General features: G+C 58.0%; 51 protein-coding genes, 2 tRNA genes and 1 rRNA gene (1 of these 54 only partly in view). 30 read left to right on the top strand and 24 right to left on the bottom strand.

Annotated elements, in window-relative coordinates; translation table 11 throughout:
• On the top strand, positions 1–1,380 hold the 3' portion of the coding sequence (locus NH395_RS15560; RefSeq protein ID WP_253026151.1) for a class II fumarate hydratase. 9 nt of this gene lie to the left of the window's left edge; the window shows 1,380 of its 1,389 coding nt (coding positions 10–1,389); the start codon falls outside the window, past its left edge; the stop codon is at positions 1,378–1,380.
• On the opposite strand, the gene NH395_RS15555 is transcribed toward NH395_RS15560, so the two are convergent.
• Positions 1,377–2,447, bottom strand: a complete 1,071-nt coding sequence (locus NH395_RS15555; RefSeq protein WP_253026149.1) for an endonuclease/exonuclease/phosphatase family protein — start codon at positions 2,445–2,447, stop codon at positions 1,377–1,379. The two genes, NH395_RS15560 and NH395_RS15555, sit on opposite strands and share 4 nt — an antisense overlap.
• 187 nt (positions 2,448–2,634) lie before the next feature.
• Here NH395_RS15555 and NH395_RS15550 point away from each other — a divergent pair.
• Together NH395_RS15550 and NH395_RS15545 are read left to right on the top strand one after the other, a co-directional pair.
• Positions 2,635–2,711 (top strand) — tRNA-Val (locus NH395_RS15550).
• Between the two features lie 42 nt (positions 2,712–2,753).
• Positions 2,754–2,830: transfer RNA gene (locus NH395_RS15545), tRNA-Val, on the top strand.
• A gap of 104 nt (positions 2,831–2,934) precedes the next feature.
• On the opposite strand, the gene NH395_RS15540 is transcribed toward NH395_RS15545, so the two are convergent.
• From NH395_RS15540 to NH395_RS15525, 4 genes are all read right to left on the bottom strand, one after another.
• Positions 2,935–3,414, bottom strand: a complete 480-nt coding sequence (locus tag NH395_RS15540) for a GAF domain-containing protein (RefSeq protein ID WP_253026147.1) — start codon at positions 3,412–3,414, stop codon at positions 2,935–2,937.
• A 91-nt stretch (positions 3,415–3,505) separates the two neighbouring features.
• Positions 3,506–4,291 carry a MetQ/NlpA family ABC transporter substrate-binding protein gene (locus tag NH395_RS15535; protein WP_253026145.1) on the bottom strand — a complete coding sequence of 262 codons (786 nt, stop codon included), beginning with the start codon at positions 4,289–4,291 and terminating at the stop codon, positions 3,506–3,508.
• Between the two features lie 93 nt (positions 4,292–4,384).
• Positions 4,385–5,038 carry a methionine ABC transporter permease gene (locus NH395_RS15530; protein ID WP_253026143.1) on the bottom strand — a complete coding sequence of 218 codons (654 nt, stop codon included), beginning with the start codon at positions 5,036–5,038 and terminating at the stop codon, positions 4,385–4,387.
• Entirely contained in the window at positions 5,019–6,062 is a 1,044-nt protein-coding gene (locus NH395_RS15525; protein ID WP_253026141.1) for a methionine ABC transporter ATP-binding protein, read from the bottom strand. The genes NH395_RS15530 and NH395_RS15525 overlap by 20 nt, the downstream gene beginning before the upstream one ends.
• A 434-nt stretch (positions 6,063–6,496) precedes the next feature.
• Here NH395_RS15525 and NH395_RS15520 point away from each other — a divergent pair, with 434 nt between their 5' ends.
• The 10 genes from NH395_RS15520 to moaE all read left to right on the top strand — a co-directional run bounded on the left by NH395_RS15520 (position 6,497) and on the right by moaE (position 14,308).
• Complete coding sequence (locus NH395_RS15520) at positions 6,497–7,126, top strand: riboflavin synthase subunit alpha (protein WP_092828857.1); 630 nt, start codon at positions 6,497–6,499, stop codon at positions 7,124–7,126.
• 219 nt (positions 7,127–7,345) lie between these two features.
• Positions 7,346–8,644, top strand: coding sequence for an NCS2 family permease (locus tag NH395_RS15515; RefSeq protein WP_253026139.1), 1,299 nt, complete (start codon positions 7,346–7,348; stop codon positions 8,642–8,644).
• Positions 8,645–8,674: 30 nt separating this feature from the next.
• Positions 8,675–9,220 (top strand): adenine phosphoribosyltransferase, encoded by a 546-nt coding sequence (locus NH395_RS15510; protein ID WP_089706872.1) that lies wholly within the window; start codon positions 8,675–8,677, stop codon positions 9,218–9,220.
• Positions 9,221–9,227: 7 nt separating this feature from the next.
• Positions 9,228–9,707 (top strand): xanthine phosphoribosyltransferase, encoded by a 480-nt coding sequence (gpt, locus tag NH395_RS15505; RefSeq protein WP_085919342.1) that lies wholly within the window; start codon positions 9,228–9,230, stop codon positions 9,705–9,707.
• A 2-nt stretch (positions 9,708–9,709) separates the two neighbouring features.
• Positions 9,710–10,393: a uracil-DNA glycosylase gene (gene ung, locus NH395_RS15500; protein ID WP_253026137.1), complete on the top strand. Its 684-nt coding sequence runs from the start codon at positions 9,710–9,712 to the stop codon at positions 10,391–10,393.
• Between the two features lie 91 nt (positions 10,394–10,484).
• Positions 10,485–11,114, top strand: coding sequence for a uracil phosphoribosyltransferase (gene upp / locus NH395_RS15495; RefSeq protein WP_092828865.1), 630 nt, complete (start codon positions 10,485–10,487; stop codon positions 11,112–11,114).
• Between the two features lie 89 nt (positions 11,115–11,203).
• Positions 11,204–12,451, top strand: a complete 1,248-nt coding sequence (locus tag NH395_RS15490) for a uracil-xanthine permease family protein (protein WP_253026135.1) — start codon at positions 11,204–11,206, stop codon at positions 12,449–12,451.
• 27 nt (positions 12,452–12,478) lie between these two features.
• Complete coding sequence (mobB, locus tag NH395_RS15485) at positions 12,479–13,042, top strand: molybdopterin-guanine dinucleotide biosynthesis protein B (protein ID WP_092828869.1); 564 nt, start codon at positions 12,479–12,481, stop codon at positions 13,040–13,042.
• A gap of 4 nt (positions 13,043–13,046) precedes the next feature.
• Positions 13,047–13,853, top strand: a complete 807-nt coding sequence (moaC, locus tag NH395_RS15480) for a cyclic pyranopterin monophosphate synthase MoaC (RefSeq protein ID WP_253026134.1) — start codon at positions 13,047–13,049, stop codon at positions 13,851–13,853.
• Positions 13,854–13,855: 2 nt separating this feature from the next.
• A complete protein-coding gene (gene moaE, locus NH395_RS15475) occupies positions 13,856–14,308 on the top strand; it encodes a molybdopterin synthase catalytic subunit MoaE (RefSeq protein ID WP_066315401.1) in 453 nt (150 codons plus the stop codon).
• A gap of 28 nt (positions 14,309–14,336) precedes the next feature.
• Here moaE and NH395_RS15470 read toward each other — a convergent pair whose 3' ends face one another.
• The gene (locus NH395_RS15470) at positions 14,337–15,932 is read right to left on the bottom strand and encodes a ribonuclease J (protein WP_253026133.1); all 1,596 of its coding nucleotides are present in this window, start codon (positions 15,930–15,932) and stop codon (positions 14,337–14,339) included.
• 273 nt (positions 15,933–16,205) lie between these two features.
• Here NH395_RS15470 and purU point away from each other — a divergent pair, with 273 nt between their 5' ends.
• Positions 16,206–17,060, top strand: a complete 855-nt coding sequence (purU, locus tag NH395_RS15465) for a formyltetrahydrofolate deformylase (protein WP_253026132.1) — start codon at positions 16,206–16,208, stop codon at positions 17,058–17,060.
• Here purU and lexA read toward each other — a convergent pair.
• Complete coding sequence (lexA, locus tag NH395_RS15460; protein WP_066315408.1) at positions 17,057–17,716, bottom strand: transcriptional repressor LexA; 660 nt, start codon at positions 17,714–17,716, stop codon at positions 17,057–17,059. The genes purU and lexA overlap by 4 nt on opposite strands.
• A gap of 300 nt (positions 17,717–18,016) precedes the next feature.
• Here lexA and NH395_RS15455 point away from each other — a divergent pair, with 300 nt between their 5' ends.
• Genes NH395_RS15455 through NH395_RS15440 form a run of 4 tightly spaced genes read left to right on the top strand, consistent with a single transcriptional unit; the run spans position 18,017 to position 20,890 of the window.
• Entirely contained in the window at positions 18,017–18,694 is a 678-nt protein-coding gene (locus NH395_RS15455; RefSeq protein ID WP_253026131.1) for a TetR/AcrR family transcriptional regulator, read from the top strand.
• Complete coding sequence (locus NH395_RS15450) at positions 18,672–19,196, top strand: L,D-transpeptidase (protein ID WP_253026130.1); 525 nt, start codon at positions 18,672–18,674, stop codon at positions 19,194–19,196. Before NH395_RS15455 ends, NH395_RS15450 begins: the two co-directional genes overlap by 23 nt.
• A gap of 58 nt (positions 19,197–19,254) precedes the next feature.
• On the top strand, positions 19,255–20,280 hold the full coding sequence (gene nagZ, locus NH395_RS15445; RefSeq protein WP_253026129.1) for a beta-N-acetylhexosaminidase: 1,026 nt from the start codon (positions 19,255–19,257) through the stop codon (positions 20,278–20,280).
• A 31-nt stretch (positions 20,281–20,311) separates the two neighbouring features.
• Positions 20,312–20,890, top strand: a complete 579-nt coding sequence (locus tag NH395_RS15440) for a hypoxanthine-guanine phosphoribosyltransferase (protein WP_066315419.1) — start codon at positions 20,312–20,314, stop codon at positions 20,888–20,890.
• A gap of 12 nt (positions 20,891–20,902) precedes the next feature.
• Here NH395_RS15440 and NH395_RS15435 read toward each other — a convergent pair whose 3' ends face one another.
• A complete protein-coding gene (locus NH395_RS15435; RefSeq protein ID WP_066315422.1) occupies positions 20,903–21,736 on the bottom strand; it encodes a pyruvate, water dikinase regulatory protein in 834 nt (277 codons plus the stop codon).
• A gap of 227 nt (positions 21,737–21,963) precedes the next feature.
• On the opposite strand from NH395_RS15435, the gene ppsA reads away from it, so the two are divergent.
• The gene (gene ppsA, locus NH395_RS15430) at positions 21,964–24,339 is read left to right on the top strand and encodes a phosphoenolpyruvate synthase (protein WP_253026128.1); all 2,376 of its coding nucleotides are present in this window, start codon (positions 21,964–21,966) and stop codon (positions 24,337–24,339) included.
• 105 nt (positions 24,340–24,444) lie between these two features.
• Positions 24,445–26,235 carry a gamma-glutamyltransferase gene (gene ggt / locus NH395_RS15425; RefSeq protein ID WP_253026127.1) on the top strand — a complete coding sequence of 597 codons (1,791 nt, stop codon included), beginning with the start codon at positions 24,445–24,447 and terminating at the stop codon, positions 26,233–26,235.
• A gap of 6 nt (positions 26,236–26,241) precedes the next feature.
• On the opposite strand, the gene NH395_RS15420 is transcribed toward ggt, so the two are convergent.
• The 3 genes from NH395_RS15420 to acnB all read right to left on the bottom strand — a co-directional run bounded on the left by NH395_RS15420 (position 26,242) and on the right by acnB (position 31,434).
• The gene (locus NH395_RS15420) at positions 26,242–28,125 is read right to left on the bottom strand and encodes a glycerophosphodiester phosphodiesterase family protein (protein WP_253026126.1); all 1,884 of its coding nucleotides are present in this window, start codon (positions 28,123–28,125) and stop codon (positions 26,242–26,244) included.
• Positions 28,126–28,185: 60 nt separating this feature from the next.
• Entirely contained in the window at positions 28,186–28,677 is a 492-nt protein-coding gene (rraA, locus tag NH395_RS15415; RefSeq protein WP_253026125.1) for a ribonuclease E activity regulator RraA, read from the bottom strand.
• A gap of 153 nt (positions 28,678–28,830) precedes the next feature.
• Complete coding sequence (gene acnB / locus NH395_RS15410) at positions 28,831–31,434, bottom strand: bifunctional aconitate hydratase 2/2-methylisocitrate dehydratase (protein ID WP_253026123.1); 2,604 nt, start codon at positions 31,432–31,434, stop codon at positions 28,831–28,833.
• Between the two features lie 419 nt (positions 31,435–31,853).
• Between acnB and NH395_RS15405 the strand changes: the two genes are divergently transcribed.
• Entirely contained in the window at positions 31,854–32,507 is a 654-nt protein-coding gene (locus NH395_RS15405) for a tRNA-(ms[2]io[6]A)-hydroxylase (protein ID WP_253026121.1), read from the top strand.
• Between the two features lie 31 nt (positions 32,508–32,538).
• Complete coding sequence (locus NH395_RS15400) at positions 32,539–36,438, top strand: AAA family ATPase (RefSeq protein ID WP_253026119.1); 3,900 nt, start codon at positions 32,539–32,541, stop codon at positions 36,436–36,438.
• A gap of 160 nt (positions 36,439–36,598) precedes the next feature.
• Here the strand turns inward: NH395_RS15400 and NH395_RS15395 are convergent, their stop codons facing one another.
• Genes NH395_RS15395 through queC form a run of 4 tightly spaced genes read right to left on the bottom strand, consistent with a single transcriptional unit; the run spans position 36,599 to position 39,043 of the window.
• Positions 36,599–36,853, bottom strand: coding sequence for a YkgJ family cysteine cluster protein (locus tag NH395_RS15395; RefSeq protein ID WP_092828898.1), 255 nt, complete (start codon positions 36,851–36,853; stop codon positions 36,599–36,601).
• Positions 36,850–37,683, bottom strand: coding sequence for a 6-carboxytetrahydropterin synthase (locus NH395_RS15390; protein ID WP_253026117.1), 834 nt, complete (start codon positions 37,681–37,683; stop codon positions 36,850–36,852). The genes NH395_RS15395 and NH395_RS15390 overlap by 4 nt, the downstream gene beginning before the upstream one ends.
• On the bottom strand, positions 37,683–38,330 hold the full coding sequence (gene queE / locus NH395_RS15385) for a 7-carboxy-7-deazaguanine synthase (protein WP_253026115.1): 648 nt from the start codon (positions 38,328–38,330) through the stop codon (positions 37,683–37,685). Before queE ends, NH395_RS15390 begins: the two co-directional genes overlap by 1 nt.
• Positions 38,330–39,043: a 7-cyano-7-deazaguanine synthase QueC gene (queC, locus tag NH395_RS15380; protein WP_253026113.1), complete on the bottom strand. Its 714-nt coding sequence runs from the start codon at positions 39,041–39,043 to the stop codon at positions 38,330–38,332. Before queC ends, queE begins: the two co-directional genes overlap by 1 nt.
• Positions 39,044–39,224: 181 nt before the next feature.
• Between queC and NH395_RS15375 the strand changes: the two genes are divergently transcribed.
• Positions 39,225–39,641: an SRPBCC family protein gene (locus NH395_RS15375; RefSeq protein WP_253026111.1), complete on the top strand. Its 417-nt coding sequence runs from the start codon at positions 39,225–39,227 to the stop codon at positions 39,639–39,641.
• A gap of 86 nt (positions 39,642–39,727) precedes the next feature.
• Here NH395_RS15375 and NH395_RS15370 read toward each other — a convergent pair whose 3' ends face one another.
• From NH395_RS15370 to NH395_RS15330, 9 genes are all read right to left on the bottom strand, one after another.
• A complete protein-coding gene (locus NH395_RS15370) occupies positions 39,728–39,967 on the bottom strand; it encodes a DUF2789 domain-containing protein (RefSeq protein WP_066315459.1) in 240 nt (79 codons plus the stop codon).
• A gap of 79 nt (positions 39,968–40,046) precedes the next feature.
• Positions 40,047–41,084, bottom strand: a complete 1,038-nt coding sequence (locus NH395_RS15365; RefSeq protein ID WP_253026109.1) for an asparaginase — start codon at positions 41,082–41,084, stop codon at positions 40,047–40,049.
• Positions 41,084–42,316, bottom strand: a complete 1,233-nt coding sequence (locus tag NH395_RS15360) for an MFS transporter (protein WP_253026107.1) — start codon at positions 42,314–42,316, stop codon at positions 41,084–41,086. Before NH395_RS15360 ends, NH395_RS15365 begins: the two co-directional genes overlap by 1 nt.
• A gap of 44 nt (positions 42,317–42,360) precedes the next feature.
• Entirely contained in the window at positions 42,361–42,864 is a 504-nt protein-coding gene (locus tag NH395_RS15355) for a hypothetical protein (RefSeq protein WP_092828912.1), read from the bottom strand.
• Positions 42,865–42,939: 75 nt separating this feature from the next.
• On the bottom strand, positions 42,940–44,193 hold the full coding sequence (locus NH395_RS15350; RefSeq protein WP_253026105.1) for a DEAD/DEAH box helicase: 1,254 nt from the start codon (positions 44,191–44,193) through the stop codon (positions 42,940–42,942).
• Positions 44,194–44,423: 230 nt separating this feature from the next.
• Positions 44,424–44,906: a hypothetical protein gene (locus tag NH395_RS15345; protein WP_253026103.1), complete on the bottom strand. Its 483-nt coding sequence runs from the start codon at positions 44,904–44,906 to the stop codon at positions 44,424–44,426.
• 27 nt (positions 44,907–44,933) lie between these two features.
• Positions 44,934–45,518, bottom strand: coding sequence for an ABC-type transport auxiliary lipoprotein family protein (locus tag NH395_RS15340; protein WP_253026101.1), 585 nt, complete (start codon positions 45,516–45,518; stop codon positions 44,934–44,936).
• A gap of 9 nt (positions 45,519–45,527) precedes the next feature.
• Positions 45,528–47,213, bottom strand: coding sequence for an intermembrane transport protein PqiB (gene pqiB, locus NH395_RS15335; protein WP_253026099.1), 1,686 nt, complete (start codon positions 47,211–47,213; stop codon positions 45,528–45,530).
• Entirely contained in the window at positions 47,206–48,570 is a 1,365-nt protein-coding gene (locus NH395_RS15330; RefSeq protein WP_253026097.1) for a paraquat-inducible protein A, read from the bottom strand. The genes pqiB and NH395_RS15330 overlap by 8 nt, the downstream gene beginning before the upstream one ends.
• 219 nt (positions 48,571–48,789) lie before the next feature.
• Between NH395_RS15330 and NH395_RS15325 the strand changes: the two genes are divergently transcribed.
• From NH395_RS15325 to NH395_RS15295, 7 genes are all read left to right on the top strand, one after another.
• Entirely contained in the window at positions 48,790–49,764 is a 975-nt protein-coding gene (locus NH395_RS15325; RefSeq protein ID WP_253026095.1) for a calcium/sodium antiporter, read from the top strand.
• A 234-nt stretch (positions 49,765–49,998) separates the two neighbouring features.
• The gene (locus NH395_RS15320) at positions 49,999–51,408 is read left to right on the top strand and encodes a cytochrome ubiquinol oxidase subunit I (RefSeq protein WP_253026093.1); all 1,410 of its coding nucleotides are present in this window, start codon (positions 49,999–50,001) and stop codon (positions 51,406–51,408) included.
• The gene (cydB, locus tag NH395_RS15315) at positions 51,405–52,406 is read left to right on the top strand and encodes a cytochrome d ubiquinol oxidase subunit II (RefSeq protein WP_066315482.1); all 1,002 of its coding nucleotides are present in this window, start codon (positions 51,405–51,407) and stop codon (positions 52,404–52,406) included. Before NH395_RS15320 ends, cydB begins: the two co-directional genes overlap by 4 nt.
• Positions 52,407–52,410: 4 nt before the next feature.
• A complete protein-coding gene (gene cydD, locus NH395_RS15310; RefSeq protein ID WP_253026091.1) occupies positions 52,411–54,087 on the top strand; it encodes a thiol reductant ABC exporter subunit CydD in 1,677 nt (558 codons plus the stop codon).
• A complete protein-coding gene (gene cydC / locus NH395_RS15305) occupies positions 54,084–55,787 on the top strand; it encodes a thiol reductant ABC exporter subunit CydC (RefSeq protein ID WP_253026089.1) in 1,704 nt (567 codons plus the stop codon). The genes cydD and cydC overlap by 4 nt, the downstream gene beginning before the upstream one ends.
• A 13-nt stretch (positions 55,788–55,800) precedes the next feature.
• A complete protein-coding gene (locus NH395_RS15300) occupies positions 55,801–56,790 on the top strand; it encodes an adenosine deaminase (RefSeq protein WP_253026087.1) in 990 nt (329 codons plus the stop codon).
• 278 nt (positions 56,791–57,068) lie between these two features.
• Positions 57,069–57,171, top strand: a 16S ribosomal RNA gene (locus tag NH395_RS15295); the annotation flags it as partial.

Genomic DNA, 57,171 nt, shown 5'->3' with positions numbered 1-57,171 from the left:
CGCATTGAACGCGACAGCATGGGAGAGCTGGATGTTCCTGCCGAGGCGTTGTATGGCGCCCAGACGCAGCGCGCAGTGAATAATTTTCCGGTCTCGCACAGCCCGATGCCGGTCGCCTTTATTCACGCGATTGCACGCATCAAGCTTGCCGCAGCCCAGACCAATCTCGCGCTGGGTGAGCTGGATCCGGATCGCGCCGAGGCGATCAGGCAGGCCGCCCAGGAAGTGATCAATGGCGATCACGACGAGCACTTTCCCGTGGATGTGTTTCAGACCGGCTCGGGCACTTCAAGCAACATGAACGTCAATGAGGTCATCGCCACCCTGGCCAGCCGTCGTGGTGTTGAGGTCCTGCCCAATGACCACGTCAATATGGGGCAGTCGAGCAACGATGTGATTCCGACAGCGATCCATGTATCGGCTGCATTGGCGGTGCATGAGTCGCTTCGCCCGGCGCTGGTGCATCTTCGCCGTACCATCGATTCACGGGCTGACGAGCTTTCGGATGTGGTCAAGACCGGCCGCACCCACCTTATGGATGCCATGCCGCTACGCATGGATCAGGAGCTGGGCGCCTGGTCGAGCCAACTGGGGCAGGCCATCGAGCGGCTGGATAGTTGCCTGACGCGGCTATGTCGTCTGGCGCAAGGCGGGACAGCTGTCGGCACAGGCATTAACGCACCGCAAGGGTTTGCCGACCAGGTGGCCGCTCAGCTAACCGAGCAAACGGGGCTGACGTTTACGCCCAACGACAGTTTTTTTGCCAGCATTGCCTCTCAGGACGCGGCCGTGGAGCTGTCCGGGCATCTCAAGGGCTTGGCGTGCATTGTCATGAAGATCGCCAATGACCTGCGCTGGATGAACTCCGGGCCGCTTGCCGGGCTGGGTGAAATCGAGCTCGAGGCGCTTCAACCGGGCAGTTCGATCATGCCCGGTAAGGTTAACCCGGTGATTCCGGAGTCCGCCGCGCAGGCCGCCGCCCAGGTGATTGGGCTGGATACGGCGATAACGGTGGCCGGGCAGAGCGGGAATTTTCAGTTGAATGTCATGCTGCCCCTGGTGGCCTATAACTTGCTGACGGGCATCACGCTGATGACCAATACCACGCGGCTGTTAGCCGACCGTGCCATTGCGACGTTCAAGGTGCGGCGGGACAACATTGAGGCACCGCTCGCTCGCAATCCCATTCTGGTCACGGCACTTAACAGCGTGATTGGTTACAATGCGGCAGCGGCCATCGCCAAGGAGGCCTATCAAACCGGGCGGCCGATCATTGATGTCGCCGAGGAGCACACCGACCTTGGGCGCGACAGCCTTGAACGCCTGCTTGACCCAGAGGCGCTCACGCGAGGTGGCGTGCCGGATAACGACAACGGTTAGGTCTGCTGCTCTTCGCGCTGACCCTGGCGAATGGTCTGACTTGCCTCACTTTCCTCCTCAGTGCTTGCTTCGGGTGTCTCGTGCTCGTCCTTGCGGGCGGGCCGGTAGCTAAGCGTGGCAAGCATCGGGAAGTGATCCGAGCCAAAGCCCTTCAGGCGATGCATGCGGCCGAGCGTGAAGTGCTCGCTGACAAAAATATGGTCGAGGGGCCAGCGCAGAATCGGGTATTGAGCGTGAAAGGTGCTGTACATCCCCCGCCCTCGACGAGGATCCAGCATGCCGGCAACGCGGCAGAAGCGCCGAGTGGTGCGTGACCAGGCGACATCGTTAAGGTCGCCGGCGACCAGTGTTGGCTGCGGTGTCTGCTGGATTTGTTTGCCCACCCACAACAGCTCTGCATCCCGCCAGAGTGACTTTTCGCTTTCACCCGGCGCGGGAGGGCGGGGATGCACCGCGAACAGTCGAATCGCCTCGCCACTCGGTAGCCTGACATGGGTATGGATAGAGGGGATGTCGTCCTGGATAAGCCACTTGATGGATGTGGCCTCAAGCGGCAGGCGTGAGTAAAGATGCATGCCGTAGAGGTTATCCAGGGGGATCTTAACGCTATACGGCCACTGTACGTCCAGTTCAGGGTCGAGCTGGTCCTGCCACCATTGATCAGATTCCAGCGTGAGAATGATGTCGGGCTTGTGCGCGTGGATTTGATCGATAAGGCCAGAAGACTGGCGGTTAGGGGTGAGGACATTGGCGACGAGTAGCGTCATATCGCGGGCGTCATTGCTGACCTTGGTCGAGCGGACCTGTTTGGGCCAGAGGCGCGTCCAGGGCAGGATATAGCAGGCCTGGATGACGATGACGGCCAGGCAAATGGCGAGCGTGATCATTTGCCATCTAGGTGAGGTCGGGATGAATAGCGCTGCCATAAAGCAGGCTGTGGCAAGGGTTGCAATCTGTAGGCGTGGAAATTCACAGCTACGAATCCACCACCAGCGCAGTCGGATGCGGGCAATCAGTGTTGCCAGTAATAGGACGGTCGCGATGCTTCCCAGCAATAGGCCTGGCATGGCCGGTCTCCCATGTTGTCGTGCGTTCGTCGAGTGGCGCTGTCCCAGTGTAGCATTCGGTCTATTCGGGGAGTGTGATAAGTTCCCGCGGGCGACGTGGCCGTCATCGACTGGCGATACCTTGCTAAGTCGATAAATAGCTTGCAATTCAGTGGTGGAAACGTAAAATACGCATCCGTTGCTCGGCAGGACCATAGCTCAGTTGGTTAGAGCGCCACGTTGACATCGTGGAGGTCGGCGGTTCAAATCCGCCTGGTCCTACCATCTCGATTGGCATCAAACGGCCAAGTAGCAATGGCACATTTCAGGACCATAGCTCAGTTGGTTAGAGCGCCACGTTGACATCGTGGAGGTCGGCGGTTCAAATCCGCCTGGTCCTACCAGATTTCCGATTGCGCCCCGTCATTTTCCTCATGACGGGGCGTTTTTGTTTTTGTGTGATGGGCTTTGCGGGAGGGCGTATCGCGTTGTCAGTGACGTTAGTTCGTCAGTGATCCCAGACAGGCAGGTCGGTTTGGCGTTTAAAGGTAGTCAGCAACGCTTCAATACCGGTTTGGTCTTCATGACTGAAGCGTGCTTCCAGCGGGCTGTCGATATCCAGTACACCCCATAGCTGATCATCGTTGACAATCGGCACGACCAGTTCCGCCCGGGACTCGATATCGCAGGCGATATGGTCGGCAACGCTGTGAACATCGTCAACGCGCTGGGTGGCACGCGTTCGCGCTGCAGCACCGCAGACCCCCTTGCTGAACGGAATGGGATGGCAGGCGGGCTTACCCTGAAAAGGACCCAGCGCAAGCATTTCGGGTGAGCGTTGCAAATAAAAGCCGATCCAATTTAAGTGGGGTAGCGACTGCATGATGAAGGCGCAGGTCTGCGCGCTATTGGTTAGCCATTCGCGGGTATCCAGCAGGGCGGCGAGCTGGCGATTGAGGAGGTCATAGTTGACGGTATCACCTGACATGGTGGCTCCCTGGTTATGCATATTCATAACGACACCGGGCCGACAGTTGTCGGCCCGGTGTCGTCGGTCTCTTGTCTAGCTGGGACGAGGGTTATTTCCAGCCGGGTACGGCGGCGCCATCGAAGAGCTCTTCGGCTTTCTCGATCACTTCTTCGCTCTGATAGGCGTCAACCAGCTGCTGGATCTCCTCGCGGTCTTCATCACCACCGCGAACGGCAATCAGGTTGACGTAGGGCGATTCCGGACCTTCCTTGATCAGCGCGTCGTCAAGGCTCAAGCCAGCGGGCTGGGCGAAGGTGTTGTTGATGAAGGCCATGTCGACATCCGGCAAAACCCGCGGTAGCTGCGCGGCTTCGATTTCGCGGAAACGGAAGTCGTTGGGGTTCTCGGCGATATCGATGGGCGTCGCTTCGAGGTTTTCGGGGTCATTCAGCGTGATGAGGCCTTCATTATGCATCAGGATCAGCGCGCGACCTTCGTTGGACGGGTCATTGGGCAGCGCAATCTGGGCACCTTCGGGCAGTTCGTCAACGCTGTCGTACTTCTCTGAGTATGCGCCGATGGGGTAGACGAAGGTGTAGCCTGCAATGGCGAAATCATAGCCACGATCATTCACCATGGACTGCATATAGGGCTCGTGCTGATAAGCGTTGGCGTCCAGGCTGCCATCTGCCAGTGCCGCATTGGGCGTTACGTAGTCAGTGAATTCGATAATTTCGACGTCAAGGTTGTACTCTTCCTTGGCAATTCGGGCAGCGACTTCCATGACTTCTGTTTCAGGGCCGGCAACGGTGCCCATCTTGATGCTGGCGGCTTGAGCGCTGGCGCTAACGGCCAGTGCGAGTGCGGTAATGGTGCCGAGGGCGAATGTCTTCATGGCAACTCCTGTCGAGTGTCAGTTTTGATGAATGGTGATAATAAGGGTAATTTTAATGCTTTTTCGTTATATGTCCACTGAAAAGCTATGCGATCACTTGCGGTCGGTTTTGCGCACCAGGTAATCCCCCAGGCTCTGGAAGCCTTGTACCATGACGACGAGTACGACCACGGTAATCAGCATGATGGTCGGGTTGAAACGGTTATAGCCATAGCGGATACCCAGGTCACCGAGTCCGCCGCCGCCAACAGCGCCTGCCATGGCGGAGTAGCTGACCAGTGTGACCAGCGTGATGGTAAGGCCGGTAATAATGCCGCCCCGCGCTTCGGGGATAAGCACCTTGGTGATGATCTGCCAGGGGGTTGCGCCCATGGCCTGGGCAGCCTCGATCAAGCCCGGTGAGAGCTCATTGAGGGCGCCTTCGATCAGCCGGGCAACGAACGGAATCGCGGCAATGGTCAATGGCACTGACGCCGCATTGATGCCGATGGAGGTGCCTACCAGCATCCGCGTGAAGGGAATGATCGCCACCATCAGGATAATAAATGGGATGGAGCGGCCGATGTTGGTCACGATGCCCAGGGCATGGTTCAGTAAGGGCTTGGCCAGAATCTGAGTGGGGCGCGTTACATAGAGCATCACGCCCAGCGGTAGCCCGAGTAACGTCGAGATCACCCCGGATATGCCGACCATGTAGAGGGTATCGAGCGTTGCCTGAAGAATAAGCTCAATCATTGCGCTGGACATAGCCGAGTACCTCTACCTGTAATTGATGGTCTGCCAAGTAGTCCATGGCGGCTTGCGTCTGCTCAGACGTTCCCAGCAGTTCGGCAATCATCAAGCCAAGCGTTCTTTCCTGAATCGATTCCACCTTGGCCTGCAGGATGCTCACATCGACGCCGCAGTCCCGTGCCAGGCGGGAAATGAGCGGCGTGGATACCGCATCGCCTGAAAATGTAAGCCGCACGACCGGGTGTGCGTTGGCGTCGGGGTTGTCACTGAGGCGTTCAAGCAACTCCTTGGGGGGCGACAGCTGCAGAAAATCGTTGAGAAAGTCGCGCCCCAACTGCGTGCGGGGTGCGGTGAAGAAATCGCCGACTTCGGCGTCCTCGACCAGCTCGCCATTGGATATCAGGCCGACACGATGGCAGATCGATTTAACCACTTCCATTTCATGGGTAATCAATAAAATGGTGATGCCGAGCTGGTGGTTGATATCGCGCAGCAGCTCCAGAATCGAGCTGGTCGTCTGCGGGTCCAGTGCGGAAGTGGCCTCATCGCACAGCAGCACGCGAGGGTTGCTGGCCAGCGCCCGGGCAATCGCAACGCGCTGTTTCTGCCCGCCGGATAGCTGCGCTGGAAATTGATCCGCCTTGTCGGACAGGCCAACCATTTCAAGCAGTGGGCTTACGCGCTCACGGATATCTCGCCTGGGCTGACCCATCAGCTCCAGTGGCAGCGCTACGTTGTCGAAAACGTTGCGCGTGGTGAGCAGGTTGAAGTGCTGGAAGATCATGCCGATGCGGTGGCGTGCCTGGTTCAGCGCCGTGTTGCTCAACCGGGTGATCTCTTGCCCATCGACGGTCACCGTGCCCTGAGTGGGTCGCTCAAGCAGGTTGACGCAGCGAATGAGCGTCGACTTGCCCGCGCCGGACAGGCCGATAACACCGTGAATGGCGCCTTTGGGGATCGCCAGGTTAACGCCTTTGAGGGCGTGAACGGCGTCGTGGCCGGAGCCGTAGGTTTTGCTGACATTATTCAGTTCGATCATGGCGTCTGCCTTTTCTATAGGCCGAAGACGAAGGTGAGCGCGCAAGCGTAGGGGAGGGAATAAAAAAAGGCCACCCTTTCGGGTGGCCATCAACGCTGGACACACCCTTTTAGCTGCACTTCACCAAGCATTCACTCGGCGGACGCCCGCAATCTGGGTACAAATCGGCGTCTTTACATTTGCGGCGAAAGTCTAGAGAGCTAGCCGGACGATGTCAAACCAAAAGAATAACATCTTATATCGCTGTTCAATTTAATAATTTTTTTAACTGATTTTTGCTTCTTTAAAAGTGTTAATTTCTCTTTTCTGGAGGCCTGGGTTTTCTGCAGGCATGAATACTGGGTTACGTTGATTGGCCACGCATGCCTTTGGGGTGCACAAACAGGTTTGTGCAGTAGTAAGCTTGCGTGCGGATCAATTAAAGCGAGGGCGCTATGTTTACTGGCATCGTGCAAGGCAAGGTAGAGGTCGTAGAGGTGCATGAGCTTGATAAGTTTCGTACCCATGTGGTGAAAATGCCCGATACATTGCGCGAGGGGTTGGCAACCGGCGCGTCAGTCGCGCACAACGGTGTCTGTTTGACGGTCACGGACATTTCAGGTGACCGGGTGAGCTTCGACTTGATGCGCGAAACGCTGCGACTGACCAATCTTGGTGCAGTCGAGGTCGGGCAGTACGTCAATATCGAGCGAGCGGCTCGCTTTGGCGATGAAATTGGCGGCCATTCGATGTCAGGCCACGTGATTTGCATGGCGGAAGTGATTGCCATTGATGAAGCGCCCAACAACCGTCGGCTGTGGTTTGCGTTACCGGCTTCAGTGGGCCGGTTTGTGTTTGAGAAAGGCTATATCGGCGTCGATGGTATCAGTCTGACGATTGGCGATGTGCGACCTTCGGTCGAGGGCGAAGGCGTCGAGTTCAGCGTTAACCTGATCCCTGAGACGCTGCACCGCACGGTCCTGGGTGAGCGCCTGCCAGGCGACCAGGTCAATATTGAAATCGATCCCCAGACCCAGGTGATTGTTGAAACGGTTGAGCGTGTTCTGGCCAGCCAAATGCGCTGATGGTCGCTGCTACCCAGGGGGGCGCTGCGTTTCTGACCGATTGGTTAGAAGGTGGCCTGAAGTTTGCTTATGTTAAGCGAAGGGAAGTAACAGGCGGGCACCGGCCCGCATTCGACAACTGCACAAGGTATTCGCATCAGGCGTTACCTTTCGGTAATATGTGCGGCTTTTCGCGCTGCCAGGGTGCATTCAGCGTTCACGCGAAGGATAAAAAAACCTATGAATTTTCTGGATAAGCAGTTCGGGCTCACTGAGCACAAAACCAACGTTAAGACAGAAGTCATTGCCGGGATAACCACCTTCCTGACGATGGCCTACATCATTTTCGTCAATCCCAGCATCCTTTCTGAGGCCGGGATGGACTATGGTGCGGTGTTTGTTGCCACCTGCGTTGCCGCCGCTATCGGCTGTCTGGTCATGGGGCTGTGGGCGAACTATCCTATCGCTCAGGCACCGGGTATGGGGCTCAACGCGTTCTTCACTTACGGTGTCGTGCTGGGGATGGGCTATACCTGGGAGGCGGCACTTGGGGCCGTGTTCTTCTCTGGGTTGTGTTTCTTCCTGCTGAGTATTTTCAAGATCCGTGAATGGATTATCAACTCTATTCCGCTTTCGCTGCGCCTGGGCATTGCCGCGGGTATTGGCCTCTTCCTGGCCATGATTGCCCTGAAGAACGCCGGTATCGTCGTCGCCAACGACGCCACTTTTGTCGCTCTCGGGGACCTTTCCGAGCCTGCGGCACTTTATGCACTCTTGGGCTTTTTCGTGATTACGGCGCTGTCGTACCTGAAAGTCACCGGTGCCGTCATGATCGGTATACTGGGGATCACCATTGCGTCGATGGTACTTGGGCATAATGAATACGGTGGCCTCATGTCCATGCCTCCTTCTATTGCACCGACCTTCATGGCAATGGACCTGATGGGGGCGCTTGATGTCGCCATGCTCAGCGTTATTTTTGCTTTCCTGTTCGTCGACCTGTTCGATACGTCCGGTACGCTGGTGGGGGTTGCGCATCGTGGCAATCTACTGGACAAAAACGGCAAGCTGCCTCGTCTCGGTCGCGCCATGATGGCCGACAGCACGGCATCGATGGCCGGTGCTGCCCTGGGTACTTCGACCACGACCAGCTATATTGAGTCGACGGCAGGTATTGCATCGGGTGGACGAACGGGTTTGACAGCGGTCGTGGTGGCCGTGCTCTTTCTGGTCAGCCTGTTCTTTGCGCCGCTGGCGGGCTCCATTCCCGCTTTCGCCACCGCAGGAGCGCTGCTCTACGTGGCCGTGCTGATGGCGGGTAGCCTGGCACATGCCAACTGGGAAGACCCTACTGACGCCGCGCCGGTGTTGATTGCCGCCCTGGCAATGCCGCTGACCTTTTCGATTGCCGAGGGGATTGCTCTCGGGTTTATCAGCTATGCAGCGATCAAAACCCTGTCGGGCCGTTTCAAAGACCTCAATCCAGCAGTGATCATTCTTGCGCTGCTGTTTGCGGTGAAATTTCTGTTTCTAGACTAACGTGGTTTTATTAATCCAATGAGAGACGCGATGAGCATCTACGGCGATTACATCAAGTCCGTGATACGCACAGTGCCTGACTGGCCCGAGCAGGGGGTCAATTTTCGTGACATTACCCCGCTGCTGCAAAACAGCGCGGCATTTCGCAAGCTGATTGACAGCTTCGTACACCGCTACCAGGAAATGAACCTGGATGCCATCGCGTCGATTGATGCGCGGGGCTTTATTATCGGGGCCCCGCTGGCCTATGAATTGGGCTGCAGCTTTGTCCCGGTTCGTAAAAAAGGCAAGCTGCCGTTCAAGACCATCAGCGAAACCTACACGCTTGAATACGGTCATTCAGAGGTGGAGCTTCACTCGGATGCGTTCCAGAAAGACGACCGTATCTTGTTGATGGACGACCTGATTGCCACAGGCGGCACCATGCTGGCGGCGGCCAACCTCATTCAGCGCAGCGGTGGGCATGTGGTCGAAACAGCCACCATCATTGACCTGCCAGAGCTTGGGGGATCGCAAAAAATTCGCGATGCGGGCTACAGCGTCTTCGCGGTTTGTTCCTTCACAGAAGACGAGTAACGAATTTATGAGCAGCGAACGCTACCATCAGCACTTTACCGTCTCCTGGGATCAGCTTCATCGCGATGTCCGCCAGCTGTGCCATCAACTGGTCGAGCGAGACTTCAAGGGCATTGTGGCGATTACCCGCGGTGGTCTCATTCCTGCCGCCTTGATCGCGCGCGAGCTGAATGTCCGACTGATCGATACCGTGTGCATCAAGAGCTATGACCATATGGATCAGGGCGGACTGGATATCCTGAAAGGGGTTGATCACGACGGTGAGGGTTGGCTGCTGGTCGATGACCTGGTGGATACCGGCAAGACTGCGCGGGCGGTAAGTGAGATGTTGCCCAAGGCGCACTTTGTTACCATTTACGCCAAGCCGGAAGGTCGCCCCCTGGTTGATCAGTATCTCACCGAAGTGGCCCAGCACTGCTGGATCCAGTTCCCCTGGGATATGGGGGTTGCCTACGTTGAACCTCTGGTGGACCAAGTGAAGAAATAATCATGTCGACCCCGCTTCCCGAAGACTGGAATCAGTGGCTTGGCGATGAGTTTCAGGCCGACTACATGCAGTCACTGAAACGTTTTCTGGCCGAGGAAAAAGCGGCCAAGAAAGTCATCTATCCCCATTCATCGCAGTGGTTTCGAGCCTTCGAACTGACGCCGCTCAGTGACGTCAAGGTGGTGATTCAGGGGCAGGATCCTTATCACGGCCCCAATCAGGCGCACGGGCTATGCTTTTCCGTCCAGCCGGGAGTGCCGGTTCCACCGTCGCTGGTCAATATCTACAAGGAGTTGGCGAGCGATGTAGGCACGGAGCCCGTCAACCACGGACACCTGGAAGCCTGGGCGAAGCAAGGCGTCTTGCTCCTCAATACCTCGCTGACGGTCGAGAAGGGCAACGCTGCTTCGCACCGGGGCAAAGGATGGGAGTCTTTCACCGATAGCGCGATCAAGACGGTAAGTGCCCATGCGCAGCCCAGTGTCTTTCTGCTCTGGGGTAGCCACGCCCGGCAGAAAAAAGCCTTGATAGACACCCAGCGTCATCTGGTGTTGGAAGCGCCACATCCCTCGCCGTTGTCCGCCCACCGCGGCTTTTTTGGTACTCGCCATTTCTCCCGGGCCAACCAGTTTCTTGAGGCGCAGGGGCGTGCACCTGTTGATTGGCAATTACCCGCCACCCCTTAACCTGATGAGGGCTTACGGGTAGAATACCGCCCGATTTTGCAAGTTTATGATCACCCGTGTTGCCCATAACCACCTGCTGTGAGGAAGTCCCATGAGTGTCCACGCCATTAACCATCCGCTTGTTCAGCATAAACTGGGACTGATGCGCGAAATGGATTTAAGTACCAAGAGCTTTCGTGAGTTGGCGGGGGAAGTGGCCAAGCTGTTGACGTATGAAGCAACGAAGGGACTTGAGCTCGAAGATCATACCATTGAGGGGTGGAATGGCGAGCCGATTGAGACACGACGCCTGAAAGGCAAGAAGGTAACGGTGGTGCCGATTCTGCGTGCCGGGCTTGGCATGCTGGAGGGGGTTACTGACCTTATCCCCAGCGCACGGGTGAGCGTTGTCGGGTTATACCGCGATGAAGAAACGCTGGAGCCGGTACCGTACTTCGCCAAGTTCGCCAACGATATCGAAGAACGTATGGCCATCGTCATTGACCCCATGTTGGCCACCGGTGGCTCGATGGTCGCGACATTGGACATGCTGCGTGAGCGTGGCTGCGAGCATATGAAGGTGATCGTCCTGGTAGCAGCGCCCGAAGGAATCAGGCGAGTCCAGGACGCCTACCCGGATATCGAAATTTATACAGCATCGGTGGATGAGCGACTGGACGATAACGGTTATATCGTCCCGGGTCTTGGCGATGCGGGTGACAAGATTTTCGGCACCCGATAAGAATTGATGATTCAGCGGCCCCTGGCGTTTTGCGTTAGGGGCCTTTTTTTGCCCAGCACTACCCCAAAGACCTGTGAGGAGTTTGCATAATGAATGATACGCCTAGCCAGTCTGCATCCTGGCCTCGCGTGTTGCTGACCGGGGCGCAAATGCTATTCGTGGCGTTTGGTGCTCTGGTTCTGGTGCCGCTATTGACCGGGCTTGATCCAAGCGTTGCATTGTTTACCGCCGGGATAGGCACACTGCTGTTTCATACGGTGACCCGCGTGACGGTGCCGGTCTTCCTGGCCTCTTCGTTTGCCTTTATCGCGCCGATTCAGGGCTCGATTGCCAGCTTCGGGGTGTCAGCAACGCTCGGTGGCTTGATGGCGGCTGGCCTGGTCTACGTGGCGATCTCGGCGGCGGTACGCGTCAAGGGTACCGGCTGGCTTCATCGGCTGTTGCCACCGGTGGTGGTCGGCCCGGTGATCATGGTCATTGGCCTTGCCCTGGCGCCGGTGGCGGTGGATATGGCGACGGGGGAAACCAGTGACCACATCGGGTACGGCGCGGCGCTTTTCCTGTCAATGGCAAGCTTGCTGGTAACCCTGATATTGGCCGTTTTTGGTCGGGGTTTGCTGCGGTTGATTCCCATCATGGGCGGTATTGTCGTGGGTTATTGCCTGGCGTTGCTGATGGGGCTGGTCGACTTCACACCGGTGCATGATGCTGGCTGGCTGGCGATTCCCGCGTTTACCGCCCCGAGTTTTCACTGGGCGGCGATTCTGTTTATGATTCCTGTCGCCATTGCCCCGGCGGTGGAGCATATTGGTGATATGGTGGCCATTGGCTCGGTGACCCGGCGTAACTACCTGGAGAAACCGGGGCTGCACAAAACCTTGCTGGGCGATGGTCTGGCGACGACAGCGGCCGCATTATTCGGCGGCCCGCCTAACACCACCTATTCAGAGGTGACCGGGGCCGTTACCCTGACCCGGGCGTTCAATCCTCACTATATGGTGGTGGCCGCGGTGCTGGCCATATCGCTGGCGTTTATCGCCAAGCTGGGGGCGCTGCTGCAAACCATCCCCGGCCCTGTCATGGGGGGAATCATGACCCTGCTGTTTGGCTCCATTGCGGTCGTGGGCATGAACACGCTGGTCAGGGCAGGGCATTCGTTGACCGCGCCACGCAACCTGGTCGTTGTGTCGTTGATCCTTGTCTTTGGTATCGGCGGCATGCAGGTGGGTAATGGTCAGTTTACGCTGCAAGGCGTGAGCCTGGCGGCGCTTGTGGGTATCGTGTTGAACTGGGCGTTGCCGGACGAGCCAGCAGATGAAGCTGATCACACCCATTAACCTTTTTTCATTGGGAGCCAAGCGCTTATGCCGTTAGACCCATCGCTACCCTTTCCCGTGCTGGGAATTGCGGCCTGGAGCGGGACGGGGAAGACGACGCTGCTGGAGCAGTTGTTACCTCGGCTGCGGGCAGAGGGTATCCAGGTGGCGGTGATCAAGCACGCCCATCATCGGTTTGATATCGATCAGCCGGGAAAAGATAGCTATAAGCTACGTAGTGCAGGCGCAGCCCCCATGCTGATTGCATCGCGCCAACGCCTGGCGCTGATGCAGGAAACGCCAGACGGCGAAGAGCCGGACCTGAATCAGTTGCTGGCAATGGTAGCCGTGCATAAGCCTGACCTGGTGCTGGTTGAAGGCTTCAAGGCCTGGCCCCTGGCCAAGCTGGTGCTTTATCGTGAGGGGATCGGCGATGCGGAAATTCTGCATAGCCAGGGCGTCGAAGCCGTCGCGCTTCAGGGGGAGCCTCCCGTCGCGCTGCCGACCGCAACGACGCAACTGGCACTTGATGATATCGACGCGATTACACGCTGGATAATCGGTTGGATGGCGGGCCAACGGCTCGATGATGTTTCACGCACTGATAGGTGACTCCATGCAGTTAACGCATCTCAATAGCCGCGGCGAAGCCCGCATGGTGGATGTTGCAGATAAGCAGGAAACGCGCCGGGAAGCGGTGGCTTCCGGGCGTATTGTGATGCAACCCGCTACCCTGAAGCAGTTGAGCGAGGGGGCTTTACCCAAGGGTGATGTGTTGGCCACCGCCCGTATCGCGGGCATCCAGGCGGCAAAGCGCACCCATGAATTGATCCCGCTGTGCCACTCGCTGGCACTTTCCAAAGTGGCCATAGAATTTGATGTTGACCCCGATGAAAGCTGTGTCCATGTGACCGCGAGCTGCCGCCTGAATGGCCGCACGGGGGTCGAAATGGAAGCCTTGACGGCTGTCTCCGTGGCCTGTCTAACGCTTTACGATATGTGCAAGGCAGTCGACAAAACCATGCGTATCGACGCGGTACAGCTGGACAGCAAGCGCGGCGGTCAGCGGGGCGAGTACCAGCGCGAAATGGCACCTGAACCGGCGACGCCGATCGTGACAGGCCAGGGGGCGGCGGGCGAAGTGAGCCTTGGAGGGCGCTGTCATTCGCCCTGCGTGCTGGTCAAGTTTCTTGCCGAGCTGCGCGAGCAGTTGGGTGAAAACGAGCGGGTGGTGACTTTCGATCAGCTCGAAAGTCGCGATATCGCGGGCCTCAAGGTTGCGCTGGCGGCTCAGGACGAACGTTTTCAGCTGTTGCAGGACCAGCGTACGCTATGCGCCATCAACCAGGTCATGGCCAATGATGACGCGCGAATTACCGACGATGACGAGGTTGCTTTCTTTCCGCCGGTCACCGGGGGCTAGACATGGACATTACCATTCGCGTTCAAGAGGCACCTTTCGACATGGCCTATGGCTATGAGGCCAGTATTGCGGGCCGCACGGATATTGGCGGCGTCGTTAGCTTTACCGGCCTGGTGCGTGATTTCAACGAAACGCCCGATGTCACGGGGTTAACCCTGGAACATTACCCAGGCATGACCGAGTCAACCTTGCAGCGTATTGCGGAAGAGGCGGGAGAGCGCTGGACGCTGAGCGCCGTCACGATTATTCATCGTGTCGGCCACATGCGTCCCGGCGATGCCATCGTCAGAGTGCTGGTGGCGAGTGCCCACCGTCGCGAAGCCTTCGAAGCCTGCGATTTCATCATGGACTGGCTCAAGACCCGGGCACCGTTCTGGAAGAAAGAGCATGGTCGCCACGGCGATTACTGGGTCAAGGAACGCCATTCGGATATCGAGGATGCCGCCCGCTGGTAACCCTCTGGCATTGGCGGGCGTGGCGAGGCTATTCGTCAGCCATTGTCGCTGGCAGCTCGCTGGCCATGATCTGCAGATGAACTTCAGGTAAATGCTGTAGCCGTTCTGCCAGCCAGGCAATCAGGCGGGGCTGGAGGCCCAGCCGCAGGTCCGCCAGGGTGTCTGCATGGAGTTCGGCAAGCTGATCATCCAGCCATTCACTGAAGCTGTCTTCGTCGAAAGAACTGGCACTGGTATTATCCAGCATCAACCGCCCGACGCGCGTCCATCCGGTCTGGGTGGCCGTCACCGGTAGCGCCAGATAGAGGCTGCCCCGTCGAGGGAGGGTGCTGTTTTCACTCTCCAGCCCAGGGTGGGGCACCACGCTGTTCTGACTGACGATGCACGGCGGTTGCGGGTAGTGCTGCTCGTGATGCAGCCCTTGCGGATCGAAGCGGATCAAGTCGCCATTGACCGGCGCCAAGGGCGCTTGAATGCCCAGCGACGCCGCCAGCTGCTGGTGGGCCTGTTGATGAAGGCTCTCACCATGAACCGGCAACAGGTGGCTTGGCGTCAGCCATTGATAAAAGCGGGTGATTTCGTCCTGTGCCGGATGCCCGGTCGCGTGAAGCTGCGGGTGACTGAACTCATCGAAGAGCTTGACGCCCAACTGCTGCAGGCGCTTTTTCAACTGTTCGATGGGGCGCTCGTTACCCGGAATGGCTTTGGCGGAAAAAATCACGTTGTCACCGGGCTGTAAGTCCACGTGAGGATGACGCCCCTGGGCAAGTCGCTGCAGGGCGGCGCGCGGCTCGCCTTGGCTGCCGGTGGCAATGACCACGACTTCATCCGGCGGCAAATACCCCAGATCGTGAGCGGGCACCACGGCGGGAAAATCGTCCAGATAACCGAGGCCGCGTGCGACACCCACCATGCGCTCCATCGAGCGCCCCATCAGGCTGACGCGCCGACCACACTGGTAAGCTGCGCGGCCAATCGCCAACACGCGGGCCAGATTACTGGCGAAGCAGGAAACAATGACGCGCCCTTCGCAGCCAGCGAGTGTTTCAACAAGCGCTCTTGCGACATCGCCTTCGCTGCCCGAGTGGCCGGGTATAGGGGCGTTGGTGGAATCCCCCACGACCAGGTCAACCGGCGCCAATGCCTTGAACTGCGCCTGATTGATCGGCGCGCCGATAATCGGTTCAGGATCAAGCTTCCAGTCCCCGCTATGCAATACCCGGTAGCGGCCTGCCATGACCATCAGCGAGCAGCTCTCGGGTATCGAGTGCGGAACCGCCAGGTAGCGCAGGGTGAAGGGGCCGCTTTCCAATGCCTCACCGGGTTCGACTACGTGAATGGCAGCGCTGCTTAGTTGATGTTCGGCAAACTTAAGACGCAGCAGGCCGGCCGCCAGCGGCGTCGCATAGATGGGGCACTGCCAGTGGGGCCAGAGCCAGGCGACCGCTCCAATGTGGTCTTCATGGCCGTGGGTGATGTAGAGCGCTTGCGGTGCAATGCCCAGGGCTTTGGGGGTTTCCAGGTTGGGCACCTGCAACGGCGCATTGGGTAAATCCTGGCGGATCATCATGCCGCAATCCACGGCGACCCAGTGGTCTTCGTATCCATAAAGCGTCAGGTTCATGCCAATTTCCCCGCAGCCGCCTAACGGCAGGAGGCGTAAGGGAGGGCGACGACGGGGACGAATATGAACGCGCGGTGGATGCATCAGAGTAATAAAGCCTAGAAAGTAATTGGTTAACTATACGGGATGGGGCGGGCGGCTAACAATCACTGCCGTTGCGGGCGGTGATTGCGGGCGCTGCATTCTGTACACTAGACGTTTGTTTAATGCCAATGGACGGCCTGATCATCGCCGCCCGGCAACTGTGAACGGCAACTTTGAAGAGTAATGACTATGTCGCATTTTTATCGTCTGGTGGTGTCCTGCCCGGACCAGGTGGGGATCGTCGCGAAGGTTTCGAGTTTTATCGCGGATCAGGGCGGGTCGATCACCGAGGCCAGCCAGCATTCCGATCTGGAAACCGGGCGTTTTTTCATGCGCTACGAAATATTGGCGGATTCGCTGGGTATGTCGGCAGAGGCGTTACGTTCAGCCTTCGAGCCGGTGGCGGAGCGGTTCGACATGCAGTGGGCACTGGTCGATACTCAGAAACGCCAGCGTGTTGTTCTGATGGTCTCACGAGAATCCCACTGCCTGGTCGATCTGCTTTACCGCTGGCAGGTGGGGGAGCTGGACTGCGATATCGTGGGCGTTATTTCCAACCATGATGACATGCGTTCGTTAACCGAGTGGTATGGAATTCCGTATCACCATGTGCCGGTGGATCCAGCGGACAAGACAGCGGCCTTTGAGCAGGTGCAGGCGCATATTGACGATGCCCGGGCCGATAGTATCGTGCTTGCGCGCTACATGCAGATTCTCCCGCCGGCGTTATGTGAACGCTACGCGGGGCAGGTCATCAATATCCACCACAGCTTTCTGCCGTCTTTTGCTGGCGCCAAGCCTTACCACCAGGCTTATCAGCGTGGCGTCAAGCTGATAGGTGCCACCTGCCATTATGTGACGCAGGAGCTGGATGCAGGGCCCATCATCGAGCAGGACATCCACCGGGTCAGTCACTGTCACACGCCGACCGATCTGGTACGTTTTGGCCGTGATGTGGAAAAAGCCGTTCTCGCTCGCGGCCTTCGCTGGCACCTGGAAGACCGCGTGCTGGTGCACGGCAATAAAACCATCGTGTTCAGCTAGCCGAGCGACTGGCCATTGCCCCCGCGGATGACGCCGACCCCAACCCCTTCAATATCGAGCGGTTGGGTACGTAAATCGATATTGATCGGATCGAAATCGGGGTTTTCCGCAATGAGCGTGACCTGGTGGCCCTCGCGTTTGAAACGCTTGACGGTTACCTCGTCTTCCAGGCGGGCGACAACAATCTGGCCATCGCGGACGCGCTGGGTACGATGCACGGCAAGCAGGTCGCCTTCGAGAATGCCAACGTTCTGCATCGACAGCCCTCGCACGCGCAGCAGGTAATCGGCCCTGGGCGTGAAGTAGTCGGCGGGCAGGGGGCAGTAGCGATCAATGTGCTCAGCGGCGAGAATGGGGCTCCCCGCTGCGACCTCGCCAATAATTGGCAGGCCGCTGGCAGCGTCTGAGGCTGGCAGAGCGTCTGGCGTTTCCTGGGGCTCCTGGTTGGGCAGGCGTATGCCACGAGACGTATTGCGAATAATGCGAATGACACCTTTGCGCTCGAGGGCGCGCAAATGCTCTTCTGCCGCATTGGGTGAGCGGAACCCCAGCGCCTTGGCTATTTCAGCCCGAGTGGGCGGATAGCCGAGCTCACCCATGGTCTTGACAATAAAGTCGAACACATTTTGTTGGCGAACGGTTAATGGCCGCGACATACCAGCCTCCAGATTGAATAAGTGAGCAAGACTGCGTTTCTGTTGACCTATCCGACGTGGTTAACAGTGCGTAATTAACAGTATGTGGTTAAGTATACAGCATGTTCTCCTGTCCAGTATATCTTTGAGGTAAGTCAGCTAACAAATTGATGTATATAGAGATGCGAGGTCACGATGGGGACGGGGCAGGTGCTCAGGTAAACGTTGAGAGGTAACAACCGATAACGTAGTATCCTAGTTTGTTTAAAACATCCGTTTTTTATGGCCCGCTTTTTTGGCCCGTTTTAGGAGAAGAGCAGCATGGCTCAATCGGATACGGTGACGCGCATTCTGGATACCGCTGAAGTGCTTTTTGCCGAGCGCGGCTTTGCCGAAACCTCTTTACGCAACATTACCAGCAAGGCACGGGTCAATCTTGCCGCGGTGAACTATCACTTTGGATCCAAGAAAGCACTCATCCAGGCGGTGTTTGCTCGCTATCTGGATCCGTTTTCCCAACGCTTTCATAGCGCCCTGGATGAACTTGAAGCCCGCTACGAGGGTCGTGACATCCCCCTTGAAGTGCTCCTCGAAACCATGGCGACAACCGTGCTGACGGTGCCTGCCGAACGCAATAGCCTCAAAGTCTTCATGCGTTTGCTGGGGCTTGCATACAGCCAGGCACAGGGTCATTTGCGCCGTTATATCCAGCAGCAATACGGCGATGTGTTCAGCCGTTTTACCGAGTTGGTTCGCCGTGCGACACCGGAGCTGCCGGACGCCGAGCGCTTCTGGCGGCTACACTTTATGTTGGGTACCGTTATCTTTACGCTTTCAGGGCTGGATGCGCTGCGCGATATTGCCGAAAAGGATTACCACCAGCACGTGTCGGTCCGCGATCTGGTTCGCCGCCTGCGGCCGGTAGTGGTGGCGGCGATGAACGCGCCGTTACCTGATGAGAAAGGCATTGAGCACCATGCAGACACCGTCGCTCATTGACATGCCGCCCCGGGAGGGGCTGTGGCTGGAAATCGACACCCACTCGCAACGGCTGCGCGCCTGGCAGGGCGATGTGTGTCGTCATGAGTGCGACATTTCCACCGGTCGCCAGGGCCTGGGTAATCAGCAGGGAAGCGGGCAAACGCCGCTGGGCTGGCACTATATTCGTGCCGCCATTGGCGCCGATGCCCCGGAAAACGCTGTCTTCAAAGGACGCCGCTGGACGGGAGAAGTCTTTAACGCCGAGCTGGCGGCCGCGTTTCCCGAGCGAGACTGGATTCTGACTCGCATTCTGTGGCTGTGTGGCCTGGAACCGGGGATAAACCGCGGTGGTCAGGTCGATTCTCAGCGCCGCTATATTTATCTGCATGGTACGCCGCCGGACCAGCCCATGGGGCAGCCCGCTTCCCATGGTTGCGTACGGCTGCGTAATGCCGATCTTCTTTGGCTGTTTGAGCATGCGATACCAGGGACGCCTGTCTGGTTACACGACAGCCGTTGATCGTTGGACTCCTCGCTAATCATCGTCTAGAGTTAGCGCCTTTTTTGGACATCCCGCTATGACACATCCTTTGGGCTCGGTCATGTTGGACCTTGAGGGGACAACGCTGACCGCCGCAGAGAGGCAGTTGCTGAAAGTCCCCGCGGTGGGTGGCGTTATCCTGTTTGGGCGCAATGTCGAAGATGCCCATCAGGTCAGAAAGCTGTGCGGCCAGGTGCGTAAGCTTCGCCCCGACCTGTTGCTGGCAGTGGACCAGGAAGGCGGACGCGTCCAGCGTATCAAGCAAGGACTGACACGCCTGCCACCGATGGCTCGGCTGGGCGATTATTATCAGCAGGATCGTGCGGCGGCCCTGGGGCTTGCTCAGGACACCGGTTGGCTCCTGGGCATGGAAATGGCCGCCTGCGGGCTGGATATCAGCTTTGCTCCGGTACTGGATATCGATAGCGGTTTATCCAGCGTCATCGGCGACCGCAGTTTTGGCTCAAAGGCCCCGCAAGTCAGCGAACTGGGCGGCGCGCTGGTAGCCGGTCTGCATGAAGCCGGTATGGCAGCGATCGGCAAGCATTTTCCCGGTCATGGTGGCGTGGCGGCAGATTCGCATCTCGCCTTGCCCGTTGATGATCGGCCTTTTGAGACGCTCAAACAGCACGATCTGGTGCCTTTCAGCGCCCTGGCCAAAAAGCTTGATGGTGTCATGCCAGCGCATATTGTTTACTCGGCATTTGACAAGCGACCCGCCGGCTTTTCACCCAGTTGGCTGGGGATGCTGCGTCAGTCGCTGGGATTTAAGGGCTGTATCTTTTCCGACGATTTGAGCATGGCGGGTGCCCATGAGGCCGGTGGGCCCCGCGAACGCGCAGCGGCTGCGCTTGCTGCGGGCTGCGACATGTTGCTGGTATGCAATGATCGCGAGGCGGCGCTTGAGGTTGTAGCCGCCGTTCCAACCCCTCAGTCTTTAAGGCCCGGCAAGCTACGCTACAAACGCGCGCGTCCCGATCTGGATGCGCTACCGGCGCTTAGCCGCTGGCGGCGTACGCATGCCCAGCTAGAAGCCATGGCCGCTCATTCACTCAGCAGTTAACGATCGTTTTACCAAGTAGGCTGGAACTTCAATGGCAAAGCTAGACAAAGAAGCGCTCGCATCCCTCGACACCATGCGCGAGCTCATGGACAACGCAGACTGCTTGATTTCCCAGCAGCAGGTGGAGCAGGCGCTGGACCGAATGGCTGAGCAGATCAGCGCGGATCTGGGCGATAAACTACCGGTCTTTTATTGCGTCATGAATGGCGGCTTGATCACCACAGGCCACCTTTTGACCCGGTTGGGCTTTCCGCTTGAGGTCGACTACCTGCACGCCACGCGCTACCGTAACGAAACCCGTGGCGGAGAGCTTTTCTGGCGGGTGTCGCCGGAGATTCCCATGGCCGGTCGGCATGTCGTTATCGTCGACGACATCCTCGATGAAGGCACGACGCTGGCGGCCATTCTGAACTATTGCCAGGAAGCGCAGGCTGCCAGCATTACCACGGCGGTACTGGTCGACAAGCGCCACGACCGCAAGGCAGTGCCCGGGCTGAAGGCTGACTACTGTAGCCTGGAGGTCGCCGACCGATACGTATTTGGCTTTGGTATGGATTACAAGGGGTACTGGCGCAATGCCCCGGGTATCTTCGCGCCCAAGGGCATGTGATCTCATGCGGCCCTAACGGGGTGAAAAGCGCCGCGCCAACCCGGTTTCAGCAATCATGCGGGTGGATATTTCCTCCACGGAGAAGCGTGTGGCGTCGATATAGGGGATGTGCAGGCGGCGGTATAATGCTTCGGCCTGCTCGATCTCCTGCATGCATTGGTCCATGGAGCTGTAGCGACTGTTGGGCCTGCGTTCGTTGCGAATGGCGGCCAGCCGCCTGGCGTCGATTGTCAGGCCAAACAACTTGTGCCGATGGGGGGCAAGAACCCGGGGCAATTTCAGCATGCCGTCTTCGTCCAGGTCGTCTTCCGTGAGGGGGTAGTTGGCGGCGCGAATGCCAAATTGAAGCGCCAGATAGAGCGACGTGGGGGTTTTGCCGCAGCGCGATACCCCGACCAGTATAATATCGGCTTTATCGTACTGGTGGGTGCGTGCGCCATCGTCGTTGTCCAGCGCGAAGTGCACCGAGTGGATGCGGTCCATGTAAACGTCGTCGCTGCCAATCGAGTGCGTTCGCCCCACGCTGTAAGAGGAATGGGTCGCGAGCTCCTGTTCGAGCGGTTCCAGAAAGGTGGAGAAGATATCCACCTTGAAGCCGGCGGCCTTGCGAATCACGTCACGAATTTGCTGATCGACAATGGTGTCGATGATGATCGGCCGTTGGCCGTCCCGAACGGCCGTCGCATCGATGATCTCGGCCAGGGCCTGGGCTTTGTCCAGGGTGTCGATATAGGGCTTGGTCTGCATGTTGATCTCGACATCGCTGAACTGGGCCAACAGGCTTCTTCCCAGGCTCTCTGCGGTGATGCCCGTCCCATCCGAAATGAAAAATGCCGTGCGCTGCATGGTGTTTGCTCTCCTGAACGTTGTGCCTATTGTGGGTCGGGATGACGTCCGGCACAACGGTGCTCGAGTCGCGACTACAACAAAGGTTCAAAAAGGCCGCCTGTTGTAAAAATCCTCCATCGCCTTCGCTATTAGACCAATGGCGAATACACCGGGGCGGTGCTAGGGTGTCCGCATTCATCTCTGGCGGTTGTCATGATCGCTGGCCTATCGAGCGAGGGGGTTGCGTGAACAATTACATTCTATGGTTCGATCAATTGGGTATGGCTGACGTCGAACGCGTGGGTGGCAAAAACGCCTCGCTTGGCGAAATGATCTCCAATTTATCGGGAGCGGGGGTCACGGTGCCAGGTGGCTTTGCCACCACGGCTCATGCCTACCGAGAGTTTCTCGCCCATGAAGGTCTCAACGAGCGTATCAACCAGATGCTGGCGCGGCTGGATGTCGACGATGTCAAAGCATTGGCCGAGGCAGGGAAGACGATCCGTCAGTGGGTGATCGACACGCCGCTGCCCCCGACGTTCGAAAAAGAACTGCGTAGCGCCTACGCGAGCCTTCAGCAGCGTCACCCTGCGTTAAAGGTCGCGGTGCGCAGCTCGGCCACCGCGGAAGACTTGCCCGATGCCTCCTTCGCCGGCCAGCAGGAAACCTTCCTCAATATCGAAGGGTTCGACAACATTAAACGTGCTGTCCACGAAGTGTTCGCGTCACTGTTTAATGACCGGGCCATCTCTTACCGTGTGCATCGCGGCTATGCGCATGAAAATGTCGCGCTATCTGCGGGTGTGCAGAAAATGGTGCGCTCGGAAACGGGTGCGTCGGGTGTCATGTTCACGCTGGATACAGAGTCGGGCTTCCGCGACGCCGTCTTTGTGACGGCTTCCTGGGGGCTGGGTGAAACCGTCGTCCAGGGGGCGGTGAATCCGGACGAGTTCTATGTTCACAAGCCGACCCTGGCCGCGGGGCGGCCCGCCGTGCTGCGCCGTAACCTGGGTTCCAAGCTGATCAAGATGGTCTATACCCAAGATGCCAGCGCAGGCAAGTCGGTCGAGACCATTGACGTGCCGCTAAAGGACCGAGGTCGTTTCTGCCTGAACGATGCCCAGGTGATGTCTCTGGCCCGCCAGGCTGTGACCATCGAGCAGCACTACCAGCGACCCATGGATATCGAGTGGGCGCTGGATGGCGACGACGGTGAGCTCTACATCGTGCAGGCCCGGCCGGAAACCGTGGTCTCCCAGCAGGAAGGCGGCAAACTGGAGCGTTTCCAGCTGCGCGAGAAAGGCCGCACCCTGGTCACCGGCCGCGCCATCGGCCAACGCATCGGCCGTGGTACCGCCAAGGTGGTCATGACGCCAGACGATATGGACAAGATCCATGACGGCGACGTGCTGGTAACCGACATGACCGATCCCGACTGGGAGCCGATCATGAAACGCGCTTCAGCCATCGTGACCAATCGCGGCGGCAGGACCTGCCACGCGGCGATCATTGCCCGTGAACTGGGCATCCCTGCGGTCGTCGGCTGTGGCGATGCCACCACACGATTGAACGAAGGCAGTGACGTCACTGTTTCCTGCGCTGAAGGCGATACCGGGCATGTGTATGAAGGCCTGCTGGATTACGACTGCAAGGTGTCCAACGTCGATACCATGCCCGAAATTCCTTTCAAGATCATGATGAACGTGGGCAACCCCGATCGCGCCTTTGGGTTTGCCAGCCTTCCGCATTCTGGGGTAGGGCTCGCGCGGCTCGAGTTCATCATCAACCGCATGATTGGCGTTCACCCTAAGGCATTGCTGGAGTACGACACCCTGCCGTCTGACCTTCAGCAGGTGATCGACATGCGCACGGCCGGTTATACCGACCCGGTCAGCTTCTACGTCGATAAACTCGTTGAGGGCATTTCGACACTGGCTGCTGCCTATTACCCCCAGCGCGTTATCGTGCGGCTGTCGGATTTCAAATCAAACGAGTACGAGAACCTGATTGGCGGCAAGCTTTACGAGCCCGGTGAAGAGAATCCCATGCTGGGCTTCCGGGGTGCCTCGCGTTATGTTTCGGAGGCGTTCCGCCCTTGTTTCGAGCTGGAATGTCGGGCGCTCAAGCGTGTCCGCGAAGACATGGGGCTCGACAATGTCGAGATCATGGTGCCCTTCGTGCGCACCACGGAAGAAGCCCGGGAAGTGGTCGAGCTGCTGGCGACCAACGGGCTCAAGCGCGGTGACCATGGTCTCAAGGTCATCATGATGTGCGAACTGCCCGCCAATGCGCTGCTGGCCGACGAGTTTCTCGAGCATTTCGATGGTTTCTCGATCGGTTCCAACGACCTGACACAGCTCACCCTTGGGCTTGATCGTGACTCGGGTATCGTGGCGCACCTGTTTGACGAGCGTAACGAAGCCGTCAAGAAGCTACTCTCCATGGCGATTCAGGCCTGCAGGGCCCAGGGCAAGTATGTCGGCATCTGCGGTCAGGGACCCTCTGACCACCCTGACTTTGCCAAGTGGTTGATGGAGCAGGGGATTGATTCGATATCCCTCAACCCGGATGCGGTACTCGAAACCTGGTTCATGCTGGCAGGTGAAACCATCGCTGACTGATCGGCAGCCGGTTTGATGCAACGCGCCCAGCCATTGTGCTGGGCGCTTGGGTTTAATAGGCTACGCTCTAACTTTGGTCTGTATACATTGGCGGAGTCGGTCGTGATGCCCTCGAAAAAAATGCGCTGGCTGCTACCCAGTCTCTTGGTAGTGCCTTTACATGGTTGGGGCTTCGACTATGAAACCCCCTCCATCTCACCCGAAAGCGAATCTGGCTACGAAGAAAAACCTGGCTGGTCTGCCGATTCCTTCGCGGTGGCCGCTGCCAACCCACTGGCCACCGATGCGGGCTACCAGATATTGAAGGCCGGTGGGAACGCGATCGACGCAGCCATCGCCGTCCAGTTGGTGCTGGGACTGGTGGAGCCGCAATCTAGTGGCCTTGGCGGCGGGGCGTTCTTGCTTTATTACGATGGTGATGAGGTGCGCGCGTACGATGGGCGTGAGACGGCCCCCGCCGCCGTGGATGGCGAACTCTTCATGCAGGATGGCGAGCCGTTGGCGTTCATGGATGCCGTGGAGAGCGGCCGGTCGGTCGGTGTGCCGGGAACGCTGCGGCTGATGGAAAAAGCCCATGCGGCTCACGGCAGTCTGCCCTGGGAAGACCTTTTTGTGCCTGCGATGACGCTGGCAGAAGAGGGCTTTGCTGTCAGTGAGCGGCTTCATTCGAGCCTTGCCGATGTTGATGCCCTGCGCGATGACGACCTGGCGCGGGGTTTTTATTATGACTCGGAAGGCGAGCCCATTGCCGTGGGTGAGACCCTCAAAAATCCGGCCCTCGCGGCGCTATTAAAACGTATCGCCGAGGAAGGCAGCGCTGCCTTTTATCAGGGAGACGTTGCCCAGGATATTGTCGATGAGGTCACCCAGCATCCCGCTCGACCCGGCGCGATGACGCTGGATGACCTTGAAGGTTATGACGCCATTATCCGCGATCCTATCTGTACGCCCTGGCAGCAATGGGAGGTCTGTGGTTTCCCGCCGCCATCGTCCGGCCACCTCACGATCATGCAGATCCTTGGCATGCTCGATCAGCAGCCCCTGCTTGAAGCCCCTCTGGACGACGGAGTCACCAGCAGCGGCTGGTTGCACCAGTTTCTGGAAGCCTCCCGGTTAGCGTTTGCCGACCGCAATTACTATATAGCCGACCCTGATTTCGTCGAGGCCCCCGGTGGTGATTGGTCGACAATGCTGGCGCCGGACTATCTCGCCAAGCGCAGCGCGCTGATTGGTAAAGAGAGCATGGGGGGCGATGCCGAACACGGTCGGCCCGGCGATATAGACACTAGCTGGGCGGCGCAGCCGACTCAGCCCGAATACGGTACCAGCCATATCAGCATCGTCGATGCTGAAGGTCGCTCGGTTGCCATGACCACGACCATCGAGCAGGCCTTTGGCTCGCGCATCATGAGCGATGGGGGGACCGACTTGCCGGGCGGCTTTTTGCTCAACAATGAGCTGACCGATTTTTCCTTCGAGCCCGAGCAGGACGGTGAACCCGTGGCCAATCGGGTAGCGCCTGGCAAACGCCCGCGTTCCAGTATGAGCCCCACGCTTATCTTCGATCATGACAGCGGCGAGTTGGTCGGTAGCCTTGGGTCGCCCGGTGGCGCAGCGATCATTCATTACACCGCGCGAACGCTGATAGCACTGCGTGACTGGGGAATGAATGCGCAAACGGCGTTGAACCTGCCCCATGCGGTGACCCTGGGCGACCAGGTCTGGGTTGAGGAAGGCCGTTTCCCGGAGGCCACCCTCGACGCTCTGAGAGAGCGAGGGCATGACATCAGCGAGCGCGAGCTGACCAGCGGGCTTCAGGCGATCATGCGCTTCGAGGATGGCACGCTGTTTGGCGGCGCGGACCCACGCCGGGAGGGCGTGGTGATGGGCGATTGAACGAACCTAGCGCCGGAGCCAGTTGCGTAGCTTCACCAACATCAGTGCGCCGTCGCTCAGCGCGCGACGATCGTTGCGCAAAGCGACCAGCCGTTTGGGATAATCGGTGATGATCGCGTCCACGCCAAGGTCAATGAGCGTGGACATGCGGCTCCGGCTGTTGACCGTCCAGGCATGTACTTCATAGCCATAAAGCTTCGCCAGTTTTATTTCCTGCGTGGTGATACGATTATGGCGAAGGCCCAGGGCGTCAAAAGCACCGCGATCCAGTGTGCCCGGCAAAATCAGCTGGGCGATAAGCGTGACCTTGAGCTCTGGCGCTTGCCGTTTGATGAACGGCAGCAAGCCCGGCGACGTGGTGGCCATGCGCATGCTGTGCATGGCATTCGGGTAGCCGCACAGGGCGAAGGCGGCTATTGGGCTGTCAGCCGATGCCCAGCACTGATAGCGGGCATCGGTCTCTTGCTGTAACTCTCTTAAGACGGCATTGGTGAGCGCCTGACCTTGGCCCGGCAATGGCTTTATGTCGATCATCAGGTCGGCGCGCCCGCGCACCAGTGCCAGCGCATCGTCGAGACCTGGAATGGGCTCCCCCTCATACACATCGCCAAACCAGCTGCCAACGTCGTAGCGCTCGAGTTCCTCGCGCGTCAAGTCCCCGAATGCCTGCTGATCGCCTGTCAGGCGTGCCATGTTGCGGTCGTGATAGAGCATGACCTCCTGGTCGGCTGTCAGGCGGACGTCGATTTCAATGGCGTCGGCACCGTCCACGATCGCCTGATCCACCGCTGCCAGGGTATTTTCCGGGGCGGCCATTGAGCTGCCGCGATGGGCAATGATCGCCACGTCGTCGCGAATGTCGAAGCTTGTCAGTATCCACCAGGCCTGAAGGGCTGCAAAGGCCAGTACGCTGAGCTCCACCGCCCAGGCAAAGCGCCCCGGGTGGGCATTGGCAGGTGGCGCTGGACGTGCCTCGCGGTGGGCCAGTTGAAGGTACAGGCAGGCGGACAAAAGGACATTTACGGCAATGCCCAGAAAGGTGATCGCCAGTGTGATCAGCACATAACCGGTCAAATAGCCCAGCATGGCCGGTACCAGGACGGTTGTATGCTCGGGTAACCACCACAGTAGCGGCGTAAATAAATAATCAAACAGCAGGGTGGTTGCAATCGGCAGCACGATAATCAGTAACAGAACCAATATGACGGCAATGCCAATCGAGCGATGCCAGCCTCGGGTGAGAACGACACTGCGGCGAAGCGCCTGCCACGGCGAATATTCATCCAGGGCCACCAGGGGTAGCGCCAGCAGCCAGCGTAAATAGAGCTTGGCGGCCAGGAACATCCACACCAGCAATAGTGGGGTCGCGCAGGCAACGAAATACCACAATACAGGGGGCTTGATGCGCTGAAGGTAGTAAGGATCGATACCACTCAGCCAAATGTCATACAGCCAGGTCAGGGCGAGCATGAAGGGGGCGAGCAGTAGCAAGTGGCTACCCACCTGCAGAATGACCAGGCCCGTCAGCGCAGGTAATCGCCGACTGCTTAGCCAGAGCGCCTCAAACGCAAGGCGATAGTGATTGTCGCGAGGCCTGGTCGCGACCTGGAGCATGCCGGCCTGCTGCCAGTAAAGCACCACGAAGAACAGTCCAATGCCGATCAACATGCCCAATAAACCCAATGGGCTGAACACGAGCGAGACCAAGTCGTTATTGGTTACGACGCTACGCCGCAACTGGGCGAGCAGGGCACGCATGACCCAGGCGATGGCGGGTAATAAAAGGGCTGAGGCTAGCAGGGTGAAAAATAAATGAAACGCAATCAGCGGACGTAGATGATCGCGTAATGTGCGGGCAAGGGCATAGCCAAGCTGATTCAAAGGCTGCATGGACACAAAAGGGTAATGAGAAGAGACTTTAGGGTGGCAGCAAGCGCCACCCCTGACAAGTCACGCTTGATCAAGCGGAAGTTCGCGATCGGCGATCAGGATGCCGTTATTGTCAGCGTACAGCCAACTGCCCGACGTGATGGTGACGCTTGCAAAGCTTATGGCCACATCGCGCTGTCCTTCCCCACGCTTTTCGCTTTTACGTGGATGACACCCTAGCGCCTGAATGCCGAGGGGCAGGGTGGCGAGGATGTCCACGTCGCGAACGCAACCGTACATCACGACGCCAGCCCAGCCATTCTCGACCGCTTGTTCAGCCAGCATATCGCCGAGCATGGCACAGCGAGGAGAACCTCCCGCATCCACGACAAGGATGGCGCCATCACCTGGTTCAGCGACGGCTTGCTTGACGAGCGAGTTATCTTCAAAACACTTGACTGTGCGTACCGGACCGTAAAATGCATCAACGCCGCCAAAGCTGGCAAAGATGGGTTCCAATACCTGAACGTCTGGAAAGGCATCGCATATATCGGGGGTAATAATTGTCGGCATGGCGAATTCCTGTCTGGTGACTCAGCGTCTAAACATAAGAAAAAACGCCCCGCCCTGTAGAACAGTGGCGGGGCGTTCGTTCATCGGCTCAAAAGAGCGCGAAGCCCTTCTGCGATGGTGCGAGCATCGGCGATGGAGCGGTAGCGTTGAAGCTTACGCTTCTTGAGCCACCGGAATCACGTTTGAGGCGATCTTCTGATACTCCTCAATTTCGTGAAAGTTCATGTAACGATAGATCTCGCCCGCCATGGCGTCAAACTCTCCCATGTAACGGCGGTACTCGTCGACCGTGGGCAGGCGACCTTCGACGGCGGCGACTGCCGCCAGCTCGGCTGACGCAAGGTAGACGTTCGCGCCGTCGCCGAGCCGGTTGGGGAAGTTACGCGTCGAGGTCGACACAACGGTGCTCTTGGCGGCGACGCGCGCCTGGTTGCCCATGCACAGCGAGCAGCCGGGCATCTCCATGCGTGCACCGGCACGGCCGTAGATACCGTAGTAGCCTTCTTCGGTAAGCTGGTGCTGATCCATCTTGGTCGGCGGTGCCAGCCAGAGGCGGGTCTTGAGGCTGCCTGCGGGCTGTTTCTCGAGCAGCTTGCCAGCGGCGCGGAAGTGGCCAATGTTGGTCATGCACGAACCAATAAATACTTCGTCGATTTTCGTGCCGGCAATGTCTGAGAGTAGACGCGCATCGTCGGGATCATTCGGCGCACACAGGACCGGCTCTTTGATTTCGTCGAGGTCGATTTCGATCACTTCGGCGTATTCGGCATCCTTGTCGGCACGCATCAGTTTAGGATCGGCAAGCCAGGCTTCCATCCCTTCGATACGGCGGCTGATGGTGCGCTCATCGCCGTAGCCATTGGCGATCATCCACTTGAGCAAGGTGATGTTCGATTTGAGGTACTCGGTCACGCTCTCATCGGAGAGGGTGATGGTACAACCGGCGGCCGAACGCTCGGCAGAGGCATCGGAAAGCTCGAAGGCTTGCTCGACGGTGAGGTCCTCGAGGCCTTCGATTTCCAGGACGCGACCCGAGAAGGCATTTTTCTTGCCGGACTTCTCGACCGTCAGTAGGCCCTGCTTGATGGCGTACAGCGGAATGGCGTGAACCAGGTCGCGCAAGGTGACGCCAGGCTGGCGTTTGCCCTTGAAGCGCACCAGTACGGATTCCGGCATGTCCAGCGGCATGACACCGGTGGCGGCAGCGAAGGCGACAAGACCCGAGCCTGCCGGGAAGGAAATGCCCAGCGGGAAGCGGGTGTGGGAGTCGCCACCAGTGCCAACGGTATCCGGCAGCAGCATGCGGTTGAGCCAGCTGTGAATGATACCGTCGCCGGGGCGCAGCGAAACGCCGCCACGGTTCATGATGAAGTCCGGCAGGGTGTGGTGCGTATCCACATCCACCGGCTTCGGGTAAGCGGCGGTATGGCAGAACGACTGCATGACCAGATCGGCCTGGAAGCCCAGGCACGCCAGGTCTTTCAGCTCATCGCGCGTCATCGGCCCGGTGGTGTCCTGTGAGCCAACGGTGGTCATCTTGGGTTCGCAGTACATCCCGGGGCGAACGCCGTCCATGCCGCAGGCCTTGCCGACCATTTTCTGGGCCAGGGTAAAGCCTTTGCCGGTGTCGTTGGGCTGCTCGGGCAGACGGAATACGTCCGACGGAGCGAGGCCCAGGGATTCACGTGCCTTGCCCGTCAAGCCACGACCGATGATCAGCGGGATGCGCCCGCCTGCACGGACTTCGTCGAGAATCAGCTGTGTCTTAAGCTCGAAGGTCGTCAGTACCTCGTCAGTCCCATGCTTGCAGACCTTGCCTGCATAGGGGTAGACATCGATGATGTCGCCCATGGCCAGCTTTTCGACATCCATTTCGACCGGTAAAGCGCCGGAGTCTTCCATGGTGTTGAAGAAGATGGGGGCAATTTTACTGCCAAAACAGAACCCGCCTGCGCGCTTGTTAGGCACATGAGGAATGTCATCGCCGAAGAACCACAGCACGGAATTGGTGGCTGACTTGCGCGAAGAACCCGTACCCACAACGTCGCCCACATAAGCCACAGGGAAGCCCTTGGCCTTGACCTCTTCGATCTGCTTGAGCGGACCGGTCTTGCCCGTTTCCACGGGGTCGATGCCATCACGCTCGTTTTTGAGCATGGCATTGGCATGCAAGGGAATATCCGGGCGCGACCAGGCATCCGGTGCGGGTGACAGGTCGTCGGTGTTGGTTTCGCCGGGTACCTTGAAGACGGTCAGGGTGATCTTTTCTTCGAGCGCTGGCTTGGAGAGGAACCACTCGGCGTCGGCCCATGACTGGATAACGTCCTTGGCGACACTGTTACCTGCCTTGGCACGTTGTTCGACATCATGAAAGGCATCGAACATCAGCAGGGTGTGCTTGAGCTGTTCGCCAACTTCACGGGCGAGTTCGTCGTTGTCAAGCAACTCGACCAGGGAGACGATGTTGTAGCCGCCCTGCATGGTGCCAAGCAGCTTGACGGCATGCACTTTATCGATGAGGGGCGATGTGGCTTCGCCTTTGGCGATGGCCGTCAGAAAACCGGCTTTTACGTAAGCCGCTTCGTCAACACCCGGGGGAACGCGGTTGGTAATGAGGTCGAGAATGAACTCTTCTTCGCCAGCCGGGGGCATTTTAAGCAGCTCGATCAGAGCGGCGGTTTGCTCGGCATTCAGGGGCTTGGGGGGAATGCCCTCTGCAGCGCGTTCCTCGACATGTTGGCGGTAAGCTTCAAGCACGTTTGGGGCCCTCTCATCTGCTTTTATGGTGGCGACGGCACGTGGGCTGTGCGCTTCACAGTGCCACCGGATACTGACATACGCTTGACAAACAGCGTTGGTTGGATGGCCGCAATTCTACGTCAAACTGTCGACAATGTTAAGGTGAGTCCGCTGCCATGGCGTTGTACTTTATGCTGATGCGCACGAACAAAGGTGTGAAACGCGCTAGGACCAAACGTTCTGGCATGCTTTACTGGCAAAAAAGCACTCGCTATCGACAGAGGTTGCATAAAGTGTGATTCTCGTAACGCCGCGTTACCATCTGTCGGGTTGATGACCTGCGTCAGGCTGATCAGCTGACCGTACTGGCATATTCGAATTACCCAAGATGTTATAATTGTTGTACAATTATGTGATAGTTATTTAGTGATGGTGTTATGTCGATACAAGTAATCCCTGACAAAGCGGGTCATTCGCTCGATGCGAGTGACCTGTTGCCTGACAGCTTGAATGACTTTCTGGGATGCACGACGCCAGATGCCTGGCTTGTCTGGGCCCTGGAGAATCCCGAAATTCTGCTGATTGACCATGCTCAATGTGAAAAGAAGGCCGCCTCCACGGCGATGAGTCTGCTGTATCGCTATGTGGATCAACCGCTGTTATTGAGCAAGATGTCGCAACTCGCCCGGGAAGAACTGCTGCATTTTGAGCAGGTCGTGAACCTCATGGAAGGCCGGGGGGTAACCTACAGGCACTTGACGGCTTCGCGCTATGCGGAAGGGTTACGACGCCATGTTCGTCCCCAGGACCCTGAGCGATTGATTGATGTGTTGATTATTGGCGCGCTCATCGAAGCACGGAGCTGCGAACGCTTTGCTTGCCTGATTCCCTACCTTGATGAGGAACTGGCGAAGTTCTACCGCACTCTGGTCAAGTCTGAGGGCCGACACTTCGAAGATTACCTGTTGCTTGCCCGGCAGCAGACCGATTACTCGATCGACGAGCGGATCGCGTTCTTTGTTGAATGCGAAGCAGAGCTAATCAGTTCGCCGGATACGGCTTTCCGTTTTCATAGCGGCGTGCCAGCGTAATGTTGCCGTTCGTCCAGACAGGATGTTTACTATGCGCGATGCTCAAAAGTATGACCAACTGACCCTGTTCGGTCATTTTGCCCTGACCCAGGGTGATGATGTGCTGACCCACTTTAGCTACGATAAAGTGAAAGCGTTGCTTGTCTACTTGCTGCTGCATCGGCAACCTGTCAATCGCGCTGCGCTGGCCGAACTGCTGTGGCCGGATCAGGGCCTTTCGTCGGGTCGCACCAACCTTCGACACGCCTTGCATTGTCTGCGTCAATCATTGGGCGAAGATGCAGAACAGGTGCTTAACGTATCGCGTCAGACCATTGCTTTTCAGCTTCCGGCCAATTGGCAGGTCGATCTGCATGAACTGCAAACGCTGCTCGAAGGGCCGCGGGATCTGGCTACCCTGGATGACGTGCTCACCTGTTACCAGGGCGACTTGATCGAGGAATTGCAGCTCGCCAACTGCAGTGATTTCCAGCGCTGGCTGGTTCAGGCGCGCAACGAATGGCGTCAGCGGGTTATCCGCTTTGCCGAGCAGGTGCTGGATAACTATCAGGAAGTCCCTGACGGCCTTCTGGAAACGCTGGTCAGTCGGTTTTCCGGCTATGGCCCTTTCCATGAGCGGTTGGTTAGACAGCTTGCTGAAAAAAAGCAGATGGCGGCAGCCCACGAGCAATACAACAGCTACCTGCAGTTGCTTGCCTTGTCGGGCCAGCAGCCTGAGCCTAGCTTCTTGCAGCTGGCTAGCTACTGGTCCGATGGACACCCGGATGCCCGGGTCATGTCACCCCAAGGCGCCTTTTCGCGAGCGCTTGCCACCGACAGCCAGCCCTTGCGTGAAGATGAGATCGAGCTTCGCCAGCTCTCGGTAATGGCCATTCGGTTGCGGCTCCAGGGGGACTGGCAGGATCGCGCCGCGACGCGTGACTGCCTCGCGCTTCAACTGGAACTACTGCGCTGGCTTGAGCAGCAATGCCATCATTTGGGTGGTTTCTGGTTGCCGGGTGCTACAGGTGGCCTGGGGCTTGCGTGTTTTGGTACCCATGGCCCAGCCCATCAGCTGGCTGAACTGGTCGCGCTTTATGAGCATTGCCGTCAGACGCTCCCCCAAGAGTCTGCCAGGCACTGGACGGGTGAAGGTGAGCTGCCACAGTTCGAACTGGCAGCCGGGCTGCACAGCGGCCGAGTGGTTTATTTGCCGGAGCGGCAACTGGCGGATCCGTTGGGCCAGGTAACGCAGATATCCCTGGAGCTGATGAGCGCGGCCGAAGGCAGCGAGCTGGTCATCTCGCAGGAGTCGAGCCAGCATATGCCACCGGCGCTGGACCTTCAGCCTCGTCTGGTCTCGCGGGTCATGTCCAGCGATGGCCGGGTACGCCAACGAGCGTTGGTACTCGGCCAGAACGAAGGTGGCCGTGATGCACTGCCGCCGAGCCTGGTGGGGCGCGAAACCTCGTTAAGAACCCTGAGAGATGCCCTGGCCCGAGCCGGTATCGGGCTGCGCCAAAGTGTGCTGGTACGCGGCGCTTCGGGCATGGGGAAATCGGCCCTGATGGTTGGCTTTCGTCAGCTTGAGATAAGCCGCGATGCCGCTATTTGCTGGCAGCCCACCACCCGCCTTTCGGTGCTGGAGCCCTATGGCGTCGCGCGGACTCTTCTGTCCTGGTACCTGGATGGGGCCCCGGACCAGGATGCACTGCACGCCCTGCAAACCGATCTGGCTTTCAATACGCTGAGCGATGAGCAGCAATGCTTGCTTGAAGAAGCCCTTGGTGTGCGTAGCGTGCAGGAAGTGTCCCAGTTGACACAGAACGGTGAAGCGGTCGAGCTGGTGGTGATGCTGTTACACCGCTTGATCGAACGGCAGGCGGCCACCCATACACTTGTGCTGATGGTGGATGACCTTCAGTGGTTAGACGAACCCTCGTTCAAGGTACTGTCAGGCCTCCAGGCGAGGTTGCCCATCAACACGGCCTTTATGCTGGTGGCCAGCCATCATGGCCGTGAACCCCTGCCGGTCAAACTGCACTGGGACCAGCAAATCAACCTGGGCCGCCTGGGTGAACTCGAATCCTCTCGGCTGTTATCGCAACTCTCGCGTCGTTACCGTATTCACCTGAGCCCACGGCTGCGTAATCAGATCATCGAACGCTGTGATGGCGTACCGCTGTATTTGCAGGAAATCTGTCGGCGCCTGGATATGGATCGCCGGGAAGGACGGAGCGTCCAGTTTGATGAGTTGCCCAAAGGGTTGCTTGGTCTGTTGGCCAGTCGTATCGACCAGTTGGAAGCGGACCGTGACATTGCTCACATTGCCGCGGTACTGGGCAAACGCTTCCGGCTGGATTTCCTCAGCGAATGCAGTGGCTATGACACAGCGCGTTTGCAGCAGGCGCTGGAGCATATGCGCCAGCTCGAAATCATCGAGCCGGTGGATAACGGTTCAAACGAACACGAGTTCCAGTTCAGCCACCAACTGCTCCAGGAGGCGGCCTATCTTTCCTGCCCCCGGGACGTGCGCGTTACCCTTCATCAGCAGGTGGTGAGCCTGATAGAACAGCGCTTCCCGATGTGGATCAGCCGCCATCCCGGTGATTTTGCCACGCACCTACGGCGAAGCGGTCACTACGCGCGCGGCGCACGTTATTTTGAGCTAGCCGCCCGGGAAGCGCTAAAAGTAAGCGCCAATCGCACCGCGTTGCGCATGGCGGACTTCGGACTGGCCAGCCTGCGCCACGTGGAGCACGAGGTCGAGCGCGAGGTGAGTCTGTTAACGGTGCGCGGGCAGGCGGCCTTTGCGCTCGAGGGGCATGGCTCGCCCACCGCCCACGAAAGTTTCGTGCGTGCGCGTGAGTTGTTGCGCCACTCGGGCGCGGATGCCCTGGAAGACCCTGAAGACCTGGAGCAAATCTTTCTGGTCAAGTGGGGACTGTGGGTAGGACGTAGTCAGCGCTACGCGCATGCCGATGCCTTCGCGCTGGCGTCCACTCTTGGTGACATAGCCGTACGGCTTGACGACCCTCGCTACCAGCGACTGGCTGACTACGCACGTGCGCATTGCGAATACTGGGCGGGGCGTGTTCAGCAGGCCAATGACCATCTGAATGAAATCGACCCGCTCAACTCGCCGATGATGATCGAGTGGCTGCCGTTCTCTGACCATCCGCAGGTAACAGCGGCGTGTTTCCAGGGCTGGGCGCTATGCCTATGTGGCGATTACCAGCGTGCTGAACGACAGGTCTCTGCGGCGATACGGCTCGCGGAAAAGCTGGGCCATCCCGGTACGCTTGCCATGGCGCTACTGTTTGCTGCCTCGCTCTATCGTCAGCTTGGCCATGTGCATTTAGCGGCGCGTCATGCCGAAAAGGCAGCGGCGATGACCGCCACGCCGGATTTACAGCTGTGGCAAATTAGCGCCCAGGGAATTCTGGGTTGGCAGCGCGCACTGGCGGGCGATCACGGCGGGCTGACCCAACTGCGCGATAGCCTGGACCAGATGGCGGAGCTTAACGGGCGTGATCGCTTCAAGCGTCCTGTGCTGTGGTATTCGGATGCCTGTATTGCCCTGGGAGAATTGAGTGCCGCGGAAGATTACCTGGATCAGTGCCTGGTGATTGCCAAAGAGAGGTCCACGCTGTTTCTGCCCGAGCTTGCCACCCAGCTTGCCCGGGTACGCATCATGCTCGACCATCCGGCCAATGAAGTGCGTGCGTTGGCCGAGATGGCGATTTCTCAGGCCCGGGAGCACGGTAATCGCCATCAGGAATTGGCAGCACTGGAGTTATGGTTGACGCGCATCGCACCCGACGACGAATCAGCACGGGAGACCTTCCATCGTCTGTTGAGCGACGTTAGTCATAGTGACGCGCCGGTCCTGGTCCGCTGGGTCAGCCTGGTGGATCGTCGCCTGGCCTATCCCGAGCGCCTGGAGAGTTAGCAGCCTGTCGGACTTAACACTGATCTACTGCGAACCCCGGTATTTTGACCAACTTTATTCGATCGATTTCGTTAAATAGCGCGCTATTCGCCTCAATCGATAGATAAATTTGGCTCAAAACCCGTGCTTCTCGCGACGATCGGCCAAGCCCGACAGGCTGCTAGGTGTTATCTTCCAGCCATGTCAGGGTGATCAGTGCTTCTTCCCGCTGCCGTCCGCAGACGGCAGTGTCAAACTGAAACTGCTCGCACACGGCCGGTCGACGGGGATCTCCGAACAGGCGGCATAAATTATGCTCGTCCAGCTGCGCGCAACGCACACCTGCCGGTTTGCCTTCGGGCATGCCTGGAATGGCTGAGCTGATCGACGGCGCAATACAGCATGCCCCGCAGCCTGCCCGGCACTCATCACTCATGGGCTTGCCTTGGCTATCGCGCCTTTATTAAACCCCTCGAATGCGTGCACCGTTGAGGTTTCAAGGCTTTGAGCAGCAAGCTGTTCCGCCAGCCAGTGAGCAATGTTTTCCACCGTTGTGGGGGTAGTCAGGACCGCGCAGCGCTCATCGGGTAGCGTGAGGGTAAAGGTTCCCTGATCCGCTTGATAGCGGCACGTCAGGGCCTGCTTGTCGCGGGCGATAATGTCATTTTCTTCTACCAGGTAGCGATTATCGAGCCAGGCCGCCCACTGCTGTTCGAGTTCATGCTGGCGGGTTCCCCGTTGCCAGATATGCAGGCGTGAGCGATGCCCATGGGCAATGCGCTGGCAGTTGCCCTTATGCAGTTTCAGACCATGACTGTACCCATAGGCAGCGCCTTCGATGGCTTCATCACTGAGACTTAGTTGAACCCGTGTGACGTTTGCCGGCCGCTGCTCAGTGAGCGTCTGGCTTAAACTGGCGGCGACGGCGTCGCGCTCGATGGTGGCAACGGGCAGTAGGGTGAAAGCCTGTTCCGGCCCTTTTACTTCCATGGCATAGGGCGTCGTGGTGCGCACGCACAAGCCTTCCTCGCAGGGGCTGACAGTGACCCCGGAAGCCTCGACAGGTACCAGAAGCGTGTGGTCCAGGCCGCTATCGAGGTGATGCTTGATCCATGGCTTGACCTCGCCAAAATCCAGCAGCATGCCGTCTTTGCCAAGCTCGCCTTCAAGCACCGCATCGACTTGCCAGCTAACGCCCTTGAGGCCCTTTTCTGGGCACCACAGCGATGCGTCGATATGGGTGAGTTGATTAACAAATAAGGACATCAGTCAAAGCCTGCGATTTTGTGCGTCTGAAGCGATAAACGCCATTGCGGGTTGGCTAAACAATAGGCCGTGGTACGCGCGACAGTGTCGTCGTCGTGAGCGTCTAAAGGGGAAAGGTCCATTGGCTGAAGAAAAAAGTGGCGAAAGTCGAGCTTCGCAAATGCCTCGGGCGGTGCCTCGGTCTGGGGATAGACCAGCTTGAGTTCGTCGCCCTGATCAATCACCAGCGGGTTCTTGCCCTTGGGGCTCACGCACAGCCAGTCAATCCCGGCGGGAGGGGTGAGCGTCCCATTGGTTTCAACCGCTACTTCAAACCCCACGCTGTGCAGCGTGGCGATCAGTGCCGGATCAAGCTGCAGTAGCGGCTCGCCCCCCGTAAATACGACGTAAGGAATGGCACGGCCAGCGTCACTGGGCCACAGCGCGCTGATGTGCTCGGCCAGGGCGTCGGGTGTTTCGAAACGGCCTCCGCCTTGGCCATCGGTGCCGACAAAATCGGTATCACAGAAGGTACACCGGGCGGTTGCCCGGTCCCGTTCGCGACCGCTCCATAGATTGCAGCCGCTGAAACGGCAAAAGACACTGGCCCGGCCGGCCTGGGCGCCTTCCCCCTGCAGCGTGTAGAAGGCTTCTTTTACCTGATACATCAGCGTGCCTCCTGTTGTGAGGCACAGGGGTGTGAGGTATAGGGGAGTGGGTCGGTCACGCCATTCGCCGCAAAGGCGGCTAGCCGTTCGCGGCAGCTTCCGCACTGCCCACAGGCCAGTTCGCCTCCTTCATAGCAGGTCCAGGTGTTTCGGTAGTCAAGCCCCATTGCCAGGCCTTGCCGAAGGATGTCGGCCTTGCTGGCATGCAGGTAGGGGGCATGTACCTTGACGGGGGAGAAGTTGGCAATTTGTGCGACCTGATCCATGGCCTCCACAAAAGCCGGGCGGCAGTCGGGGTAGAGGACGTGGTCACCGCCATGGGCACCGTAGTCAACGCGCTCTGCGCCGATGTTGACAGCGTTCGCAATAGCCAGGGACAACAATATCATGTTGCGGTTAGGGACCACGGTCGCCGCCATATTGTCGCCGTCGTAATCGCCCTGGGGCATTGCCTGGTCAGTGTTGGTCAATGCTGAATTATCAATCAGCGAGTGAATCGCCCGGATATCCACGACCTGGTGGGGGACATTCAAGTGTTGGCATACCTGGCGGGCAGCATCGAGTTCACGGGCGTGGCGCTGGCCGTAATGAAATGACAGCGCATGAACGTGATAACCTTCGTTTAGCGCCCGGTGGAGAAGGGTGAACGAGTCCATGCCGCCGGAATATATCACCACGGCGGTGGCTCCATGCGGAGCTTGGGAAATTGACATGATAAGCACTCTTATGCCGGAGAATTTATTGATCGTAGCGTGAAGAAAGCTGCTACTGTGTTCCGGGGTCCGGTCCGGAAGGTTGCAAGTGTACGCAATCGAGGTGTTTCTGGCTAGCGCCAGCATGCTCACAATATGGGCTGAAAGTGCTACGCTAGGGGCTTCATTCAAGGGGTTTTATATGGCCACTATTGAACATAGCGCCATCGTCAGGGCCGCGCCCGAACGGGTATTCGCGCTGTTAAGGCGCGTCGAGGACTTTGCCGACTATTCGGACCTGATCAGCGATATCGAATCGCTAGGCGACGAACGCTATCGCTGGCATGTTCGTGCACTGAGCATGGACTGGACATTTGACGTAGTGGTGACCGAGGTTAAATCGCCGGATGTGCTCGCCTGGGAATCGGTCAATGGGGTCAAAAACCAGGGGCGCTATCGTTTGCGTGAAGTGCCGGAAGGCACAGAAGTGGCGCTGACGCTGAGCTATGAAATAGGTAACCGTTTCATGGCAAAGGCCGTGAACAAGGCGGCAACACCGCTGGTGGGCAAGGTGAGTCGGCAGATTCTCGAGCGGGTTGAAGCGCGTCTGCAGGGATGAGTGGCGCGGTGCTCAGGTAGCGCCCATTCGCCGATGCCATGCAGGGCGCCCGGAAACGCCCCTGCATTGACATTGACGCGGCTGGTTTACGCTGGCTTGTGCATGGATGCATCAAGGTGGTCGACGACTTCCGCCCAGTCGGCATCTTCCTCGACGGCTTCCTTGAGAAACTCTGCCTGCCCTTCATTCCAGCAGGGGGCGTCGGCCAGCGGCATTGTCTCGGGAAGAGGCGCGTGGCGTTGAATGAATCGCTCAATCGAGGCTGCGTCAGATGCAAGGCCCAACTGTTCGAACAGCTCGCTGAAATAATGAACCGGCTTTTCCATAGAGGTTATTCCTGTTGATCCGTCGAGTGTGCTGTCACTCTCACTCTAGCGTTAAACGCCGTGATTGCCAGGCGCATATTTAACGTTCGCCAACCAGGGAGCTCAGGAAACGACGGCGACGATCCTCTTCCGGGATCGGCTGGGCGAGCAGGTGCACAAGCTTGCCAAAGGCGGCTTCCGGGGTCATGTCGTCGCCGGATAACACGCCAGCGTCGAGAAGCCCTTTGCCGGCAGCATAAGTGCCCAAATGAACGCTGCCTTGAGGGCACTGGCTGATGGCGGCCAGCATCTTGCCCTCGCCGCTGGCCTTGGCCAGAACGGCGAAAAGCGCCGGGTCATCGGGCAGATTGCCCGCCCCCCAGAGCTGAAGGAGGCCACCTTTAACACGCGGGTCCTCCAGCCAGGACGCTAGCTGCCAGGCGGTGATGCCCGGCCAGAGCGCTAATCGAACAATGGCACCATCGCTCACCGAGGTGTAATCGGGCAGCTCGAACCTTGGGGCGCCACGTTGCTGATCCGCCAAACCGCGACCGGGGTAATGGACAACATGTTCTCCCTTGCGCTCGCCGAGCTGCGGATAGTTGGGGCTGGTAAACGCATCCACCGCCTCACTGTGCTGCTTGGTTGCGCGAACACCGCGAAGTAACTTGCCGTGAAAGTAAATCGCCACTTCCTTTGCGTGAGGTTGTTCAGCACAGCGTAGCGCCCAATATAAGTTGTCGAGGGCATCGCTGCCGGGCGCTTCCAGAGGTTGCATGGAACCGGTGAGAATCACCGGCCGGTCAATGCCCTGCAGTTGATAGGCGAGGCTGGCTGCTGTCCAACTGAGTGTATCGGTGCCGTGAATGACCACGAATCCCTGGTAATCGCTCAGTCGCTTGGCGATATCATGGGCAAGCTGCGACCAGTTGTCAGGTGTGGCGGAACTCGAGTCGATCAACTGCGGATAGCTTAACACCTCAAAACTTGGCAAGGCCTGCTGCTGAAGAAGGGGCAGTTGGTTAAACGCTTTGGCCAGCCGCGATTCAATGTTGCCCGACGGGGTCAACCCTTGGTCGCCTGGGCACATACCAAGCGTGCCGCCAGTATAAATAATCAGCAGGCGAGGGTGGGCCATCACGGTGTCTCCTTATGTAAGCGATCTGCCAGTCCGCTATTGTGCACGACAAGCTGCCCCGAGCTATCGTCGAGGCAGCGTTGTCGCCCGGCAAGCATTGCAAAGCCGCCGCACACTGCCAGCAGGGCAATCAGCAGCCAGGCGATCTGGGCGCCGGTGGCACCGTGTTGCAGCAATAAGCCCACCCCGAATGGGCCAAGTGCGGCGATGGTATAGCCGCCGCCTTGTACCAGCCCGGACAGCTGGCCGGACAGGCGGGCATTCGCCGTGCGCAATACCAACAGGCTGAGTGCCAGGCTGAAGCTTCCTCCCTGGCCCAGGCCGAGAAGCACGGCGCCGGGCCATTGCCACGACAATGGAGCAATCAGCAGCATCGATAGCCCGCAGGCGGTGCACAGCAAGACGCAAAGCAGTGCCGGGCGCTGGTCACGTCCCAGGCGTGCAAGCCAGGGGGCACTGAGCGCTGAGACAAGCTGACAAAGAATGGAAATGGCCATGGTCCACCCCGCCGAGGTTTCATCATATCCGCGATATACCAACAGTGTAGGCAGCCATCCAAAGACGATGTAGGCCATTGATGACTGAATACCCATGAAGAGCATGACGTACCAGGTCAGCGGTTGACCGAGAAGCTTGAGTGCACCGGCTTGCGGGAGCGAGGCTGGTGAGGAGGTAGTCGACGTCCTGGGCATGTAAATGACCCATAGAACCAGGGCGGCCAGGGCGAGTAGCGCCCAGCTCATCAAACTGGCCTGCCAACTGCCAAGGTAGTGGGTTAACGGCACGCTTAACCCTGCGCCGAGTGCACCACCCAGGCACAGCGCCATGGTATAGAGGCCGGTGAGGAGGTCGGCGCTTTGGGGCAACTGGCGTTTGACCAGTGCGGGAAGCAGAGTGCCCGCAAGCCCAATGGCCGCGCCGGAAAGCGCTGACCCCAGAAAAAGAACGCCAGGGAGGGGCAAGCCACGTATTATCAGGCCCGTCATTAGCAGCCCCAGGGCAGCACTCAAGGCTCGCTCGCTTCCGATACGCTGGGCAAGCACCGGGGCGAGCGGTGCGGAAAGCCCCAGAAAAAGCACCGGTAGCGTGGTCAGCACGCCCGCTGCAGCCGCCGATAGTCCGGCAACTTCCTGCAGCCGGTTGAGTAATGGCGCGACCGATGACATCGCAGGGCGGAGGTTAAGCCCGACGATGACCATGAGTGCAATGAATACGGTGTGGCGTGCCCTCATAAATACGTCTTATTCTAGCAATACGCTTATTTTAGAAATACGTCTTATTTTAAATAGGGGCGCAAGTCTCCGCGGACGGCATCCAGCAGCGTGATGAAGTGATAATCCTCGGGCGCGTCCAGGCAATCGACCCTTACACTGGTCCGCATCCCTTTGTCCACCTGCACCTGTTCAAAAATTTCTAGGGTCAGCTTGCGGGCCGGTTTATCGCCGGGTGCCAGGGTGCCATCTTCAAGCGTAAAGGTTTCGACCAGCGTGACTCTCACGCGAGTGCTGTTGCCTTCGCTGAGTACCCGGCGAACGAACAGCCAGCCTTCGCAGGGCAGTGCATGCTGATCATCCCGCTTGCGTAAAAACAGGGTGCGGTAGCAGGCACCTTCCGTTGAGGCTTTCTCCGCCATGCTGCGATACGCTTCGACGACTTGTTTCGACGTGGCTCGGGCATCTTCCAGGCGTTGCACAACGCCAAAGTGCTCGCGGCTTAATTGGTCTTGCCGCTGAAAGGTTTGCCACTGACGGTATTGTTCAATGAGTTGGGACGACGCCATGATCACTCCGTGAAAACAGGTGCTTGATTAATAGCCTGATAGTCGCGCTACCATCACATGTTCAGATAAGCCTGACTAGCGGCGAGCACGACGCTTGGGCGCCGCATCGCGGTCACTATGCTGGCTGGGTTTACGTTGACTGCGTGCATTACGCGGTTGCCGACGGCCATTTTCGATAGGCTGTGGGGTGGCGTTCGGGTCCGGTTCAAAACCGGGCTCGACGTGCTTGGTCAGGGTTTGTTTTATCAGCCGCTCAATGCCGCGTAACAGGGCATGCTCATCGACACAGACCAGTGAAATCGCCTCGCCATCACTGCCTGCCCGGCCAGTACGCCCGATACGGTGCACATAATCTTCCGCAACATTGGGCAGTTCAAAGTTGACCACATGGGGCAGTTCGTTGATATCCAGCCCGCGTGCGGCAATATCCGTGGCAACCAATACCTGCAGGTCGCCGCTTTTAAACGCCCCGAGCGCACGTGTGCGAGCGCCCTGGCTCTTGTTGCCATGAATGGCCATGGCGGGGATATCCTGCTTGGATAACTGTTCTGCCAGGCGGTTGGCGCCGTGCTTGGTGCGCGTGAAAACCAGCACTTGAAACCACTGGTGCTGCTTGATGAGATGCGCCAGCAGGTCGCGTTTTTTCTCCCGGTCCACCTGGTATACCGACTGGGCGATTTTGTCTGCCGTGGTATTGCGTGGGGCGACGTCGATAAATGCAGGGTCGTTCAAAAACTGCTGCGCCAGGGTTTGAATCTCGTTGGAGAAAGTGGCGGAAAACAGCAGATTCTGACGCTTGCTGGGGACCAGCTTCAAAAGGCGTTTAATGTCGTGGATAAACCCCATGTCGAGCATGCGGTCGGCTTCATCCAGAACGACAATCTCGACGCTTGACAGGTCAACGTGCCCCTGCTGTTGCAAGTCGAGCAAGCGCCCCGGCGTCGCCACCAGGATATCCAGGCCGCGTTTCAATGCGTCGACCTGGGGTTGCTGGCCGACACCACCAAAAATGATATGCGAACGCAGAGAGAGGTGTTTTCCGTAGGTGGTAACGCTCTCACCCACCTGGGCGGCCAGTTCCCGGGTCGGGGTTAACACCAATGCACGTACCTGGCGTTTGGTGGCGGGCTTGCCTGCCGATAAACGCTGCAGCATGGGGAGTGTAAAACCGGCGGTTTTGCCCGTTCCCGTTTGCGCGCTGGCGAGCAAATCCCGGCCTTGCAACACGACGGGAATCGCCTGTCGTTGAATGGGTGTCGGCTCGCGATACCCTTGGTCGGTGACAGCGCGCAGCAAGTCGGCGTCGAGGCCGAGGTCAGAAAAGTTCATGCGTTCTCCCAGCGGCTGTTTATGCATGCGTATGGCATCGTTAAACAGCGCACTGTTGAATGATTGGAAATGAATAACCGTAATGAATTGAAGATAACAAGGGCCGGTCACTTATGAATTGACGATTGACGTCCTCTGGCGGCATATCAGAAAGCGCATTCATGGCCGGTGACAAGATTCACTCATAACAAACGATCAATTGAGCGACCATCATATCATGCCATGAACCGTCAGTCTGGTGTCTTGGCTTGATGCGCATTGTGTAGCGATGTGACACGCGCAAGTGAAGCGGCAGGCAGGTCAAGTGTTTCAAGGGTGTGAGCAGGGATGGCGAATAGCTGTTCGGGGGTAAAAATGCCACGCTCGAATAGCTGGTTGGTCGTCGCGGGGCCAATGCCATCCAACGCCATCAAACGGTTACCGAACAACGCCGTCCGCTCGGCATGTTTGAGTGACGTTTCGGCGTCGTCGGGTAGCTGACGATAATACGCATCGGCGGAGGCAACAATAAACTGTTCTGTACGAGCCAGCGCGCCTAGGGTAGCACCAGAGGGGGCGTCAGCGGTCAGTATGTGACGTACGCTGATATAGTGCGTCATGGCGCTAATCAGCAACGCCTCACTGGCAGGCGCGTGGATGAGCTTTTCCGCTGTCTCATGGAGCCTGTGAACGGCCTCGAGGGCGTCTTCTGAGTACCGGGCTGTGTCCGTCATGGCCTTTCAACTCCCTTTGTTGATGGCTTAGGGGCGAACAGCCATCGTCGCCTGGGCAATCTGCTCACTGACTTTGTCCCAACTTTTACCCAAGGCACGGACAAGAGCAGGGTAGCCGTCTTCTTCGAGCGGGGTATCGGCATTGAAGGTTTCCATTGCCAGCACTTCGCCCTGCGGATCGATCAGTTGCCACTGCCCGCTGGCGATGGCGCGACCATCCTGGCGCCCCTGAAACTGGTCTACTTCCAAGCGTAGCGTGATTGCCTGGTCGTCGCTAGCAGCGTCGCGCACCACTCGCCATCTGGGCAGCGCCTTTGACAGGCGAGCCCGCATGCCGCGTTCCAGTTGACGGCCAATGGCTTCTGCCCACTGATGGGCGTTTGCTTCCCTCAGGGTAATATCATCGGTTTGCATGACAATACCCTCGACATCCAGATAGTGGGGGAGGCGAGGCGATGTCACCTGGAGGGTGCCTGCGGGGGAGGCTGGCGGGCTGGCTAGTTGCGCGCCCGGCAATACGTAGCGGGTGGCCGGCGTTGATTGGCTGGCGCAGGCACTCAGCAGCAAGGGTACCAATAACATCGCCCCCAGTTTTCCGATCAAATGTCGCATTGTGTATCCTTACTCGCGCGGTGCGCGAGGAATCGGGTCTTCGGTTTCGATACTCTCGAACAGCAGTGCGCGTGGGTTCTCGCTCAGTGTACGAGTCAGCGGCTGGACATCGCGAATGACGCGGTCGAGTCGTTCGACCGTTGACATCAGCTCCTGGTAGGCGGCCGATTCCGGAGACAGGCCTTCCAGCGTGTTCTGCAACTCTTCAAGCGTACGGTTTACGTTGCCGCCGATAGACTGGGTGTCAGGGTCGTTCAGTAGCTGATTCAGGGATTCGCTAACGGCGCGAACTTCCTGAAGCACAGATTCAGATGCTTGTAGATTCTGATCAAGCCCCGTTAATAGCGGCTCGATTTCCAAGCCATTCAGCTTTTCCAGTAAGTCGGTCACCTGTGCCTGAATTTGTGCAAAGCCACCTGACGTTGTGGGGAACACCGTATGCCCCGAGAAAGACTCCGGCACATAGTGAGCGGCCAGATCCTCGCGGAAGTTCAAGTCCACGAACATCGCCCCTGTAAGCAGGTTGCCGCTTTTGAGGGAAGCACGTAAGCCCAGTGTGAACATGCGCTTGAAGCGAGCATCCCACTCGTCAAGATCCACGTCGGCATTCTCGATGCCGAGTCGCTGGGGCTCGATGCGAATCAGCAACGGGATGGCAAACTGTTCCCGTGAATCCGGCTGAGGTGCCATGAAATTCCAGGGGACGGCGGCAACGGTACCCAGCCTAACGCCACGAAACTCAACAGGCGCCCCTTTGGAAAGCCCGCGAACAGTATCGTCGACAAGTAGGACATATTCCAGATAACGGTTAAAGGTACCCTGGCGAGCACTATCTTCATCGGTGTAAAGCTCGAAACGGGTGTTATTGTCAACGGGCTGCCCCATCGGCAGGTCTTCAGGGACGCCAAAGGTGACGCCCCCGCCCAGCAAGGTCTCAATGGAGTCCACGTTGACACGAACGCCGTCGGCATCGAGTCGAAAATCAATGCCGCTGGCACTCCAGAAGCGCGTGCTTTCCGTGACGAGCTGATCATACGGCTCTTCAATGAATACCTGATGGTGCATGGTGCGTGACTCGGCATCAAAGCGGGTTTCCTCGATGCGGCCGACAGTGAAGCCCTGATAGGAAACCGGGTCGCCCACGCGCAATGAATTGCCTAACTGGCTGATAAGGCTGACTCGCAAGCCTGCCACGCCAGCTGGGGCAACAGGCGGGGTGTCCATGACTTCAAATTCGCGTTGAGGTTCGGAGGAAGAACCCGGCTGAAGTTGTATATAGGCCCCCGAAAGCACGGTGCCCAAGCCGCTGATCCCTTCGCGGCCGATTCGCGGTTTGACGACCCAGAAGCGGCTATCCTCGCGCAGCATGGCTTCCGCTTCAGGCTGTATGCGGGCGCGTAAAACGGCTTGGGAAAGGTCGTCGGATAGCTGAACGCTTTGTACGCGGCCGATTTCAACGTTGCGACTGCGTATCAGCGTATTGCCAGCTTCGATCCCCTCGGCGTTCGGCATCGTCAAGGTGATGATGGTGCCCCGGGAGGAATAGTTGTCGTATACCAACCATAAGCCAATGACCAGCGCGACAATGGGTACAATCCAGATGGGCGAAAGCCGTGTCTGGGGGCTGGGCTTGGCACGATGCATTGCCGCTTCGCCCTGTGGTTCGTTGGAGGGCATGTCGTTTTCGTTAGCCATTAATCACTTCCTTACGGGCGTCGCTTTGTCCTGATGATGTCGTTATGGGGGTATCCCAAAGCAAACGTGGGTCAAAGGTCATGGCGGCCAGCATGGTCAGCACGACCACTGCTCCAAAGGCGAGTGCTGCCGGCCCCGGGTTGATCGTCATGAGCGAATCGGCGCGGATGAGCGCTACGAGAATGGCGACGACAAACACATCGACCATCGACCATCGACCGATAAACTCGGTGATCCGGTAAAGCGTTGTTCGCGTTTGTGCTTTGAAGGCGTCGCTACGGTGAGCCACGCTGCATAGCCAGGCCAGCGCGAACAGTTTGCCGACGGGAACAATGATGCTGGCGACAAAAATGACGCCTGCTATCGGCCAGGAGCCGCCTTGAATCAACTCGACAATGCCGCCCACGATCGTCGAAGGGGAGCTATTGCCCAGGCTGGTTGTGGTCATGATGGGAAATACATTGGCCGGGATGTACATGATCGCGGCAGCAGCGAGTAATGCCCAGGTGCGTTGGACGCTATGCGGAAAGCGAGGGTGCAGCCGCTCATGACAGCGCACACAATAATGCTTGCCGTTTGGTGCCAACCGATTGATCAGCCCACAGGTAGGGCAACTGGTAAGCTGCTGGGACGCGGCTGACATGCCTGTTTGTGTACCTTCCGGGGCCAGTGGCTCGCCCTCCAGGGCAAACCACATCCAGTCGGCATCAATCGATTGCACCGTCATCAACAGGAGAAAGGCAAAGGCGCAAAACGCCCAAAACGACAGACCCAGTTCAATATCAGCAAGTCCCGCCACCTTGATCAAGCTAACCAGGGCGCCCACGATAAACACATCGGCCATCATCCAGGGGGTTAAATGGCTCAGTGAACGAGCTGTTGAACGGCTGAATGGCAGTGGGGCGTTGCGTAACAAACCGTATTGCAGCCATAAGGTGCCTATCAAATACACCGCGGGCAGCACCACGATGGTCATGATAACGCCGATAGCCACCAAGGGTTGATGAAAGGCAATCAGCGTGGTTGCCGTTTCGGAAAGCTCGATACGGTTGCTCACCCCGCTATAGCTGAAACTGACAAAGGGGTAGGAGACCGCCAGTAAAAGGGCAATAAGCGATGCCATCGCGAGCGCCATGCTGCGCTGGGCAGGGTAACGATTGCGCTTGACCAGGACATGCGAGCAGCGCGGGCAGCAGGCTTTTTCACCGGATTTGAGGGGCGGTAGCGCCGATACCCAGTCACATTCATGACAGGCGCGCAGGCGTCGCCTTTGAGTGCGGGCCTCAGGCGGTTGCTGGTCAACAAGCGGCGCATTGACCTTCAAGTTGGGGTGTCTGCTTAGCCAGTTCTGTGACAAATGATGATCTCGCTCGCGTGAGTAGGCAAAGCAATACGCTCTCGATTATAAGTCTGTCAAATATTGGGTAAAATTCATCTGATCGTTATCAGGTTGTCGTTGACCTTGAGCGATGAATGAATAATGATCGCCACGCGAATTTACCGCCTCTCCGGCATGGCAGGTCATTCAATGCCCAGGCCATTGCCACCTTGTGAAAATGCCATCCAAAGGAACCTTATGTTACTTGCTCTTATCGCCGTTGTCGTTGGCTTGATACTGCTTATCTGGAGCGCTGAGAAATTTATCGATGGCGCCGCGGCGACGTCTCAATGGCTGGGGCTGTCGCCCCTGTTGATTGGCATGCTGGTGATCGGTTTTGGCACATCGGCTCCCGAGATGATGGTGTCGGTGCTGGCAGCAGTGCAGGGTAACCCGGGGTTGGCCGTGGGTAATGCCTACGGGTCTAATATCGCCAATATTGGCCTGGTGCTGGGGTTTGTTGCGTTATTGGCGCCATTGGCCGTGCACTCGAGCGTCATTCGCAAAGAGATACCGCTGTTACTGGTAGTGATGCTGGTGACCGGGCTGATGCTGTTGGATGGCTGGGTGGCCCGCTGGGAGGCAGTCTGTTTATTGCTGGCACTGGTGGTATTTATCGTTATCAGCGTTGTGCGTTCCAAAGGCCAACAGGACGATGCGCTTGTCTCGGAAGTGGCGGAAACGCTGGATAGCAAACCCATGTCGCGGGGTAAAGCCATCCTCTGGACCCTGGTTGGTCTGGTACTGTTGATTGCCAGCTCACGCCTTTTGGTCTGGGGGGCTGTCGAGATCGCCGTCGCGTTTGGCGTCAGTGATCTGATCATTGGTTTGACCGTTGTGGCGATTGGCACCTCATTACCCGAGCTGGCTTCATCGATTAGCGCACTGCGTCGTAATGAGCACGATATGGTGCTCGGCAATGTCGTGGGCTCGAACCTATTCAACAGCCTTGCTGTGGTTGGGTTGGCAGGCATCATTACACCGATTGAAACCGGTCAGGAGGTGCTTCAGCGTGACTGGGTCGTCATGTTGGTGATGACCGTGCTGATGATGCTGTTCGCATTCTCCTGGAAAGGTCGCCCGCGGCGCATCAACCGCTTTGAGGGCGGTGGTTTATTAGCGCTTTTTATTGCCTATACAGGCTATCTGGTGAGTGTGGTCGTGTTGGCCTGAGGCGTCTGTATAACAGTCGTTATCGCCTGGGGCTTAAAAATTGACCTGCGTCAACGCGACACGGTGAAAACCCAAAACGCATGCCGCATCCATACCTTCTAAGCTGTAAACTCAAGGGGTTGTTGATCAAATAAGCTTAGTGACTACAAATAGAAGAGCGTGATCCAAAGGGACTCACCTAAGCTTGTTTTAAGCCTTTGAGAAAAAGGCACCATGGGACCTTAGGAGGGAGTTATGGAACTTGATCCGCTATTGCTATCGAGACTCCAGTTCGCATTCGTCGTGTGTTTTCACGCCATCTTTCCTGTCTTCACGATCGGGCTGGCGTCCTATATTGCGGTTCTGCACGGGATATTCTACAAAACGGAAAACGACGCCTGGGATCGCCTGGCACAATTCTGGACCAAGATGTTTGCCGTTGTGTTTGGCATGGGGGTCGTGACAGGCATCGTGATGTCGTTTCAGTTCGGTACGAACTGGAGCAACTTCTCTTTCGCTACGTCAAACTTCCTTGGGCCTGTCCTTAGTTACGAAGTGGTGACCGCTTTCTTCCTTGAAGCGGCATTTCTGGGTGTTTTGCTCTTCGGGCGTGGCAAAGTACCAGAAGGGGTGCACCTGTTTGCCGCGATCATGGTGGCGGTGGGCACCTTTATTTCCTCGTTCTGGATCCTTTCCGCCAATAGCTGGATGCAAACCCCAGCAGGCTATGAAATGGTGGATGGACGCTTCCATATCACCTCCTGGATGGCGGCAATCTTCAATCCCTCCTTCTGGTACCGCTTTGTGCATATGGGCATGGCGTCGTTCCTGACCGGTGGCTTTGTGGTGGCAGGTGTCAGCGCCTGGTTCCTCCTGCGTAATCGTGATGTCGAAGCGAATAAAAAAGCCCTTTCAATGTGTCTGTGGCTGTTGCTTTTCCTGGCACCGGCGCAGGCTGTCGTCGGTGATTTTCACGGCCTTAATACGTTGGAGCACCAGCCCACCAAGGTGGCGGCAATGGAGGGGAATTGGGAAACTCAGTCCAATGTGCCACTTTTGCTGTTTGCACTGCCCGATCAGGAAGCTCAGGAAAACCGCTTTGAAATCGGGGTTCCCAGTCTGGCAAGTCTCATTCTGACCCATAGTGCGGACGGCGTAGTCCCGGGTATCAATGAAATGGCACCTGATGAACAGCCCCCTGTGGCGCTTGTTTTCTGGTCGTTTCGTGTGATGGTGGGGATTGGGCTTTTGATGATAGCCGTCGCGACGGTTGGCTTGTTTCTTCGCCGTAGAGGACGTTTCTTCCAGTCGCCGCTCTATCTTAAAACATTGGTAGGTATGATCATTTCCCCTTTCCTGGCCGTGCTGGCCGGCTGGGTGGTCACCGAGTCGGGGCGCGCGCCATGGTTGGTCTACGGTGTCATGACCCATGCTGAAGGGTTAACCCCTTCGCTGACAGGCGGTATGGCGCTGTTTACGCTGCTGGGCTACGTCGCCGTGTATGCCGTCGTGTTCTGGGTGGGTATTTACTACCTTACTCGTGTCGTGCGTAACGGTATGCTGGCGGACTCCATGGAAGTAACCGGCGAAGTCGAGCGAGCCAAACGTCCTTTCTCTGCGGCTCACACGCCTTTCGATAGTGACTATGAGGGAGCAACCAAATGATCAGCCTTGACCTTGCAATAATCTGGGCCGGCATTATTGGCTTCGGCGTTATCATGTACGTAATTATGGACGGCTTCGATCTGGGATTGGGGATACTTTACCCCTTTGCACCGGATGAAGCGTCACGCGATGTGATGATGAACTCAGTCGCACCGGTGTGGGACGGCAACGAAACCTGGTTAGTATTGGGGGGAGCGGGGCTTCTGGGCGCCTTCCCGCTGGTTTACTCCGTGTTCCTGCCGGCGCTTTATATCGGCGTGTTTTTGATGCTGGCGGGATTGATTTTCCGCGGTATCTCATTTGAGTTTCGCTTCAAGTCGAAGAAGAATCGCCATTGGTGGAACCGCGCTTTCTGTGGCGGATCGGCAGTGGCAGCCTTTGCCCAGGGAGCCGTCGTGGGTGCGTATATCCAGGGCTTTGCGGTAGAGGATTTTGTCTACGTAGGTGGAGCGCTCGATTGGCTGACGCCATTTAGCGTGCTGACCGGTCTGGGCTTGATGGCGGGCTATGCCCTGCTGGGCTCGACCTGGCTGATTCTGAAGTCCGAAGGTTATGTGCAGCAGTGGGCCTACCGGATAACCCCGAAACTGTTGCTGGCCGTGCTGGTGGTGTTTGGTATTGTCAGCCTATGGACACCGTTGGTGAGCCCTGAGGTGCGCGACCGTTGGCTCAGTCAGATTCACTTGATCTGGGTGTTCCCCATCCTTGCGATGGTCTGTGCTTATGTGCTTTTCCGCGCTGTTAAGCGCCAGCAAGAAGGCTTGCCGTTTGTCGCTTCGCTTGGCCTGTTCATTTTCACCTACCTGGGTTTGATTGCCAGCAAGTGGCCGGTGATCGTGCCGCCCAACTACACTATCTGGGATGCTTCCTCGGCCCCAGAATCCCAGCTCTTCCTGCTGATCGGCGTGCTGTTTGTCATCCCCATCGTGCTGGCCTACACCGCGTGGACCTACTGGGTCTTCCGTGGCAAGGTGCGTGTCGGAGAGGGCTATCACTAAGCCGATGGCATCTGTTTCCAACCATAATGAGCTTACGCCGCGCCACTGGTTAACCTCGCTTGCGGCATCAGAACGCAGGCGGCTAGCGGGCGCGGCGTTCTTTGGTACCTTGGCTGGCTGCCACACCGTACTGATCGTAACGGGCCTGGCCTGGTTGATCGATCAACTGGTGGTTGACAGCCGGTCGCCAAGTGACTTGACGCCTGTTTTCGCGCTCCTGGCCGTCGCCGTGTTGTTGCGTGCGCTGTGCCAGTGGACCTCAGAACGATTGAGTCTGGATGCCAGCCTTCGCATCAGGCGCAAGGCCCGTGCTCAGCTGCTTGATAAAATCACTGCCTTGGGTCCCGCATGGCTGACATCACAGCAGAGCGGGACCATTGCGGCTCAGGCGGTAGAGCATATTGACGCCTTGGACGGCTATTTTGCGCGCTATCATCCGCAACTGCGGATCACTATGTGGGTGCCGCTCGTCATTCTTGCCGTGGTGGTATGGCTGGATTACCTGGCTGCTGTTTTCCTGCTGCTGGCGGCACCGCTGATTCCGCTGTTTATGGCCCTGGTGGGGATGGGGGCAGAGCGCATGAACCGTGATCAGTTCGCCGCCGTGGCCCGACTGTCAGCGCATTTCATAGATCGAGTGCGCGGTATCACCACGCTTCAGCTGTTTGGTCACACAGAGGCGGCACAGCAGGCGGTCTGGGTGGCCTCAGACCAGTATCGACGTCTCAGCATGCGGACGTTGAAGCTGGCATTCTTGTCCTCGGCGGTGCTTGAATTCTTCTCGTCGGTGGCCATCGCGGTTGTCGCCATGTATGTCGGCTTTGGTCTGCTGGGTTACATCGAGTATGGCCCTGCCCCTTCATTGACGCTGTTCTCCGGCCTGGCGGTGTTGCTACTGGCGCCGGAGTTCTTCCAGCCTTTGCGCACCTTATCCATGCATTATCATGATCGAGCGGCGGCATTGGGCGCCGCAGAGAGCATCGTCAATACCCTCAACGAGCCGCCTGTGATGCGCGACACTTCTCCCTCAACCACCCGAACCGACAATGCGCTGGTGGAGCTTGAGAAGGTTCAGGTCAGCTATCCGGGTCGTGGTGTGGTGATGGGCCCCTTGGATCTCACCCTAAAGCAGGGTGATGTGGTGGCGATAAGCGGAGAGTCGGGTAGCGGTAAGTCGACATTGCTCGGGTTATTGGCAGGGTTCATTGGGCCAAGCGATGGTGTGTGCCGCCATTCAGCGACGAATCAAATCGCGTGGCTGGATCAGCAGCCCTGCCTGTTGCAGGGGAGTCTGGCCGATAATCTGCGCCTGGCGAACCCCCAGGCATCAGAAGATGCGATGCAAGTCGCACTAAGGCGTGCCGGTTTGCTTGATGTGGTGAATGGCCTTCCAGAGGGGCTTGATACCTTGCTTGGCGAGCGCGGTGTCGGTTTATCGGGTGGCCAGGCTCAGCGTTTGGCGCTGGCGCGTGTTTACCTGAGTGGCGCACCATTGATCCTGCTCGATGAGCCGACAGCTAAGCTCGACGAGACAACAGAGCAAGCCGTGGTGGGGGCGTTGATCGACTGGATAAAAGAAGGGCGCACGCTCGTCGTTGCCACCCATCACCCGGCGGTCATTAAAGCGGCGAATCGCCACTTCAAAATGACCCATGGACAGATCGAGGAGATGCCCGTTTGAGGGATATCTATCGCCAATTCTTACCCTGGTTGAGATTGCTTACCCGCCGTCGGCGCGCTTTTATGCTGGGGGCCTTGCTGGCAGGGTTGACGCTTCTGGCCGGTGTCGCACTGTTGGGTCTGTCGGGTTGGTTTATCACCGCCAGTGCGCTAACGGGTATTGCGCTGGCGTTGGGAGTGCCCGCCATTCTGGATGTCTATGTGCCGGGGGGTGGCATTCGCTTCTTTGCGCTACTGCGGACCGTCTCGCGGTATGCCGAGCGTGTTTACAACCACAATAGCGTACTGACATTGCTGGCGGATTTGCGCTTTCGTGTATTTGGTCAATTAACCCGCCTTGATGATTTGACGCTCGGCCGTCAGCGGGCAAGTGATTGGCTGACCCGCCTTACATCCGATATCGACACTCTGGATAATTTTTATCTCCGGGCTTTGATGCCGCCTCTGGTTGCGCTACTGGGTAGCGCCATCATGGTGCTGTTCGTCGCGCTGTGGCTGCCTTACGCGGCCTTGCTGATGGCGGGCGTTCTCGGTGGGCTCTGGCTGGTCACGATAGTGGGCTTTTCCGTCTGGGGTTGGCGGCAAAGCCACCACCATGTTGGTGATCAAGAAGTCTTGCGTCACTTGGTGATTGATCAGGTTCAGGCCAGCGCAGAGTTGACCAGCTATTGCAGCGATCATTGGCATCGAGGCTTTGTCGACGCTCATGAGCAGCAGGTCCTGCACAATCAGCGCCAGGTAGGTAACAAGCAGGCGCTTGGGAGTGCAGTTGTTGCGGCGGTGACGAGTTTGCTGGCGTTAGGGGTGCTTTGGCTGGCGGGGGAGGTGCTGGCGCAAGGCCAGGTTGACGGTCCCATTGTTGTGATGGCCGTGCTGATGGCACTGGGTATCAATGAGGCGTTCAGCGTTCTACCCAATGCGTTTGTTCGTCTGGGAGCGAGCTATGCCGCTGTTGAGCGATTGAACAAGCTGGAGCCGCGTGATTCGTCGAGCGCTACCTTATCTCCCGCTGTCGTGTCGTTAGACGATGGCGTGATCCTCGAAGGCGTGTCGTTGCGTTATCCCCATGCGCTGTCCCAGGCCTTGAGCGACGTTGACTTGCATCTTCCCGCAGGCAAGCGCGCTGTGGTGACCGGCATGTCGGGGGCTGGAAAATCAACCTTGGCGGCACTCATCATGGGGCGGTTGGCGCCCACCCATGGGGTCGTCAAGGTGCTGGGGGAAGCGCCCACATCGTTGTCCGATACACAACGCGCGGCGCATTTGGCAATGCTTACCCAGCACGTGGATCTATTTGATGCCTCCCTGGCCGAGAATTTGCTCATCGCGGACCCATCTGCAAGTGACGAGCGGCTTTGGCAAGTCCTCTCTGACGTGGCCTTGGCCGATTGGGTGGAACGTTTACCCAGGGCGCTCGATACAGAGGTGGGCGAAAAAGGCCAGCAACTTTCTGGGGGGCAAGCCAGGCGGGTTGCATTGGCACGGTTGATGCTGCGTGACCCGCAGGTTGTGATCCTTGATGAGCCTTTTGCAAGCGTCGATGCAGTGACCGCCCAGCACTTGGCGGCTTCGCTTGATCGTTGGCTTGGCAGTAGAACAGTCATCTATTTTATCCATCAAGTCGACCAGCCTGACTTGTTGCCGCATATCGATTACCACTGGCACCTGGATGCAGGTAAGCTTGGCCTTGAAGCTAATTAGACAGGAGTCCTGTATGCACGATTTTTTGCGCCAGCTTCCCAAGGTAGAGCTGCATCTTCACATCGAAGGGTCGCTTGAGCCCGAGCTGATGTTCGCGCTGGCCCAGCGCAATAACATTGACTTGCCGTATGCTTCTGCCCAGGAAGCAAAAGAGGCGTATGACTTTAATGATTTGCAGGCGTTTTTGGACCTTTATTTTCAGGGCATGAACGTGCTTCGTCACGAGGAAGACTTTTACGACCTGGCGATGGACTATTTTCATCGCGCTCGCCGGGAGGGCGTCGTACATGTCGATATGCATTTCGACCCTCAAGCGCATCTGCAAAGAGGTGTGCCGCTGGAAGTGGTCATGGGTGGGCTGCTCAAAGCCAAGCAGGAAGCCGAGGAATCCATGGATTTTTCGGTTGGCATGATCATGGCGTTTTTACGCGACCGTCCGGCAGAGGAAGCCTTGCACGTCCTCGAGCAAGCCGCGCCCTACTGGAAGTTTATCGATGCAATCGGCTTGGACAGTGCGGAACGCGACCATCCGCCATCTGAATTCAAGACACTTTTTGCGCGGGCCAAAGAGATCGGTCTGGTTCGCGTAGCGCATGCAGGCGAAGAGGGACCGGCGGACTATATCATCCAGGCGCTCGATCTTCTGGGGGTGGAGCGTATCGACCATGGCGTGCGCTGCCTTGAAAACCCGGACCTGGTGGAGCGCCTTCGTCGTGAACAGGTCGTCCTGACGGTTTGCCCGTTATCCAATGTGTGTCTAAAAGTCGTTGATGACCTGCGTGAGCATCCTTTGCCCACCTTGCTTCAGAAGGGCCTGAACGTGACCATCAGCTCCGATGATCCTGCTTACTTTGGTGGCGGAATGCTCGCCAATCATGTGGCTTGTGCCGACGCTTTCGGATGGTCTGAAGACGTTTTTGTTCAATTAACCCGAAATGCAATTGACGCCGCTTTCGTATCCGCCGATCGGCGTGCCGACTTATTGGCCCGCTTGGCTACCTGAACGACCATTGGTAAGAAAAGTGTCGCAGCTGGTTGACCTCGCGTAAAAAAAACGTATCATACGCACCACATCGAACGGCGAGGCCTTTCGATCGCTCTTTAATAATGTGATCAGGTAATTCATGTGGGCGCTTGCCGATGAGGGTGATAAATCACCTATTATCAAGGCAAGCGACTCGTCCAAGGTCTTCGGACCTTGAGAGAACGTTTGAAAACCTTGAGCCAAGTTTGGTTCGCTTCTGTCGCCTTCGGGTAGCAGGTAAGAACCGCAATGATTGTAAACTGAAGAGTTTGATCATGGCTCAGATTGAACGCTGGCGGCAGGCCTAACACATGCAAGTCGAGCGGTAACAGGTCCAGCTTGCTGGATGCTGACGAGCGG

It is taken from the genome of Halomonas sp. Mc5H-6 (assembly GCF_024124705.1).
In the GTDB taxonomy this organism is placed as follows: Bacteria; Pseudomonadota; Gammaproteobacteria; order Pseudomonadales; family Halomonadaceae; genus Vreelandella; species Vreelandella subterranea.
The sequence above is the reverse complement of the archived record's forward strand: the minus strand, read 5'-3'. Positions and strand labels throughout refer to the sequence as shown.

What these genes read in the sequence shown, in the direction of transcription:
- NH395_RS15555 (WP_253026149.1), bottom strand. Translation starts at nt 2,447, where the DNA reads ATGCCAGGCCTATTGCTGGGAAGCATCGCGACCGTCCTATTACTGGCA.
- NH395_RS15540 (WP_253026147.1), bottom strand. Translation starts at nt 3,414, where the DNA reads ATGTCAGGTGATACCGTCAACTATGACCTCCTCAATCGCCAGCTCGCC.
- NH395_RS15535 (WP_253026145.1), bottom strand. Translation starts at nt 4,291, where the DNA reads ATGAAGACATTCGCCCTCGGCACCATTACCGCACTCGCACTGGCCGTT.
- NH395_RS15530 (WP_253026143.1), bottom strand. Translation starts at nt 5,038, where the DNA reads ATGTCCAGCGCAATGATTGAGCTTATTCTTCAGGCAACGCTCGATACC.
- NH395_RS15525 (WP_253026141.1), bottom strand. Translation starts at nt 6,062, where the DNA reads ATGATCGAACTGAATAATGTCAGCAAAACCTACGGCTCCGGCCACGAC.
- NH395_RS15520 (WP_092828857.1), top strand. Translation starts at nt 6,497, where the DNA reads ATGTTTACTGGCATCGTGCAAGGCAAGGTAGAGGTCGTAGAGGTGCAT.
- NH395_RS15515 (WP_253026139.1), top strand. Translation starts at nt 7,346, where the DNA reads ATGAATTTTCTGGATAAGCAGTTCGGGCTCACTGAGCACAAAACCAAC.
- NH395_RS15510 (WP_089706872.1), top strand. Translation starts at nt 8,675, where the DNA reads ATGAGCATCTACGGCGATTACATCAAGTCCGTGATACGCACAGTGCCT.
- gpt (WP_085919342.1), top strand. Translation starts at nt 9,228, where the DNA reads ATGAGCAGCGAACGCTACCATCAGCACTTTACCGTCTCCTGGGATCAG.
- ung (WP_253026137.1), top strand. Translation starts at nt 9,710, where the DNA reads ATGTCGACCCCGCTTCCCGAAGACTGGAATCAGTGGCTTGGCGATGAG.
- upp (WP_092828865.1), top strand. Translation starts at nt 10,485, where the DNA reads ATGAGTGTCCACGCCATTAACCATCCGCTTGTTCAGCATAAACTGGGA.
- NH395_RS15490 (WP_253026135.1), top strand. Translation starts at nt 11,204, where the DNA reads ATGAATGATACGCCTAGCCAGTCTGCATCCTGGCCTCGCGTGTTGCTG.
- mobB (WP_092828869.1), top strand. Translation starts at nt 12,479, where the DNA reads ATGCCGTTAGACCCATCGCTACCCTTTCCCGTGCTGGGAATTGCGGCC.
- moaC (WP_253026134.1), top strand. Translation starts at nt 13,047, where the DNA reads ATGCAGTTAACGCATCTCAATAGCCGCGGCGAAGCCCGCATGGTGGAT.
- moaE (WP_066315401.1), top strand. Translation starts at nt 13,856, where the DNA reads ATGGACATTACCATTCGCGTTCAAGAGGCACCTTTCGACATGGCCTAT.
- NH395_RS15470 (WP_253026133.1), bottom strand. Translation starts at nt 15,932, where the DNA reads ATGAACCTGACGCTTTATGGATACGAAGACCACTGGGTCGCCGTGGAT.
- purU (WP_253026132.1), top strand. Translation starts at nt 16,206, where the DNA reads ATGTCGCATTTTTATCGTCTGGTGGTGTCCTGCCCGGACCAGGTGGGG.
- lexA (WP_066315408.1), bottom strand. Translation starts at nt 17,716, where the DNA reads ATGTCGCGGCCATTAACCGTTCGCCAACAAAATGTGTTCGACTTTATT.
- NH395_RS15455 (WP_253026131.1), top strand. Translation starts at nt 18,017, where the DNA reads ATGGCTCAATCGGATACGGTGACGCGCATTCTGGATACCGCTGAAGTG.
- NH395_RS15450 (WP_253026130.1), top strand. Translation starts at nt 18,672, where the DNA reads ATGCAGACACCGTCGCTCATTGACATGCCGCCCCGGGAGGGGCTGTGG.
- nagZ (WP_253026129.1), top strand. Translation starts at nt 19,255, where the DNA reads ATGACACATCCTTTGGGCTCGGTCATGTTGGACCTTGAGGGGACAACG.
- NH395_RS15440 (WP_066315419.1), top strand. Translation starts at nt 20,312, where the DNA reads ATGGCAAAGCTAGACAAAGAAGCGCTCGCATCCCTCGACACCATGCGC.
- NH395_RS15435 (WP_066315422.1), bottom strand. Translation starts at nt 21,736, where the DNA reads ATGCAGCGCACGGCATTTTTCATTTCGGATGGGACGGGCATCACCGCA.
- ggt (WP_253026127.1), top strand. Translation starts at nt 24,445, where the DNA reads ATGCCCTCGAAAAAAATGCGCTGGCTGCTACCCAGTCTCTTGGTAGTG.
- NH395_RS15420 (WP_253026126.1), bottom strand. Translation starts at nt 28,125, where the DNA reads ATGCAGCCTTTGAATCAGCTTGGCTATGCCCTTGCCCGCACATTACGC.
- rraA (WP_253026125.1), bottom strand. Translation starts at nt 28,677, where the DNA reads ATGCCGACAATTATTACCCCCGATATATGCGATGCCTTTCCAGACGTT.
- NH395_RS15405 (WP_253026121.1), top strand. Translation starts at nt 31,854, where the DNA reads ATGTCGATACAAGTAATCCCTGACAAAGCGGGTCATTCGCTCGATGCG.
- NH395_RS15400 (WP_253026119.1), top strand. Translation starts at nt 32,539, where the DNA reads ATGCGCGATGCTCAAAAGTATGACCAACTGACCCTGTTCGGTCATTTT.
- NH395_RS15395 (WP_092828898.1), bottom strand. Translation starts at nt 36,853, where the DNA reads ATGAGTGATGAGTGCCGGGCAGGCTGCGGGGCATGCTGTATTGCGCCG.
- NH395_RS15390 (WP_253026117.1), bottom strand. Translation starts at nt 37,683, where the DNA reads ATGTCCTTATTTGTTAATCAACTCACCCATATCGACGCATCGCTGTGG.
- queE (WP_253026115.1), bottom strand. Translation starts at nt 38,330, where the DNA reads ATGTATCAGGTAAAAGAAGCCTTCTACACGCTGCAGGGGGAAGGCGCC.
- queC (WP_253026113.1), bottom strand. Translation starts at nt 39,043, where the DNA reads ATGTCAATTTCCCAAGCTCCGCATGGAGCCACCGCCGTGGTGATATAT.
- NH395_RS15375 (WP_253026111.1), top strand. Translation starts at nt 39,225, where the DNA reads ATGGCCACTATTGAACATAGCGCCATCGTCAGGGCCGCGCCCGAACGG.
- NH395_RS15370 (WP_066315459.1), bottom strand. Translation starts at nt 39,967, where the DNA reads ATGGAAAAGCCGGTTCATTATTTCAGCGAGCTGTTCGAACAGTTGGGC.
- NH395_RS15365 (WP_253026109.1), bottom strand. Translation starts at nt 41,084, where the DNA reads ATGGCCCACCCTCGCCTGCTGATTATTTATACTGGCGGCACGCTTGGT.
- NH395_RS15360 (WP_253026107.1), bottom strand. Translation starts at nt 42,316, where the DNA reads ATGAGGGCACGCCACACCGTATTCATTGCACTCATGGTCATCGTCGGG.
- NH395_RS15355 (WP_092828912.1), bottom strand. Translation starts at nt 42,864, where the DNA reads ATGGCGTCGTCCCAACTCATTGAACAATACCGTCAGTGGCAAACCTTT.
- NH395_RS15350 (WP_253026105.1), bottom strand. Translation starts at nt 44,193, where the DNA reads ATGAACTTTTCTGACCTCGGCCTCGACGCCGACTTGCTGCGCGCTGTC.
- NH395_RS15345 (WP_253026103.1), bottom strand. Translation starts at nt 44,906, where the DNA reads ATGACGGACACAGCCCGGTACTCAGAAGACGCCCTCGAGGCCGTTCAC.
- NH395_RS15340 (WP_253026101.1), bottom strand. Translation starts at nt 45,518, where the DNA reads ATGCGACATTTGATCGGAAAACTGGGGGCGATGTTATTGGTACCCTTG.
- pqiB (WP_253026099.1), bottom strand. Translation starts at nt 47,213, where the DNA reads ATGGCTAACGAAAACGACATGCCCTCCAACGAACCACAGGGCGAAGCG.
- NH395_RS15325 (WP_253026095.1), top strand. Translation starts at nt 48,790, where the DNA reads ATGTTACTTGCTCTTATCGCCGTTGTCGTTGGCTTGATACTGCTTATC.
- NH395_RS15320 (WP_253026093.1), top strand. Translation starts at nt 49,999, where the DNA reads ATGGAACTTGATCCGCTATTGCTATCGAGACTCCAGTTCGCATTCGTC.
- cydB (WP_066315482.1), top strand. Translation starts at nt 51,405, where the DNA reads ATGATCAGCCTTGACCTTGCAATAATCTGGGCCGGCATTATTGGCTTC.
- cydD (WP_253026091.1), top strand. Translation starts at nt 52,411, where the DNA reads ATGGCATCTGTTTCCAACCATAATGAGCTTACGCCGCGCCACTGGTTA.
- NH395_RS15300 (WP_253026087.1), top strand. Translation starts at nt 55,801, where the DNA reads ATGCACGATTTTTTGCGCCAGCTTCCCAAGGTAGAGCTGCATCTTCAC.